The sequence below is a fragment of the Streptomyces sp. NPDC018610 genome (assembly GCF_044391765.1).
Classification (GTDB): domain Bacteria; phylum Actinomycetota; class Actinomycetes; order Streptomycetales; family Streptomycetaceae; genus Streptomyces.
Genome location: NZ_JBISAL010000003.1, coordinates 488,736 through 546,406 on the forward strand (window position 1 = coordinate 488,736; position 57,671 = coordinate 546,406).

General features: G+C 73.1%; 43 protein-coding genes, 4 tRNA genes and 2 pseudogenes (2 of these 49 cut by a window edge). 23 read left to right on the forward strand and 26 right to left on the reverse strand.

All coding sequences use genetic code 11. The features are described 5' to 3' along the window. The 3 genes in view from ACH5A8_RS11600 to ACH5A8_RS11610 are tightly spaced (at most 42 nt apart) and all read right to left on the reverse strand, a layout consistent with a single transcriptional unit that may run on beyond the window. Positions 1–732 carry the 5' portion of an LLM class flavin-dependent oxidoreductase gene (locus ACH5A8_RS11600; protein WP_399000548.1) on the reverse strand. 171 nt of this gene lie to the left of the window's left edge, so 732 of the gene's 903 nt are visible here — the first part of the coding sequence; it begins with the start codon at positions 730–732; the stop codon falls past the left edge of the window. Between the two features lie 42 nt (positions 733–774). Further along, the gene (locus ACH5A8_RS11605; protein WP_399000550.1) at positions 775–1,236 is read right to left on the reverse strand and encodes a hypothetical protein; all 462 of its coding nucleotides are present in this window, start codon (positions 1,234–1,236) and stop codon (positions 775–777) included. A 12-nt stretch (positions 1,237–1,248) separates the two neighbouring features. Further along, entirely contained in the window at positions 1,249–1,797 is a 549-nt protein-coding gene (locus tag ACH5A8_RS11610) for an RNA 2'-phosphotransferase (RefSeq protein WP_399000552.1), read from the reverse strand. A 216-nt stretch (positions 1,798–2,013) separates the two neighbouring features. On the opposite strand from ACH5A8_RS11610, the gene ACH5A8_RS11615 reads away from it, so the two are divergent. The 5 genes from ACH5A8_RS11615 (at position 2,014) to ACH5A8_RS11635 (ending at position 5,921) form a co-directional block, all read left to right on the forward strand. Further along, entirely contained in the window at positions 2,014–2,973 is a 960-nt protein-coding gene (locus ACH5A8_RS11615) for an ABC transporter ATP-binding protein (protein ID WP_399000674.1), read from the forward strand. Next, positions 2,963–3,880 carry an ABC transporter permease gene (locus ACH5A8_RS11620; protein ID WP_399000554.1) on the forward strand — a complete coding sequence of 306 codons (918 nt, stop codon included), beginning with the start codon at positions 2,963–2,965 and terminating at the stop codon, positions 3,878–3,880. Before ACH5A8_RS11615 ends, ACH5A8_RS11620 begins: the two co-directional genes overlap by 11 nt. Next, on the forward strand, positions 3,877–4,788 hold the full coding sequence (locus tag ACH5A8_RS11625; protein WP_399000556.1) for an ABC transporter ATP-binding protein: 912 nt from the start codon (positions 3,877–3,879) through the stop codon (positions 4,786–4,788). Before ACH5A8_RS11620 ends, ACH5A8_RS11625 begins: the two co-directional genes overlap by 4 nt. Before the next feature lie 10 nt (positions 4,789–4,798). Beyond that, positions 4,799–5,518, forward strand: a complete 720-nt coding sequence (locus ACH5A8_RS11630) for an ABC transporter permease subunit (RefSeq protein ID WP_399000558.1) — start codon at positions 4,799–4,801, stop codon at positions 5,516–5,518. Between the two features lie 318 nt (positions 5,519–5,836). After that, positions 5,837–5,921, forward strand: a tRNA-Ser gene (locus ACH5A8_RS11635). Positions 5,922–6,100: 179 nt separating this feature from the next. On the opposite strand, the gene ACH5A8_RS11640 is transcribed toward ACH5A8_RS11635, so the two are convergent. The 9 genes from ACH5A8_RS11640 to ACH5A8_RS11680 form a co-directional block, all read right to left on the reverse strand. Further along, the gene (locus ACH5A8_RS11640; protein WP_399000560.1) at positions 6,101–6,937 is read right to left on the reverse strand and encodes an HAD family hydrolase; all 837 of its coding nucleotides are present in this window, start codon (positions 6,935–6,937) and stop codon (positions 6,101–6,103) included. Then, entirely contained in the window at positions 6,934–8,211 is a 1,278-nt protein-coding gene (serS, locus tag ACH5A8_RS11645; protein WP_399000562.1) for a serine--tRNA ligase, read from the reverse strand. Before serS ends, ACH5A8_RS11640 begins: the two co-directional genes overlap by 4 nt. Before the next feature lie 551 nt (positions 8,212–8,762). Further along, positions 8,763–9,695 carry a prephenate dehydratase gene (pheA, locus tag ACH5A8_RS11650; protein ID WP_399000564.1) on the reverse strand — a complete coding sequence of 311 codons (933 nt, stop codon included), beginning with the start codon at positions 9,693–9,695 and terminating at the stop codon, positions 8,763–8,765. A 306-nt stretch (positions 9,696–10,001) separates the two neighbouring features. Continuing rightward, on the reverse strand, positions 10,002–11,282 hold the full coding sequence (gene efeB / locus ACH5A8_RS11655; protein ID WP_399000566.1) for an iron uptake transporter deferrochelatase/peroxidase subunit: 1,281 nt from the start codon (positions 11,280–11,282) through the stop codon (positions 10,002–10,004). A 7-nt stretch (positions 11,283–11,289) separates the two neighbouring features. Continuing rightward, entirely contained in the window at positions 11,290–13,371 is a 2,082-nt protein-coding gene (locus ACH5A8_RS11660; RefSeq protein ID WP_399000568.1) for a copper resistance CopC/CopD family protein, read from the reverse strand. A 13-nt stretch (positions 13,372–13,384) separates the two neighbouring features. Further along, entirely contained in the window at positions 13,385–13,864 is a 480-nt protein-coding gene (locus ACH5A8_RS11665; protein WP_399000570.1) for a copper chaperone PCu(A)C, read from the reverse strand. A gap of 11 nt (positions 13,865–13,875) precedes the next feature. After that, the gene (locus tag ACH5A8_RS11670) at positions 13,876–14,523 is read right to left on the reverse strand and encodes an SCO family protein (RefSeq protein ID WP_399000572.1); all 648 of its coding nucleotides are present in this window, start codon (positions 14,521–14,523) and stop codon (positions 13,876–13,878) included. A gap of 90 nt (positions 14,524–14,613) precedes the next feature. After that, positions 14,614–15,363 (reverse strand): YcnI family protein, encoded by a 750-nt coding sequence (locus tag ACH5A8_RS11675; protein ID WP_399000574.1) that lies wholly within the window; start codon positions 15,361–15,363, stop codon positions 14,614–14,616. Between the two features lie 187 nt (positions 15,364–15,550). Beyond that, positions 15,551–16,462, reverse strand: a complete 912-nt coding sequence (locus tag ACH5A8_RS11680) for a hypothetical protein (protein WP_399000577.1) — start codon at positions 16,460–16,462, stop codon at positions 15,551–15,553. 227 nt (positions 16,463–16,689) lie between these two features. Here ACH5A8_RS11680 and ACH5A8_RS11685 point away from each other — a divergent pair, with 227 nt between their 5' ends. Further along, positions 16,690–17,136: an ATP-binding protein gene (locus ACH5A8_RS11685; protein ID WP_399000580.1), complete on the forward strand. Its 447-nt coding sequence runs from the start codon at positions 16,690–16,692 to the stop codon at positions 17,134–17,136. Between the two features lie 380 nt (positions 17,137–17,516). Here the strand turns inward: ACH5A8_RS11685 and ACH5A8_RS11690 are convergent, their stop codons facing one another. From ACH5A8_RS11690 to ACH5A8_RS11700, 3 genes are all read right to left on the reverse strand, one after another. Next, entirely contained in the window at positions 17,517–18,881 is a 1,365-nt protein-coding gene (locus ACH5A8_RS11690) for a PLP-dependent aminotransferase family protein (RefSeq protein WP_399000676.1), read from the reverse strand. Between the two features lie 72 nt (positions 18,882–18,953). Beyond that, the gene (locus ACH5A8_RS11695; RefSeq protein WP_399000582.1) at positions 18,954–20,411 is read right to left on the reverse strand and encodes an aminopeptidase P family protein; all 1,458 of its coding nucleotides are present in this window, start codon (positions 20,409–20,411) and stop codon (positions 18,954–18,956) included. Positions 20,412–20,914: 503 nt separating this feature from the next. Next, the gene (locus ACH5A8_RS11700; RefSeq protein WP_399000584.1) at positions 20,915–22,465 is read right to left on the reverse strand and encodes a PP2C family protein-serine/threonine phosphatase; all 1,551 of its coding nucleotides are present in this window, start codon (positions 22,463–22,465) and stop codon (positions 20,915–20,917) included. A gap of 502 nt (positions 22,466–22,967) precedes the next feature. Between ACH5A8_RS11700 and ACH5A8_RS11705 the strand changes: the two genes are divergently transcribed. Beyond that, entirely contained in the window at positions 22,968–23,636 is a 669-nt protein-coding gene (locus tag ACH5A8_RS11705; protein ID WP_399000586.1) for a bifunctional DNA primase/polymerase, read from the forward strand. Positions 23,637–23,691: 55 nt separating this feature from the next. Beyond that, the gene (locus ACH5A8_RS11710; RefSeq protein WP_399000588.1) at positions 23,692–24,504 is read left to right on the forward strand and encodes a hypothetical protein; all 813 of its coding nucleotides are present in this window, start codon (positions 23,692–23,694) and stop codon (positions 24,502–24,504) included. A 273-nt stretch (positions 24,505–24,777) separates the two neighbouring features. Here the strand turns inward: ACH5A8_RS11710 and ACH5A8_RS11715 are convergent, their stop codons facing one another. The 3 genes from ACH5A8_RS11715 to ACH5A8_RS11725 form a co-directional block, all read right to left on the reverse strand. Then, a complete protein-coding gene (locus tag ACH5A8_RS11715; RefSeq protein ID WP_399000590.1) occupies positions 24,778–25,743 on the reverse strand; it encodes a DUF5926 family protein in 966 nt (321 codons plus the stop codon). A 377-nt stretch (positions 25,744–26,120) separates the two neighbouring features. Next, entirely contained in the window at positions 26,121–26,672 is a 552-nt protein-coding gene (locus ACH5A8_RS11720; protein WP_399000592.1) for an ATP-binding protein, read from the reverse strand. Between the two features lie 224 nt (positions 26,673–26,896). Next, a complete protein-coding gene (locus ACH5A8_RS11725; RefSeq protein ID WP_399000594.1) occupies positions 26,897–27,724 on the reverse strand; it encodes a glycerophosphodiester phosphodiesterase in 828 nt (275 codons plus the stop codon). A 257-nt stretch (positions 27,725–27,981) separates the two neighbouring features. Between ACH5A8_RS11725 and ACH5A8_RS11730 the strand changes: the two genes are divergently transcribed. Continuing rightward, complete coding sequence (locus tag ACH5A8_RS11730; protein WP_399000596.1) at positions 27,982–29,535, forward strand: S1C family serine protease; 1,554 nt, start codon at positions 27,982–27,984, stop codon at positions 29,533–29,535. Between the two features lie 63 nt (positions 29,536–29,598). Next, positions 29,599–29,683 (forward strand) — tRNA-Ser (locus ACH5A8_RS11735). Between the two features lie 341 nt (positions 29,684–30,024). Here the strand turns inward: ACH5A8_RS11735 and ACH5A8_RS11740 are convergent. Beyond that, positions 30,025–30,900, reverse strand: coding sequence for a bifunctional DNA primase/polymerase (locus tag ACH5A8_RS11740; protein WP_399000598.1), 876 nt, complete (start codon positions 30,898–30,900; stop codon positions 30,025–30,027). Between the two features lie 453 nt (positions 30,901–31,353). On the opposite strand from ACH5A8_RS11740, the gene ACH5A8_RS11745 reads away from it, so the two are divergent. The 3 genes from ACH5A8_RS11745 (at position 31,354) to ACH5A8_RS11755 (ending at position 34,780) form a co-directional block, all read left to right on the forward strand. After that, a complete protein-coding gene (locus ACH5A8_RS11745; protein ID WP_399000600.1) occupies positions 31,354–31,665 on the forward strand; it encodes a hypothetical protein in 312 nt (103 codons plus the stop codon). 276 nt (positions 31,666–31,941) lie between these two features. Beyond that, a complete protein-coding gene (locus ACH5A8_RS11750; protein ID WP_399000602.1) occupies positions 31,942–32,499 on the forward strand; it encodes a SigE family RNA polymerase sigma factor in 558 nt (185 codons plus the stop codon). Positions 32,500–33,136: 637 nt separating this feature from the next. Then, positions 33,137–34,780: a long-chain fatty acid--CoA ligase gene (locus ACH5A8_RS11755; RefSeq protein WP_399000678.1), complete on the forward strand. Its 1,644-nt coding sequence runs from the start codon at positions 33,137–33,139 to the stop codon at positions 34,778–34,780. 120 nt (positions 34,781–34,900) lie between these two features. Here the strand turns inward: ACH5A8_RS11755 and ACH5A8_RS11760 are convergent, their stop codons facing one another. Then, positions 34,901–36,160 (reverse strand): MFS transporter, encoded by a 1,260-nt coding sequence (locus ACH5A8_RS11760; protein WP_399000604.1) that lies wholly within the window; start codon positions 36,158–36,160, stop codon positions 34,901–34,903. A gap of 135 nt (positions 36,161–36,295) precedes the next feature. Between ACH5A8_RS11760 and ACH5A8_RS11765 the strand changes: the two genes are divergently transcribed. Further along, a complete protein-coding gene (locus ACH5A8_RS11765; protein WP_399000606.1) occupies positions 36,296–36,874 on the forward strand; it encodes a TetR family transcriptional regulator in 579 nt (192 codons plus the stop codon). Positions 36,875–37,127: 253 nt separating this feature from the next. Here ACH5A8_RS11765 and ACH5A8_RS11770 read toward each other — a convergent pair whose 3' ends face one another. After that, positions 37,128–41,714, reverse strand: a complete 4,587-nt coding sequence (locus ACH5A8_RS11770) for a PAS domain-containing protein (protein ID WP_399000608.1) — start codon at positions 41,712–41,714, stop codon at positions 37,128–37,130. Positions 41,715–42,075: 361 nt separating this feature from the next. Next, positions 42,076–42,651 (reverse strand): SSI family serine proteinase inhibitor, encoded by a 576-nt coding sequence (locus tag ACH5A8_RS11775; protein WP_399000610.1) that lies wholly within the window; start codon positions 42,649–42,651, stop codon positions 42,076–42,078. A gap of 171 nt (positions 42,652–42,822) precedes the next feature. Between ACH5A8_RS11775 and ACH5A8_RS11780 the strand changes: the two genes are divergently transcribed. From ACH5A8_RS11780 to ACH5A8_RS11790, 3 genes are all read left to right on the forward strand, one after another. Next, positions 42,823–42,913, forward strand: a tRNA-Ser gene (locus tag ACH5A8_RS11780). 276 nt (positions 42,914–43,189) lie between these two features. Beyond that, positions 43,190–43,262, forward strand: a tRNA-Arg gene (locus ACH5A8_RS11785). A gap of 381 nt (positions 43,263–43,643) precedes the next feature. Beyond that, positions 43,644–45,065 (forward strand): hypothetical protein, encoded by a 1,422-nt coding sequence (locus tag ACH5A8_RS11790; protein WP_399000612.1) that lies wholly within the window; start codon positions 43,644–43,646, stop codon positions 45,063–45,065. A gap of 477 nt (positions 45,066–45,542) precedes the next feature. Here the strand turns inward: ACH5A8_RS11790 and ACH5A8_RS11795 are convergent. The 4 genes and pseudogenes from ACH5A8_RS11795 to ACH5A8_RS11810 all read right to left on the reverse strand — a co-directional run. Further along, positions 45,543–45,653: pseudogene (locus ACH5A8_RS11795) on the reverse strand (protein kinase); the annotation flags it as partial. Between the two features lie 11 nt (positions 45,654–45,664). Then, positions 45,665–45,817: pseudogene (locus ACH5A8_RS11800) on the reverse strand (DUF6251 family protein); the annotation flags it as partial. A 78-nt stretch (positions 45,818–45,895) separates the two neighbouring features. Next, the gene (locus ACH5A8_RS11805; protein WP_399000614.1) at positions 45,896–47,113 is read right to left on the reverse strand and encodes a glycosyltransferase family 2 protein; all 1,218 of its coding nucleotides are present in this window, start codon (positions 47,111–47,113) and stop codon (positions 45,896–45,898) included. Then, entirely contained in the window at positions 47,110–48,231 is a 1,122-nt protein-coding gene (locus tag ACH5A8_RS11810) for a polysaccharide biosynthesis protein (protein ID WP_399000616.1), read from the reverse strand. Before ACH5A8_RS11810 ends, ACH5A8_RS11805 begins: the two co-directional genes overlap by 4 nt. Before the next feature lie 732 nt (positions 48,232–48,963). Here ACH5A8_RS11810 and ACH5A8_RS11815 point away from each other — a divergent pair. The 6 genes from ACH5A8_RS11815 to ACH5A8_RS11840 all read left to right on the forward strand — a co-directional run. After that, positions 48,964–49,860 (forward strand): DUF2797 domain-containing protein, encoded by an 897-nt coding sequence (locus ACH5A8_RS11815; RefSeq protein WP_399000618.1) that lies wholly within the window; start codon positions 48,964–48,966, stop codon positions 49,858–49,860. Between the two features lie 452 nt (positions 49,861–50,312). Further along, complete coding sequence (locus ACH5A8_RS11820) at positions 50,313–51,053, forward strand: response regulator transcription factor (protein WP_399000620.1); 741 nt, start codon at positions 50,313–50,315, stop codon at positions 51,051–51,053. Next, positions 51,050–52,879 (forward strand): ATP-binding protein, encoded by a 1,830-nt coding sequence (locus ACH5A8_RS11825; RefSeq protein ID WP_399000622.1) that lies wholly within the window; start codon positions 51,050–51,052, stop codon positions 52,877–52,879. Before ACH5A8_RS11820 ends, ACH5A8_RS11825 begins: the two co-directional genes overlap by 4 nt. A gap of 14 nt (positions 52,880–52,893) precedes the next feature. Beyond that, entirely contained in the window at positions 52,894–54,459 is a 1,566-nt protein-coding gene (locus tag ACH5A8_RS11830; protein WP_399000624.1) for a glycosyltransferase, read from the forward strand. Next, positions 54,456–56,942: a glycosyltransferase family 39 protein gene (locus tag ACH5A8_RS11835; RefSeq protein WP_399000626.1), complete on the forward strand. Its 2,487-nt coding sequence runs from the start codon at positions 54,456–54,458 to the stop codon at positions 56,940–56,942. Before ACH5A8_RS11830 ends, ACH5A8_RS11835 begins: the two co-directional genes overlap by 4 nt. A gap of 270 nt (positions 56,943–57,212) precedes the next feature. Continuing rightward, positions 57,213–57,671, forward strand: partial view of a TetR/AcrR family transcriptional regulator gene (locus ACH5A8_RS11840; protein WP_399000628.1) — the 5' portion only. The gene runs 306 nt beyond the window's last position; only the first 459 of its 765 coding nucleotides appear in the window; it begins with the start codon at positions 57,213–57,215; its stop codon lies beyond the right edge, outside the window.

Here is a 57,671-nt window from a genome sequence, read left to right on the forward strand (position 1 = left end):
GTCCGGGGTGAAGCCGGTGAGCAGGACCTTGTCGAGTTCCGAGACGTCGCGGCCGATCTCCGCGCAGGCCTCGCCGAGCTTCTCGGCCTGGCCGCGCAGCGCAGCCACCGACTGCTCAGGAGTACCCGTCTCGAACAGCTTCGGGTCGCCCGTCGTCACCCACGCCTGCCCGTACCGGGCGGCGAGCCGCAGCCCGCGTGGTCCGGTGGCCGCCACCGCGAACGGCAGCCGGGGTCGCTGCACACACCCGGGGATGTTGCGCGCCTCGTGTGCCGAGTAGAAGTCGCCCTCGTACGACACCGCGTCCTCGGTCAGCAGCCGGTCGAGCAGCGGGACGAACTCGCCGAGCCGTTCGGCGCGCTCCCTCGGGGACCAGGGTTCCTGGCCGAGTGCGGTGGCGTCGAAGCCGGTCCCGCCCGCGCCGATGCCCAGGGTGATCCTGCCGCCGGAGATGTCGTCGAGGGAGATCAGTTCCTTGGCGAGAGTGACCGGGTGCCGGAAGTTCGGCGAGGTCACCATGGTGCCCAGCCGCAGGCGCTCGGTGGCCGTCGCGGCGGCGGTGAGCGTCGGCACGGCGCCGAACCACGGACCGTCCCGGAACGTACGCCAGGACAGGTGGTCGTAGGTGTACGCGGTGTGGAAGCCCAGCTCCTCGGCGCGGGTCCACGTCGAGCGTCCGCCCTCGTGCCAGCGGAGGTGGGGAAGGATCAGGGTGCTCAGACGCAGACTCATGGATCCGAGCCTAAGCGCCCCGGGGTGTTTCACGTGAAACAGTCACCGCACCCGGCTGCTCAGCCATGGCGTCAGCCCGATCATCGCGACGCGCTCCTTGTAGGTGCGGTCGCCGGGCAGCGGTACGACCAGGCGGTAGCCGGGCGGGAAGCGCCGTGCCTTGACGAAGGCCCTGTCATCGAGGACGGACCGCAGGAAGGCGGGGACGTCGTCGCGGGGAAGGTCGGGGAACTCGACGCCTTCCACTGTGATCAGCGCGTCGTCCTCCGGGTAGAGCCGCACGGTCACCCGCGGCAGACCGCCGAACTCCACGAACGCCTCGTGCGGCAGCGAGCCGTCCGGATCGGTGGTGACACCGACGCCCGCGGCGCTGCGGCGCGATGTCTGGTCGGCGCCGATGTCGTGGGTCACCTCGATCTCCCGCAGGTACGCGTCGGCGATGGCGCGGCACGCCGTGACGGCGGCCTCGGTGGTGGAGAGGTGGCTGTCCATGCCGCCGATCATGCATGACCGCTGTCAGCGTCCCGAGGGAAACCGCAGATACCGCGGCGGTACGGCCTTCGTCAGCCACACGCCGTTGGCGCTGACGCGGAAGACATGGCCGTCGCGGTGCATGGCGGCGGCGTCGACGGAGAGCACCACGGGCCGGCCACGGCGGGCGCCGACCCGGGCGGCCGTCTCCCGGTCGGCGGAGAGGTGCACGTCGCGCCGGTCCATGGGGCGCAGGCCCTCGCTCCGGATCGGTCCGACGTTGCGGGCGACGGTCCCGTGGTAGAGGTACGGCGGCGGGGCCGCCGGGGGCAGCCCGAGGTCCACCTCGACGGTGTGGCCCTGACTGGCGCGGATCCGGGCGCCGTCGATCGCGAAGCGCTGCTTGTCGTTGGTGGCCACCACGTGGACCAGTTCGTCCCGGGTGAGCCGGAAGCCGTGGGTGGCCGCTGCCTCGAGCAGCGTGTCGATCGCCACCCAGCCGCCCTCGTCGAGCCTGAGTCCGATCCGTTCCGGCTGGTGGCGGAGGTGCTTGGAGAGGTACTTCGACACCTTCACGGTGCGCCGTTCGTCCATGCCCTCAGCGTGCCGGGAGAGACGAGCCTCACGCAGCTTCTTTTCGCCGCGGAGGTTTGATCCACAGCGAAGTGATGTTATCCACAGCCGAATCCGCGATTCTGTGGACAACCTCGGCCACCCCTAAGGTTCCCGTAATACTCGAGGGGGACGTCAAGACGGCTCTGAGGTCTGACGAATCGCGTGGCGTGTGTCACTAGTGTCGAGGGCGTGACTGTGATCGCGACCGAAAGCCTGAGCAAGCGGTTCCCCCGGGTGACCGCGCTTGACCGGCTCTCCGTGGACGTCGGACCCGGTGTGACCGGACTCGTCGGCGCCAACGGGGCCGGCAAGTCCACACTGATCAAGATCCTGCTGGGTCTGTCCCCCGCCACCGAGGGCCGCGCCGAGGTGCTCGGCCTCGACGTCGCCACCAAGGGCGCCGCCATCCGTGAGCGCGTCGGCTACATGCCGGAGCACGACTGCCTGCCGCCGGACGTCTCGGCCACCGAGTTCGTCGTCCACATGGCCCGCATGTCCGGCCTGCCGCCCACCGCCGCGCGCGAGCGCACCGCGGACACCCTGCGCCACGTCGGTCTGTACGAGGAGCGCTACCGCCCCATCGGCGGCTACTCCACCGGCATGAAGCAGCGCGTCAAGCTCGCCCAGGCCCTGGTGCACGACCCGCGGCTGGTCTTCCTCGACGAGCCGACCAACGGCCTCGACCCGGTGGGCCGCGACGAGATGCTCGGCCTGATCCGCCGCATCCACAGCGACTTCGGCATCTCGGTCCTGGTCACCTCCCACCTGCTCGGCGAACTGGAGCGCACCTGCGACCACGTCGTCGTCATCGACGGCGGCAAGCTCCTGCGCTCCAGCTCCACCACGGACTTCACCCAGACCACGACGACCCTCGCCGTCGAGGTCACCGACAGCGACGAGCACCCGGACGGCACCCGCGCGGTGCGGGACGCGCTCCAGGCGCGCGGGGTGCGCACCGAGGACGGCAGCGCACTGCCCGGCGCGGGACACGTCCTGCTGCTCACCGCGCAGAGCGAGGAGACGTACGACCTGGTGCGGGACGTGATCGCGGACCTGGGTCTCGGCCTGGTGCGCATGGAGCAGCGCCGGCACCACATCTCGGAGGTCTTCCGGGACGACGAACAGCGGAAGGAGGCGGCCGGCCATGGCGGTTGAGCAGCCCACGGGGACACCGGTCACCCCGGCGGGCGACCAGACCCGCATCCACGACATCGGCTACCGCAACTACGACGGCCCCCGGCTCGGCCGCGCCTACGCCCGCCGTTCGCTGTACTCGCAGTCCCTGCGCGGCGCCTACGGCCTCGGCCGCTCGGTCAAGTCCAAGGTGCTGCCGATGCTGATCTTCGTGGTGATGTGCGTGCCCGCGGCCATCATGGTCGCCGTCGCGGTCGCCACCAAGGCCAAGGACCTGCCCGTCGACTACACGCGCTACGCCATCATCATGCAGGGCGTCATCAGCCTGTACGTCGCCTCCCAGGCACCGCAGTCGGTCTCGCGCGACCTGCGCTTCAAGACGGTGCCGCTGTACTTCTCCCGGCCCATCGAGCCCGCCGACTACGTGCGGGCCAAGTACGCGGCGCTCGCCTCGGCGCTGTTCATCCTGACCGCGGCGCCGTTGCTCGTCCTCTACGTCGGCGCGTTGCTGGCCAAGCTCGACTTCACCGACCAGACCAAGGGATTCGCCGAAGGACTCGTCTCCGTGGCCCTGTTCTCACTGCTCTTCGCGGGCATCGGCCTGGTCATCGCCGCCATCACCCCACGCCGCGGCTTCGGCATCGCCGCCGTGATCGCCGTCCTGGTCATCTCCTACGGCGCCGTCTCCACACTGGAGGCCATCGCCGACGCCCAGAACAACACCGGCGCCATCCCCTGGATCGGCCTGTTCTCGCCGGTCACCCTCATCGACGGGGTGCAGACCGCCTTCCTGGGCGCCACCTCCTCGGCGCCCGGCGCCGTCGGCCCCGGGAGCGGGCAGGGCGTCGTCTACGTCCTCGTCGTCCTCGGCCTCGTCGCCGCCGCCTACGGCCTCCTGCTGCGCCGCTACAAGAAGGTGGGCCTGTGACCACCCTGAACATCGACCGTGTCTCCCGCTGGTTCGGCAACGTGGTCGCCGTCAACGACATCACCATGACGATCGGCCCCGGCGTCACCGGCCTGCTCGGCCCCAACGGGGCCGGCAAGTCCACGCTGATCAACATGATGGGCGGCTTCCTCGCCCCGTCCACCGGCACCATCACCCTCGACGGGCAGCCGGTGTGGCGCAACGAGCAGATCTACCGGCACATCGGCGTCGTTCCCGAGCGGGAGGCGATGTACGACTTCCTCACCGGTCGCGAGTTCGTCGTCGCCAACGCCGAACTGCACGGGCTGGGCGCCAAGGCCGCCCAGAAGGCCCTGGCCACGGTCGAGATGGAGTACGCGCAGGACCGGAAGATCTCCACCTACTCCAAGGGCATGCGGCAGCGCGTGAAGATGGCGAGCGCCCTCGTGCACGACCCGTCCCTGCTCCTGCTGGACGAGCCGTTCAACGGCATGGACCCGCGCCAGCGCATGCAGCTGATGGACCTGCTGCGGCGCATGGGCGACGAGGGACGCACGGTGCTGTTCTCCTCGCACATCCTGGAGGAGGTCGAGCAGCTCGCCTGGCACATCGAGGTCGTCGTCGCCGGCCGGCACGCGGCCAGCGGCGACTTCCGCAAGATCCGCCGGCTGATGACCGACCGCCCGCACCGCTACCTGGTGCGCTCCAGCGACGACCGCGCCTTGGCCGCCGCGCTGATCGCCGACCCGTCGACGTCCGGCATCGAGGTGGACCACGCCGAGGGCGCGCTGCGGATCCAGGCCGTCGACTTCGGCCGGTTCACGGCCCTGCTGCCGCGGGTGGCCCGCGACCACGGCATCCGGCTGCTCACGGTCTCGCCGTCCGACGAGTCCCTCGAGTCCGTCTTCTCGTATCTGGTCGCGGCGTAGGAGGCCCACGATGTACGACCCCACAGTCGCCCGGCTCACCTACCGGGCCCTGCTCGGCCGGCGCCGGGCCCTCATCCTCGGCGCGCTGCCGCTGCTGCTGATCGTGATCGCCGTGGTGGTCCGCGCCCTCACCGGCGCAGACGACCAGACGGCGGTGAACGTCCTGGGCGGGTTCGCGCTCGCCACCATGGTGCCGATCATCGGCGTCATCGCCGGCACCGGGGCGATCGGACCGGAGATCGACGACGGCTCGGTGGTGTACCTGCTGTCCAAGCCGCTGAAGCGGCCGACGATCATCCTCACGAAACTGATCGTGGCGATCGCCGTGACCATGGTGTTCTCGGCGGTGCCGACGCTGGTCGCCGGACTGATCCTCAACGGCAACGGACAGCAGATCGCCGTCGCCTACACGGTGGCCGCGCTGGTCGCCTCCATCGCCTACGCCGCCCTGTTCCTCCTGCTGGGGACGGTGTCCCGGCACGCGGTGGTCTTCGGCCTCGTCTACGCGCTGGTCTGGGAGGCGCTGTTCGGCTCCCTGGTCTCGGGCGCACGCACCCTCAGCGTGCAGCAGTGGGCGCTGGCCGTGGCGCACCAGGTCGCCGGCGGTGACCTGGTGACCTCCGACGTCGGACTGACCACGGCGACCGTGCTGCTGGTGCTGGTGACCGTGCTGGCCACCTGGTACGCGGGCCAGAAGCTGCGCGCCCTGACCCTCGCCGGCGAGGAGTGAAGCGTCGGCGGCCCCGTCCGAGCAGGCGGCGCCGCCCTTGACGGGGCCCGCCGAGAGGCGGGCACCCGCTAATTCGGTGGCGCCGAAGGCAGGCGGGACGGCACAGTGGTCGTGTCCGCAGCGCCGGATCGAGCCGGCGCCATGTTCTGGGAGAGGAGCTGGGCGATGTCCATGCACGACAGTACGCCGAGCTCCCGACAGGGCAGCCCGCGGCGGGCTCCGGAGTAATCACCGCTCCCGTCGAGCCCGCCCGCACGGGGAGCTGCCCGGGGCGGCCGCTTCGAGCACGCGACCCGCTGTCGCGTGGGCCGCCCACCCGGAGGATTGGCCGAGTGGTAAGGCACCGGCTTGCTGAGCCGTGGTCGGGGTCGCCCCCGCGCACGTTCGATCCGTGCATCCTCCGCAGAGGTCCACAGAGACCGCAGAAGAGCTCACAGAGGCCGTGGAGACCCACAAGCGCGGCGACACCGAGGCGCGCTGGGGCCCCGGACGCGGCCGGTCCGGCCGGGGCTGGTCCGGCCCGGGCCGCGAGGCACGGAGCCCACCCCGAGGAAGGCACGCACCCCGCCGGTGCGCCCCGTCTCAGTCCAGCAGACGCTCCAGCACGACCGCGATGCCGTCGTCCTCGTTGGAGGTCGTGACCTCGTCGGCGACCGCCTTCAGCTCCTCGTGGGCGTTGGCCATGGCCACGCCGTGGGAGGCCCAGGCGAACATCGGGATGTCGTTGGGCATGTCGCCGAAGGCGACCGTGTCGGCCGCCTTGACGCCCAGCCGCCGCGCGGCGAGCGAGAGTCCCGTGGCCTTCGACAGGCCGAGGGGGAGCAGCTCCACGATGCCCTCGCCGGCCATGGTGACCGAGACGAAGCCGCCCGCGGTCCGGCGGGCCACATCGGCCAGCTCGTCGTCCGTGAGGGTCGGGTGCTGGATGTAGATCTTGTTGAGGGGCGCGCTCCACAGGTCGGAGACGTCCGCGAACGGAGTGGCCGGGAGGGCCCCCGTCAGGGCGTAGCCGGGGCCCACCAGCACGTCGCCGTCCAGGCCGTCCCGGCTCGCCGCCAGGTACAGCGGTCCGGTCTCCGCCTCGATCTTGGCCAGGGCCACCCGGGCCAGCCGCCGGTCCAGGGTCACCGAGGTGAGCAGCCGGTGCTCCCCGGCGTCGTACACCTGGGCGCCCTGGCCGCAGACGGCGAGGCCCCGGTAGCCGAGGTCGTCGAGTATGTGCCGCGTCCAGGGCACCGCGCGGCCGGTCACCACCAGGTGCGCGGCGCCCGCCGCGGTGGCCGCGGCGAGCGCGTCCCGGGTGCGCGGCGAGACCGACCCGTCGGGGCGCAGCAGCGTCCCGTCGAGGTCGGTCGCGATCAGCCGGTACGGAAGGCCGCCGGACGACTCTCCGGCGGCCAGGGGAGCGGTGGCGGTCACTTGGCCGACGGCTCCAGGATCTCCCGGCCGCCGAGGTAGGGACGCAGCACCTCGGGCACGCGCACGGAGCCGTCGGCCAGCTGGTGGTTCTCCAGGATGGCGACGATGGTGCGCGGCACGGCGCACAGGGTGCCGTTGAGCGTGGCCAGCGGCTTGACCTGCTTGCCGTCACGCATCCGGATCGACAGCCGCCGCGACTGGAACTCGGTGCAGTCCGAGGTCGAGGTCAGCTCGCGGTACTTGCCCTGGGTCGGGATCCACGCCTCGCAGTCGAACTTGCGCGAGGCGGAGGAGCCCAGGTCGCCCGAGGCGACGTCGATGACGCGGAACGGCAGCTCAAGCGAGGTCAGCCACTGCTTCTCCCACTCCAGCAGCCGCCGGTGCTCCTCCTGCGACTCCTCGGGAGCCACGTAGGAGAACATCTCGACCTTGTCGAACTGGTGCACGCGGAAGATGCCGCGGGTGTCCTTGCCGTGCGAGCCGGCCTCGCGGCGGAAGCACGGGGAGAAGCCCGCGTAGCGCAGCGGCAGCCGTTCCGCGTCGATGATCTCGTCCATGTGGTAGGCCGCCAGGGCCACTTCGGACGTGCCGACCAGGTACAGGTCGTCCTTGTCGAGGTGGTAGACGTCCTGGGCGGCCTGGCCGAGGAAGCCGGTGCCCGCCATCGACTGGGGGCGGACCAGGGCCGGGGTCAGCATCGGCGTGAAGCCGGCCGCGGTGGCCTGGGCCATCGCCGCGTTCACCAGCGCCAGTTCCAGCAGGGCGCCGACACCGGTGAGGAAGTAGAAGCGCGAGCCGGAGACCTTGGCGCCGCGCTCGACGTCGATCGCGCCGAGCAGCTGGCCGAGCTCCAGGTGGTCCTTGGGCGTGAAGCCCTCGGCGCCGAAGTCGCGGATGGTGCCGTGCGTCTCCAGGGTGACGAAGTCCTCCTCGCCGCCGACGGGCACGTCGGGGTGGACGAGGTTGCCGAGGCGGAGCAGCAGCTCCTGGGTCTCGGCATCGGCCGCGTCGCGCTCGGCGTCGGCCGCCTTGACGTCGGCGGCCAGCTGGCTCGCCTTCTTCAGCAGCTCGGCCTTCTCGTCGCCGGCGGCCTTGGGGATGAGCTTGCCCAGTGCCTTCTGCTCGGCGCGCAGCTCGTCGAAGCGGACGCCGGACGACCTGCGCCGCTCGTCGGCAGACAGGAGGGAGTCGACGAGCGCGACGTCCTCTCCACGGGCACGCTGGGAGGCGCGCGCACGGTCGGGGTCCTCACGGAGCAGGCGAAGGTCAATCACGTGGTCAAGGCTACCGGTGCGGCGTCGCGGCTCACGACCCAGTATTCCCGTCCGTGTCCGGCGGGGCCCCGCATACCGTCGGGGAGGAATTGCGGCGGTGTGTCAATAAGGTGCGTCCCGCTCCCTGGATGGAGGCAGGCGTCAGGCTCCCGGTTGACTGGATTTCCTTGCGGAGCAAGTGACTTGGCGCCTCGGTTGTCCACAGGAGAACGTCTCCGCCGATAGTTGTCCACAGGCTGTGGGGAAGATCTGTGGACTTCGGGATTGATCATCCGGGAAGGGGTGACCGGAAGGAAGAATTCCTGCCTCAAACCGGTCCGACGCCCACTTTCGGGTGGAAAAAGGTCGCCCCAAAAGATGAACCAAAGGAAACGAGTGGACGAAGGGTGACCTGCGGGGCGGTGGCCCGGCTTGATGGTCGTAGGCCGATTTGTCGACTGAGTCCCCCCTCCGTGTCGACTTGTCCCCAGATCGATTGCCAAGCCTGTGGATAACTTCTGTGGATAACGAGGACGGCGCAGGTGGGCCAGGCCGCGAACAGGGGGAACCGGCTAGAAACGGCCGTCCTGGCAGCGGGCCACCCAGTCCGAGGCGGCCACGAACTCCTCGTCCGACGTCCCGGTGAACGGGGGCCGCACGTCCGAGACGCCGATGTCCGCGCGCGGGTACGACCCGAGGAAGCGCACCTGGAGACAGAGCCGCTTCAATCCCATCAGCGCCTCGGCCATCCGGCGGTCGGCGATGTGTCCCTCGGCGTCGACACAGAAGCAGTAGTTGCCGATGCCGGCGCCCGTCGGACGGGACTGGAGCAGCATCAGGTTGATCCCGCGGGTGGCGAACTCCCCCAGCAGGTCGCGCAGTCCACCGGGATGGTCGGCGCGCTGCCACAGGACCACCGACGTCTTGTCCGCGCCGCTCGGTGCGGCGGGCCGTGCGGGCCGGCCGACCAGGACGAACCGGGTCTGCGCGTTCTCCGCGTCGTGGATCTCCGTCTCCAGGGCCTCGAGCCCGTACCGGGCGGCGGCGAACTCACCCGCGAAGGCGGCGTCGTAGCGGCCCTCCTGGACCAGCCGGGCGCCGTCGGCGTTGGAGGCGGACGACTCCCAGACGGCGTCCGGGAGGTTCGCCCTGAGCCAGTTGCGCACCTGCGGCTGGGCGGCCGGGTGGGCGGTGACCGTCTTGATGTCGGACAGTCTCGTGCCCGGCCTGACCAGCAGCGCGAAGGTGATCGACAGCAGCACCTCGCGGTAGATCATCAGCGGATCGCCCGCGACGAGTCCGTCGAGCGTCGTGGTGATGCCGCCCTCGACGGAGTTCTCGATCGGCACGAGCGCGGCCTCGGCCTCACCCGTGCGGACCGCGTCCAGCGCGGACTGCACCGACACGTACGGGATCAGCTCCCGTGTGGCCGCCTCGGGAAGCGTGCGGAGGGCGACTTCGGTGAAGGTGCCCTCAGGACCGAGATACGCGTAGCTCGCTGGCATGACCTCACCCTAATGGCCCCGCCCCGGCAGGGCCCGCGTGTCTCACGCCCACCCCCTCCGGCGGGTGAACCGGCCCACCCCCGAAAGGTGAGCCGCGCCGTCCCCGGGACGATGAACCACTCCGGCCCCGGCCGATGGACCGGGCCGTCCAGGACCGGCGAACCGCGCGCGCCCGCCGACCCGGCTAGCTCCGGCCCGCCTAGCTCCGACCAGTCCGGCGCCGGATCGGCCGGCCCCCGAGGGACCGACCCGGACGCCGCCGGATCGGCCCGGACCTCGTCGTGCGATGCGCTCGCACCCGCTGCCTCACCCCTCCAGCAGCCGCTGCCCCACGTACTCGCCCTTCGCCGCCCCGCCCGGCACCGCGAACAGCCCGCTGGCCTCGTGCCGGATGTACTGCGACAGCGCGTCGCCGCGGTCCAGCTTGCGCTGCACCGGCACGAAGCCCCGCAGCGGGTCGGCCTGCCAGCAGACGAACAGCAGGCCCGCGTCCGGGACGCCGCGGGCGTCGAAGCCGTCGTGGTAGGAGAAGGGGCGCCGGAGCATCGCCGCGCCCCCGTTCTGGTCGGGCCGGGTGATGCGGGCGTGGGCGTTGACCGGGACGACGTAGGACCCGTCCTCGCCCGTCTTCTCCAGGTCCATCTCGGTGGTCTCGGTGCCGCCGCTGAGCGGCGCTCCGTCGGACTTGCGCCGCCCGATGACGTTCTCCTGGCGGCTGAGCGACAGCTTCTCCCAGTCGTCCAGGAGCATGCGGATGCGCCGCACGACGGCGTAGGAGCCGTTCGCCATCCAGGCGGGGTCCCCGTCGGCGGGGACGAAGACACGCCGGTCGAAGTCGGTGTCGCCCGGTTCGGGGTTGCGGGTGCCGTCGACCTGGCCCATCAGGTTGCGGGCCGTCATGGGGTGTGCGGTGGCGCCCGGGGAGCGGTTGAAGCCGTTCATCTGCCAGCGGATCCTGGCCGCGCTGCCCGTGTCCTTCTGGACGGCGCGCAGGGCGTGGAAGGCCACCAGCGCGTCGTCCGCGCCGATCTGCACCCACAGGTCGCCGTCGCTGCGCGCCTTGTCGAGCTGGTCGGAGGAGAAGTCGGGCAGCGGGTCGAGGGCGGCCGGGCGCTGCTTCTGCAACCCGGTCCGGTCGAAGAAACCGCGCCCGAAACCGAAGGTGATCGTCAGCGACGCGGGTCCCGCGTCCCGGGCGACGTCCGTGTCGCCGTACGCGGCCGGCTCGCCCGCCATCAGCCGCTCGGCCGTGGCCGACCAGCGGCGCAGCAGCGCGGCGGCCTCCCTCCGGCCCGCGCCGGCCGCCAGGTCGAAGGCGACGAGGTGGCCGCGGGCCTGGAGGCCCTCGGTGATGCCGGGCTGATGTTTCCCGTGAAACATCGCCCGGTCCGAGCCGAGCGAGGTGAGCGGCGTGGCCCCGGCGGGCGCCGCCGCGTATCCCCCGGCGGCGCCCGCCGCGCCCAGGACGAGACCGGTGGCGCCGGCCGTGCCGAGCAGCCGCCGTCGCGACACGCCCGCCGGGCCGGGCTCCTGCGCCCGCCGGGCGTCCGGCAGTGCGGTCGGGTCCTGGGTGGTCTGGTCGGTCATGGTGCGTTCAGCCGATCTGCGCGTTCTTGGTGACGGTCACCTGGTCGATGTCGGAGGTCCGCACGGTCACGGCGACCTTCCAGTCGCCCGCCATCGGGATCTCCACCCCGCTCGCCGCCCAGTGCCCGGTGGTGATGTGGTCGGGGGCCACCGGCAGCGGCCCGATGTTCTTCGCGGTCAGGGTGAAGGCGACCTTGACCTCGGGGATGTCGAAGGCCTGCCCGTCGGGCCGCTGCACATAGAGGTGCATCTCGTTGCCGCCCACGCGCGCGGGGTCGATGTCGAGCCGTACGACGCCCTTGCCGTTCTGCCCGCCGGTGTCGAAGGGCATGTCGAGGGTGACCGCGCCGGCCGAGGACGAGGCGGCCGACGAGGACGCCGACGAGGAGGTGGCGGCCTTGGCCTCCTCCTCGGTGCGTCCGGGTTCGGTCTGCGTGAGCACGGTGGTGACGGCGAGGAGCACGACGGCGACGGCGGCCTCGGCCAGCACCGAGCGGCGCAGTCCGGACCGGTCGGCGTCGGCGTCGCGGAGCCGCTTCTGCCGGGCGGCGTCCACGGCGGCCCGCTGGCGGGCGAGCTGGGCCGCCCGCCGGGAGTCACCGCCGGCCGGCGCGTCCCCCGCGGGCCGCTTCCCCTTCGCCGCCGTCTTGGCCGTCGCCTTCGCCGAAGCCTCGGCAGGGGCCTCAGCGGACGCCGACGCCTCGGTGGGGGCTTCGGCGGACGCCACCGCCCCGGCGGGGGCCTCGGCCGCGCCCTTCGCCGCCGGAGCGCCCTCCGTCACCGCCTCCGTCACCGCCACCTTGGCCGCCGCTTCCTTCCCACGGCTCTTCGGGCCCGCCCCGGCCACGTCCCCGCTCACCGCATCGGCCAGCCGTGCCGTCCAGCGCCGGGAGAACGACGCGATCCCGACGAGCAGCACCACGAGCGCGATCTTGACCAGGAGCAGTTGCCCGTAGCGCGTCCCGGTCAGCGCGGACCAGGAGCCGAGCTGCCGCCAGGACTGGTAGGCGCCGGTGGCGACCAGTGCCAGGACGGAACCGAAGGCGAGGCGTGAGAAGCGGCGTACGGCGGCGGGCTCGACGGGGCTGTCCGCGGGCGCCCGGTACAGCGCGACCAGGAGCGCGGCGAGCCCGCCGAGCCAGGCGGCCACGGCCAGCAGGTGGACGACGTCGACGGGCATCGCGATGCCCGGCTGGAGGCCGACGGAAGCGTGCTCGGCCATCGCCCAGCTCGCGGCGAGCCCGGCGGCGACCACGGTCCCGCCGATCGCGAGCCCGAACGTCAGGTCCCGCTTCTCCTCGTCCTCCCGTTTCTCGTACGCCCCGAAGAGCACCGCGACGAACAGCGCCGCCGCGGCGAGCAGCAGCAGCCGGGAGACGAGGGCCGCGCCCGTCTTCGTCTGCAGCACCTGCCCGAGGAGCTCCAGGTCGAAGACGTCCCCGAGCTTTCCGGAGGTCGTGTACGAGCCGCGCAGGAGCAGCAGGGCGAGGGTGGCGGCGGTGAGCGCGAGCCACCCGGAGACGACGAACCGCTGCACGGCCCGCACCCCGGCGCCGCGCTGCCAGCAGGCCAGGACGAAGGCGGCGCCGCCGGCCAGGACGATGAAGCCGGCGTAGGACACGTACCGGCCGATCCCGTAGAGCAGGCCGACGGTGCCGCCGCCCACCTCCTGGCCGCCGATCGCGACCGCCGTCTTGGAGGGCGCGCCGACGGAGAAGGTGTACGCGCCGCCGACGGGGTGGCTGTCGGCGGAGATCACCTGGTAGGTGACGGTGTAGGTGCCCCTGGCCAGGCCGCCGCGCAGGTGCACGGCATAGGTGGTCCCGCTGACGTCGGACGGCTTCCCGGTGTCGACCCGCTTGCCCGCGGGGTCGAGGACGCGCAGCGAGTCGTCGTTCATGGCGACCTGCTCGGAGAAGGTCAGCGACACCTGGGTGGGTGCCTCGGCGACCACCACCCCCTGCTGGGGGTCGCTGCCGGTCAGCGCGGCGTGCGCGGAGGCGGGCCCGGCGCCGGCCAGAAGCAGGCCGGCGGCGGCCAGGAGCAGCAGCACCAGGGTCCGCACCCGGGGGGTGGTGGTCTGCGTCACGGTGGTCCCTCCCTCAGTGGCCGGTCGCGGGGTTGTACGTGGCCGGCTTCACCGGCATCTCGACCTTCAGCTCACCGGACCTGGCGAAGTGCAGTTCGACGTCGACCGACTGGCCCTCGACGGGCTTGCGCTTCATCCCGTCGAACATCAGGTGGTCGCCGCCGCTCCTGAACACGAGCCGGCCGTGCGCGGGCACGGTGAGGCGGTCGGCCTCCCGCATCGCCCCGCCGACGGTCCGGTGCATGGTGACGGAGCCGGCGGCATCGCTGGTGACCGAGGTCAGTTCGTCGTCGGCGCCGCCGTCGTTGACGATCGTCAGGAAGCCGGCCGCCATCGTGTCCGAGACCGGCTGGGGCATGTAGGCGGAGCTGACGGACAGGTCCGCCTTCGCACCGGAGGCGGAGGAGTCGTCGCCGGACGCGGAGGCCGGGCCGCCGCAGCCGGTCAGCAGGAGCGTGCCGGTCAGCGCGCCCGCCGTCAGTGCGGCCGTCATCGCGGGTCGCCTCACGGGTTCTGCCCCTTGACGAGCTTGGGGAGGTCCTTGGTGAAGTCGTCGACGGTGGTGTCCTCGCCGTAGACCACGTACCCGGCGTCCGTCTTCGGCGAGAAGGCGATCACCTGGGTGCCGTGCACGGAGACGAGCTTCCCGTTCTTGTCCTTCTTCGTCGGCTCGATGGCGATGCCGACGCTGCGCGCCCCGGCCTGGATGGTGGCGAAGTCGCCGGTCAGGCCCACGAACTGCGCGTCGATGCCGTTCAGCCACTTGCCGAGCTCGGCGGGGGTGTCACGGGCCGGATCGGTGGTGACGAACACCACCCGCAGCTTGTCCTGCTCGGCCTTGGGCAGCGCCTTCTTGGCGACCGCGAGGTTGTTCATCGTCAGCGGGCAGATGTCGGGGCAGTGGGTGTAGCCGAAGTAGAGGAGCGTGGGCCGGCCCGCGGTCTCCTTGCGGAGGTCGTACTTCTCGCCGTGCGTGTCGGTGAGCACCAGATCGGGCTTGTCGAACGGCTGGTCGAGGACCGTGGCGGCCTGCTGCGAGGTCTCCTCGGCGACGACGGTGGCGGGCTTGTCGCTGCCGCCGCTGTCGCAGGCGGAGAGGGCCATCATGGCGGCGGCGAGCAGCGCCGTCGCGGCGAACGTCTTCTTGCGCATAGAGAAATGTCCCAGAAGTGAGAAATCCGGCGCGCACCGGGGTCGTACGCAAGAGTCGCACGACCCCGGTGCGCGCTGCGGAGCGGCGGATCAGGCGGCGGTGGTCCGCCGGCGGCCGGCGAACACGCCGTAGGCCACGCCCGCCGCGCCGACCACGATGCCCACGACGCCGAGGACGCGGGCGGTGGTGTCGCTGCCGCTCTCGGCGGCGGCGGTGTTCTGCGCGGCGGGCTTGGCGTCGGTGGAGCCGGTGGCGTCCTGGGCCGACGCGCTGTGGGCGTCGCCGTCGGCCGCCGCGGTCAGCCGCAGCGTGGGCGCCGGGTTGTCGGGCTCGTCCTGGCCCTTCTGCTGGACCTCGATCCAGCGGACGACCTCCTTGTCGGAGTACGTCTGCAGGGCCTTGAAGACGAGCTGGTCGGTGTCCTCGGGCAGCGCGCCGAGGGAGAGCGGGAACTTCTGGAAGTAGCCCGGCTCGATGCCCTTGCCGTCGGCGGTCCAGGTGACCTTGGTGACCGCCTCGGTGATCTTCTTGCCGTGCATCTCCAGGGGCTTGGCCAGGGTGGACTTGGTGACCTGGATCTTCCAGCCGTCGACCGGCTGCGGCATCACCGAGGCCAGCGGGTGGTCGGCGGGGAGGTTGACCTCCAGCTTGGTCGTGGAGGCGTTGTCCCGCTCGTTGGGGACCTTGAAGTCGACGACCGCGTAACCGCCCTTGGCGGCCGCGCCCTCCGGCTGCACGGTGACGTGCGCGAACGCCGGGACGGACACGGCGAGGACGGCGGTGCCGGCGAGGGCGCCGACGGTGACGAGACGAGAGGTCTTGCGGCTGATGTTCTTCATGGCGAAGAGCACTCCTGTACGAGTGGGTTCCGGTGAGAAGGGGTGTACGCGTGCCTGGGACGGGCCGACCATGTGGACCTTCCCGGAAACGGGCACGCGTGCGTGCCGCGCGACGGCGGCCCGCTCCCTCCGGCGGAGACCCGTTCGGCGGGCCCGGTGAACTCGGTGGGGTGCTGGTCGCGTCGCGTCAGGCGGCGAGGACGAGGGCGGCGGCGGGCGGGCCGCGCCGGATCACCGTGTGCAGGAGCGCGGTGGTGGGGGGTGCGAGCGGCGCGGAATCGGTGGCGCGCGAGAAGCGCGGACCCGTTCCGGGTGCCGTGGGCAGACCGGCGCACAGGGCGCGCACCAGCGCGAGCGCCCCGCGCAGGGACCGCATGAGCGCGCCTTCGGCGACACCGTGCGCCGACAGTTCGATCAGCCGCAGCAGGGCAAGGTCCCCGCGGCGCAGCAGCCAGCCCGCCGCGAGCGCGGCGAGCAGGTGGCCGAGGAGCATGGGCAGGGACGGCAGCAGCGAAGCCGCCGAACCCGCCGTGGACAGGGCGTCCGCCGGGTGGTGCGCGGCGCTCGGGGCGGGGCCGTCGTAGAGGTGCGCGTCGACGAGGATCCGGTAGGCCCGGGCGGGGCTGATCGCCGCCGCGGTGCCGCCGCACACGTAGCGCGCGGCCCGCTCCACGAGCGCGGCGTCGGACAGTGCGTGCAGGTGCCCCAGGGACGCCGTGGACGCCGCGGTTCCCGCGGACCCCGTCGACGCCATGGAGCCCATGGACGTCATGGAACCCGTCGAACCCATGGACATGCCGTCGGACACCGTGCCGCCCATGCCGTGCTGCCCCAGCCCGAACAGCGTGTGCAGCACCGTCTGGCCGACCGCGAGCAGTGCCGCGATCCCCGGCAGCGACCGGGCCCGGCCGGCGAGCGGCGCCACGAGGACGAGCGAGCCCAGGAACCCCACGCCCAGCGTCCACAGCGGGACCGTGGCGCAGGAGGCCAGTGTGTGCCCGGCCGCGGCCAGCACGACGCAGACCGCGGCGAACACCGCGGCCCGCAGCATGCGCAGATCGCGTCCGGCGGGTGCCGTGCGCGCGTGGGGGGCAGTCATGGCGGGCTCATCATCCCACCGACCCCCCGCGCTCCGTACGGCAGGTCCGCGAAATGAGGTACGTACGTGTACGTCCCGTTTTCGGCCGGTCGGCCGTCGCGCATACACCGATCCCGCCCCGGTCACATCCGCCGATCGGGCGGCCGGGTGCGAACTGTGTGCTTACGTTCGAGTGCTCCGGGCAATACGTAACGGTATGTCGAGCCGCGGCCGGGAGGCTGGAGAGCATGAGCATCTGGTGGTCGCTCCATCTGCGGCGTGACGCTGCGAGTGTGCCGCTGGCCAGGCGGCTCCTGCTCGGCACCATGGAGACCGCGGGCGTCGACCCGGACGTCTCCTACGACCTGTCCGTCGCCCTGAGCGAGGCCTGTGCGAACGCCGTCGAGCACGGCGGGGACGCCGACTGCTCGGAGGCGTTCCGCGTCACCGCGTACCTCGACGGGGAGAAGTGCCGGATCGAGGTGGCCGACGCGGGGCCCGGCTTCCCCGCCGGCGTACGCCGTGCCCCGGCCCGTGCCGCGCACGCCGAGGCCGAGCACGGCAGGGGCATGTGCCTCATCCAGGAACTCGCCGATCACGTCCACTTCCGCAACCGGCCGGGGCGGGGCGGCGCGGTGGTGAGCTTCGACAAGATCCTCAAGTGGCGCGAGGACGCTCCGCTGGTGGCGGTGTAGGCACCCGGCGGCGCTGACGCCCGGCGGAGCGGGGCGTGCGGCGGGCCGGAAGCCGGCGGGAGGGGCCCCGGCGCTGTCGGAGCCGCGCGGGTCGTGCCCCGGAGCTGCCGAGCCCGGTGGGACGGGTCTCCGATCCGTCAGGGAACTTGGCGGGACGGGCCCCGGTTCGGCCGAAAAGGTGGGACGGTCCCCGTTCGCGGCCCGAACCCGGTGGCGCCGGCCCGCCGCAGGCGAACGTCCGGCGCGGCGGCCCGCGTCGACGGCGGCCCGGCAGGCGGCAGGGCGGCCGGGGATTCCGGGAAGGCCGGGGAAGCCGCCCTCAGGACCGTCGCGCACCCGGAGGCCCGCGTCGGCGGGCGAACCGTGCCGTGCGGCGCGCCTCACGCTTCGTCCAGTACCTCCGCCAGTGCGTCCAGCGCCTCCGGGTACAGCCGCTCCCTGGGGGTGCCGTAGCCCACGATCAGGCCCTGCGGCCGGTTCTCGCGCGGGCTGTGCCAGTGGTCGCCGAGCCGGCCGACCGCCAGGCCCCTCGTCCCGGCGCGCTCCAGTACGGCGGCCTCGTCGGCGACGTCGATCAGGGCGTGCAGCCCGGCGGCGATCCCGCGCACCCGGCGCGGGCCCAGCCGGTCCAGGAGCTGGTCCCGGCGGCGCCGGTAGCGCAGCCGGCACGCGCGTATGTGCCGGTCGTAGGCGTGGCTGTCGATGAGCTCGGCGAGCGCGAGCTGGCCGATGGACTCGGTGTGGTGGTCGCTGTGGAGCTTGGCGTCGGCCACCGCGTCGACCAGGTGCGGCGGCAGCACCATCCAGCCCAGCCGCAGGGCCGGACCGAGCGTCTTGGACGCGGTGCCGAGGTAGGCGACCTGACCCGGCGCCATGCCCTGCAGCGCGCCCACGGGCTGGCGGTCGTAGCGGAACTCGCCGTCGTAGTCGTCCTCGACGATCAGGGCGTCCCGCGCGCGTGCCCAGTCGGTCAGCGCCCGCCGCCGCTCGGGGTGCAGCGTCACACCGGTCGGGTACTGGTGGGCCGGGGTGACGACGACGGCCCGCTCGTCGCCGAGGTCCCGCACGCACACGCCGCGCTCGTCGACCCGGACCGGCGCCACGTCGCCGCCGCCCCGCCGCACCACCTCGCGGTGGAAGGGCAGCCCGGGGTCCTCCATGGCGACGGCGCCGCCGTCCAGCACCCGGGTCAGCAGCGCCAGCCCCTGCACGTACCCGGAGGTGATCACGATCCGTTCCGGCGGCGCGATCACCCCGCGCGCCCGCCCCAGGTAGCCCGAGAGCGCCGTGCGCAGCTCGATCCGCCCGCGCGGGTCGCCGTAGTCGTACGCCAGTGAGGGCGCCGTCGCGATGGCCCGGCGCAGCGCCCGCAGCCAGGCCGCCGCCGGGAACGCGCCCACGTCCGGGCTGCCCGGCCGCAGGTCGAAGCGGGGAGCCCGCGCGCGTGCCGCCGCGCCCGGCTCCTCGGCGCCGACGGCCGGCAGCGCGGCGACCCGGGTGCCCGAGCCCTGCCGGGCGGTCAGATACCCCTCCGCGACCAGCTGGTCGTAGGCGGCCTTCGCGGTGCCCCGCGAGATGCCGAGTTCACCGGCCAGCCGCCGGGTCGCGGGCAGCCGGGCCCCCGGCGCCAGCCGCCCGTCCCGCACGGCGTCGCGGAGGGCCTTCTCCAGCCCCGCCCGGCGGCCCGCCGCCGCGTCCGGTTCCAGGTGCAGATCCACCCCGACACCGGACCAGAAGTCGTCCACGTCCACGAAAACCCTCCCCCTGGGCACGTGAACGGCCGGGCACCCCGCGGGCGCCCGGCCGTCACCTCCGTATCAGCCCTTGAGCCGCGCCATCCAGGCCTCGACCTCGTCGGAACGGCGCGGCAGGCCCGCCGAGAGGTTACGGTTCCCGTCCTCGGTGACGAGGATGTCGTCCTCGATGCGGACGCCGATGCCGCGGTACTCCTCGGGGACCGTCAGGTCGTCGGCCTGGAAGTACAGGCCGGGCTCGACCGTGAGGACCATGCCGGGCTCCAGCGTGCCCTCGACGTACGTCTCGGTGCGCGCGGCGGCGCAGTCGTGCACGTCCAGGCCGAGCATGTGACCGGTGCCGTGCAGGGTCCAGCGGCGCTGCAGACCCAGCTCCAGCACCCGCTCCACCGGGCCCTCGACGAGGCCCCACTCGACGAGCCTCTCGGCCAGCACGCGCTGCGCGGCGTCGTGGAAGTCGCGGTACTTGGCGCCGGGCCTGACCGCCGCGATACCGGCCTCCTGGGCCTCGTACACGGCGTCGTAGACCTTCTTCTGGATCTCGCTGTACGTGCCGCTGACGGGCAGCGTGCGCGTGACGTCGGCGGTGTAGAGGCTGTGCGTCTCGACGCCGGCGTCCAGCAGGAGCAGGTCGCCGGAGCGGACCGGACCGTCGTTGCGCACCCAGTGCAGCGTGCAGGCGTGCGGTCCGGCGGCGGCGATGGTGCCGTAGCCGACGTCGTTGCCCTCCACGCGCGCGCGGAGGAAGAACGTGCCCTCGATGTAGCGCTCGCTGGTGGCCTCGGCCTTGTCGAGGACCTTCACCACGTCCTCGAAGCCGCGCACGGTGGAGTCGACGGCCTTCTGCAGCTCGCCGACCTCGAACTCGTCCTTGACGAGGCGGGCCTCGGAGAGGAAGACGCGCAGCTCCTCGTCGCGCTCGGCGGTGACCTTGTCGGTCAGGGCCGCCTCGATGCCGGCGTCGTAGCCGCGCACGACGCGGACCGGGCCGGTGGCCTCCCGCAGCTTCTCCGGCAGCTCACGCACGTCGGAAGCCGGAATGCCGTACAGGTGTTCGGCCTCGGTGAGGGAGTGGCGGCGGCCGACCCACAGCTCGCCCTGCCCGGAGAGCCAGAACTCGCCGTTCTCCCGGTCGGAGCGGGGCAGGAGGTAGATCGTCGCCCGGTGGCCGTCGGCGCCGGGCTCCAGGACCAGGACGCCGTCCTCGGTCTGGTTGCCGGTCAGGTACGCGTACTCCACCGACGACCGGAAGGAGTACTCGGTGTCGTTGGAGCGGGTCTTCAGGTTGCCGGCGGGGACGACCAGGCGCTCACCGGGGAAGCGCGCGGACAGCTCCGCGCGGCGGCGGGCGGTGTGCTCCGCCTGCGCGACCGGCTCCAGACCGTGCAGCTCGGTGTCGGCCCAGCCGGACTTCATGTTCTCGGCGAGCTCGTCGGACACGCCCGGGTACAGGCCGTTCTTGCGCTGCTTGATCGGCTCTTCTTCGGCAGTCTCCGGGGTCTCCGGCAGCTCCTCCGCCACGGTCTTCCTCCTCGATACGGCACTGGACCACTCCCCATCGTACGGTCGTGCGGAAGGGGGCCCGAGGCGGTCGCACCTCTTACCGCCGCCCTCCGGACCGGACGGCGACATCCCGACCCCGCCCGCGCGGGAGGGCCCCGCCCCTCGGACCGCGCGGCGAAATCACCGGGCAGCCCGGCCGACGGTCCCCGCTCCCCGCGCCGGACGGCGAGATCGCGGCTGCGGCCGCAGGCGAACCGCTCGGCGGAATCCCGCCCCTCGGCCGGACGGCGAACCGCAGGCGGGGCGCCCGGCCCCGAGCCGACGAAACCCGCGCCGTGATCGACCGCGGCCGAGCGGAGCGCTTCCTGCCGGGTCCTCCCTGTCGGGTCCGACAGGAGCCCGGGCCGGGGCCGACGCTCGGGATTTGGTCCGGGGCCGGGGCCGGCCGGTCCTGGCCGGGCCGGCAGGCGGCCCGGGCCCGGGTGTGGCCGGTGGGTCCCGGCCCGTGCTCCGTGTCGGCCCTACTCGAAGCGGGCTGCCAGGAGGGCCACGTCCTCCGTGCCGTCGGTGACGTCGAGGCCGTCCGGCAGCACCGTGCGCAGCACGTGGTCGGCGACGGCGCCGGGATCGTGGCGCGCCGCGCGCGGGACGCACGCCGCGGCCGCGTGCAGGCGGGCGAAGGCCCGGTCGACGGGATCGCCGGTGCGGTGCAGCAGCCCGTCGGTGTAGAGCAGCACCGTCTCGCCCGGCGCCACCTGGAACTCCACGCTCGGCGCCTCCCAGCAGGCGAGCATGCCCAGCGGCGCGGACACGGTCGTCTCGACGAACTCGGTGCGCCGCTCGCCGACCAGCAGGGGCGGGCTGTGCCCGGCGCCGGCCAGGGTGACCCGGCGCAGCGCGGGCTCGCAGTACGCGAACAGGGCGGTGGCGCAGCGGGCGGGTTCGGTCAGCCGCAGCAGCAGCTCCAGGTCCGAGAGGACGGCGACGGGGTCCTCGCCCTCCATGACCGCGTACGCCCGCAGGGACGCCCGCAGCCGCCCCATCGCGGCGACGGCGCCGGGCCCGGATCCGGTGACGGAGCCGACGGCGAGACCGAGCGCGGCGTCGGGCAGGGGCAGCGCGTCGTACCAGTCGCCGCCGCCGCGCGGGCCGGTGCGGTGCCGCGCGGTGAGCTGGACGCCGGGGATCCGGGGCAGCCGGGAGGGCAGCAGTTCCTCGTAGACCGTCGCCATGCACGCGCGCGTGCGCTCGCCCTCCAGCAGGCGGGCCAGGTGTTCGGTGGCGAAGCGGACGTAGAGGCCGGCGAGGTGGCGCTGCCGCTCGCCCGGCTCGGCGGGCTCGTCGTAGAGCCACACGGCCGCGCCGAGGCGGCCGGCGGGCTCGGTGGTCAGGGGCAGCGCGTAGCCGGCGGCGTAGCCGAGGCGGACGGCCACCTCGCGGTGACGGGCGTCGAGGCCCTCCTCGGCGAACAGGTCGGGGCACACGATCTCGGCCGCGCCGCCGGGCAGTCCGGCGGCGGTGTCCAGGAGCGCGCCGTAGGGCATGGCGCCGCGGGGCACGGTCTCGATGTGTCCGAGGTCGGCGCGGGCCAGGCCCAGGCCGACGGTGGTGTCGGGGCCGAGGCCGTCGTCGGGTTCCAGGACGACGAGTCCGCGCCGGGCGCCCACGAGGGCGGCGCCGGCGCGCAGCAGTTCCTTCAGGGCGGCGTCGAGCCTGTTCGTGCGGGCCAGCCGCTCGGTGAGCTCGTGCAGGGTCGTGAGGTCGGAGATCCAGCCCGCGAGCCGGTCCTGCAGCAGGGCGCCCGGCGGATGGGGGGCGTGCGGGCCGTCGTCGCCGGTCGCCGGGGCGGTGGCCGGGACCGTACCGGGAGCCGAGGGCGCGGGTGCGACAGTGTGTGCCGGTGCGGGGACCGTTGAATCGATTCCGGCCACTTTCGAGGGGTGAGGGGCGTTCATGGCGTCCGGCTTTCCGACCGGTGCGTACTGCTCAAAAGCATCGCGAACCCCCATGTCATTCTGCGCCGCCGGCAGTGTCTCCACATGTACACGCACTCGTGAGGGGATGTCCAGCATTGTCCTGCTGGGATTCCTGGTGTCAGAGAGCCCTGCCGGGTGTTCCTCCGGACCTCTTGCGCAACAACGAAGTTGGCTTGAAACTGCCTCGGGTAACGGCCTATTGCGGTCGACTGGGTTTGCTCCACAGAGCGTCACAGCGGTCGTGATGGGTACGTACTCGGAGAAGGCCGGGGGTGGTTGGCAGCCACCCGGAACCCGGCGACGGACCCGGGCGTCCTATCCACCGACGACCGTGCCCCATCCTCGCGTGACGGCGGCGGAGAGCAGAACGCACGACGACGAATCGCCAGGCTCCGCCACCCCACGCCACGCCCGTACTCCCGCACGTCGCGGTACGGACGGGGCTGCCATGGAAGCAGCCAGTGCTCGACCCATAGGGGTTTCCCGTGCCCGCAGGCAGGGGTGTGATGCGCCATCAGGTACGCACAGTGAAGTGATCGACACATGGTGTGATGTGACCACGGTGTTGCCAGCGGTGCAACGGAAAGGACGAGCGCTCATGCGCGAGATCCCCGGAAGGCGACGCAGGCTCCTGTCCCGGCGCGGTGACGGCGGGCCCGAGCCGATCGGAGCGGCGGCCCTGACCTTCGCGACCCGGTGGCAATGGCCGGTGGTGCCGGGCGTGGCGCCCGACCCACGCCGGCCGGGCCGGTGCGGCTGCCCCGACGCGGAGTGCACGGTGCCCGGCGCGCACCCCTTCGACCCGGGGCTCCTCGCCGCCACCACGGACGCCCGGATGGTGCGCTGGTGGTGGACCAACCGGCCGGCCGCGCCGATCGTCCTGGCGACCGGCGGCCAGGCGCCCTGCGCGGTGAGCCTGCCCGCCCTCGGCGCCGCCCGCGCGCTGGCCGCGCTCGACCGCGCCGGCATGCGGCTCGGCCCGGTCGTCGCCTCGCCCGCGCGCTGGTCGATCCTCGTGAAGCCGTACTCCATGGAGCAGCTCGGCGAACTGCTCTACGCCAAGGACTTCGTGCCCGGCTCGCTCCGCTTCCACGGCGAGGGCGGCTACCTCGCCCTGCCGCCCTCCGAGACCGGCGCCGGACTCATCCGCTGGGAGCGCGCGCCGCTGCCGGACTCCGCCGCGCCCTGGGTGCCCGACGTGGAGGCCGTGGTGGACGCCGTCGTGGACGCCCTCACTCGTACGGGTGTGAGCGCGCCCGAGTTGTAGGGGGCGTCGGGCGCGCGTGGACCCGAGCGCCCGTTCTGGTCGTTATCTTCCCTTTATGCTGCGTCAGCCCGAGGAAGACGGAAGCCGGTCGCCGCTGCGCGGCGGGCCCGACCCCCGACGAGTCCGACTGCTCGCCCTCGCGGGCGTCGTGGTGTGCGCCGCCGTGCTGCCGCCGGCCGTCGCGTCCGCGGACCTGGTGGACGACCGCGACGTCGTGGCCGCGGGCCGGGCGGACGATCGGGGCACGGCGACCGCGGGCCGGGCGGGCGGACAGGCCGCCACCGTGCCCGCGGGCCGGGCGGGCGGCCAGGGCGGTACGTCCGTGTGGTCCGCCGTGCGCTCCCTGCGAGGCGACGACGACCTGAAGGACGGCCGAGGCGGTCGGTCGCGCGAAGACGGTGATCTGCCCGGTGGCGATCCCTCGCACGGCGATCCGTCCCACGGTGACTCGTCGCGCGGCGACGGCAAGGTGCCCTCCGTCCGGCCGCACCGCGCCCCGCTGCTGCTCGGCGTGGGACTGGCCACCGCCGCCCGCTGCGGCCCGGAGGTCTCCTCGCCCGACGGCGTGGAGGCGCAGACCTGTGTGCTGAACCAGGGGGAGGAGACCTGGGCGCGCGCCTACTACCGCAACACGACCGGCGAGCCCCTGGACGCCGCGCTGACCCTGATGGGCCCCGGAGACCGCACCGTGCGGATCCGGTGCGCGCCGGAGGGCGACGACGAGCCGGAGACGTGCGAGACCCCTCGCGAGCACACCCTCGGAGCGCCGGCCGGCTACACGGCGGTCGCGGAGTTCGCCCGGCCGGGCGGACGTGGACCGCTGCTCCTGCGTGCGGGCAGCAATGCCCCCGCCGATGACGGCAGTTGACGATCGGTTGACGCGCGGCCGCGCTCGGTGAACTGTCGCGCGCATGGAAAGACCCGGTTGCTGGCGACGGGGGATGCACCAGCAACCGGGCTACTCGAACGGTAACAAGAGATCGGCGGTTCGCAAATTCGATCTCGCCTTTCCAGTCACCGGCCGGGAGGCCTTTCCGGACACCGACTCGCCTTTGTGCAGGGGGAGTTGTGGCGGAGCGGGCCATTCCGTGCGAAGGTGTCCGGCTGACCGACCAGTCAGCCGAACCCCTCGCCCGGTGGATCAGCTGAGCGTGACCTGCCGGTTGGTCAGGCCGCCGCGGGCCCGGCGCTCCTCCGCGGTCAGCGGGGCCTCGGCGGCCAGCGCCTCGGTGAGCCGCTCGGCGAACTCGGCGGCCGGCTTCTCCACCTCCTGGGCGCCGACCTCGCCGGGAAGGTCCCAGACCGGCACCGTCAGGCCGTGGGCCCGGAACGAGCCGACGAGGCGGGTGCCCTCGCCGAGGTTCGACCGGCCCGCCGCGTGCAGCCGGGCGAGCGCGTCCAGGAGGTGCTCCTCCGGGTACGGCATGACCCAGCGCAGGTGGTTCTTCTCCGGCGTCCGGCACCAGTAGGCCGCGTCGACGCCCTGCAGGCGCACGGTCGGGATGGCCGCGGAGTTGGCGCGCTCCAGGGAGGCGGTGACCTCCGGCGTCGCGTTCTCCGCGTCCGGGACCCAGAACTCGAAGCCCTCGTGCACCACCGGCTCGAACGGCGCGTCGAGGTCGAGCAGGTCCTGCAGCCGCGGGCCCTCGGCGGGGGCGCGACGGCCCTGCACCGGGGTGCCGGGCTCGGCCGTCAGGGCGCGCTGGAGGGTGTCGGCGAGGTCCCGGCTGATGTCACCGGACGCCGTGTCGTTCTGCAGGCCGATCAGCACCGAACCGTCGTCGCGGCGCAGCGCGGGCCAGGCCATCGGCAGCACCGTGGCGAGCGTGACCGACCCGACGCCCTCGGGCAGGCCCTCGCGCAGGGTCAGGGGCACCGTGGCGGCGGGGACCAGCTCGCGCAGCGCCACCCAGTCGCACTCACCGGGCAGCCCTTCGAACGGCCGCTGCACCAGCTCGGTCACCGCGTGCGCGGCGGCCCGGCCGTGACAGGCCTTGTAGCGCCGTCCGCTGCCACAGGGGCACGGCTCGCGGGCGCCGACCACCGGGATCTCTCCGTCGGTGAGCTGCGGGCGCTTGGCCCCCGTCTGGGGTCGCTTCTTGGCCATCTGGGTGTCTCCCGGTTACGGCTCGTCTCGTACGGGCGGGAGCCTAGTCGTTCAGGTCGTCAACGACGGGGAGCCTGTGGACAACTCGGGGAATGTGGACACGCAAGTCGCGTGGGGCGGGAGGGAGCTCGGGGCGGACATGGGGCTGAAGGAACGGCGCGAGCGGGGCGCGTCCGCCCGGCGGCCGCCGCCCGACGGCTCCGTACGCCGCGCGCAGGACACGCGCGGACGTGTGCCGAGGGCGACGCCGGGAGCGGCGTACGGCGGACCGGGGACGGGAGCCCCTGCCGCGGGCGCGCCGACGGACAAGCGCCCGCCTCGCTCCCCGCCCCTGCCTGCTCCCTCTGAGCTCCTCGCTGCTCCCTCTGAGCTCCGCGTCAGCCGAGATCGTCGAAGGCGTCCGCGAAGTCCAGTCCGGGGATGGCCGTCACCGGCGGGGCGGTGATCCGGGTGGCGAAGTCGTCGCGGCGATGGCCGGCGTCCGGGTCGTGCACGTCCTCGTGGACGACCACCCACACGGTGACCTCGCCATTGACGCCGTCCCGCACCCCCCAGTCGTCGCTGAGCGCGGAGATGATGTTCAGCCCGCGTCCGCCGTGCGCGGTGACCGAGGGGGTGGCCGGGGCGGGGCGGGTCGGGCCGCCGCCGTCCGTCACCTCGACGACCAGCCGGCCGCACGCGTCCACGCGCCACGCGGCCCGCACGTCGCCGTCCCCGGCGAGCGCGCCGTCCAGTGGCCGGCCGTGCTTGCAGGCGTTGCTCAAAAGTTCGGAAAGGATCAGTACGGCGTCGTCGATGACCGATTCCGCCACGCCACCGCCGCGCAACTGACGGCGCATGCGCTGTCTTGCTTCCCCCACGCCCGCAGGGCCATGGGGTACGGCCATGCTCGACGACGTGGGCACCTCCTGTGCCACCACCAACGCCACCCCCGAGACCTCCTTCGCCCCACGCCACGGTGTGGATGCCCCATCGGCCTGAACCGGAAACCGGCCGTCGCGCGCCCGCGGACGCACTGGTGGCGATCGAACACGCACCGAACGCGCCGGAGCACTCCCTGTCATCACATGGCGTGATTTCATCGGTGTGGCCGGAAAGGGAGCTTGGTGCAGCGGGTCGCCCCGGTCAAGGTCCGCGACGGATCGGTGACGTATCAGCGGCCGAGCTGTTGCAGCACCGCGCGTGGACGGTTGGTGATGATGGCGTCGACGCCCAGCTCGACGCAGAGGTCGACGTCCTCCGGCTCGTTCACCGTCCACACGTGCACCTGGTGCCCGGCCTGCTTCAGCCGCTCGACGTACGCCGGGTGGCCGCGCACGATCCGCAGGGAGGGGCCCGCGATCCGCACCCCCGCCGGCAGGCGCCCGTCGCGCAGCCGGGGCGACACGAACTGCATCAGGTAGACGGTCGGCAGCGTCGGGGAGGCGGCGCGCACCCGGTGCAGCGAGCGCGCCGAGAAGCTCATCACGCGGACCGGCGACTCGGCGGCCGAGGCCGGGGCGTCCATGCCGAACCGCTTCAGGAGCTCCAGCAGCCGTTCCTCGACCTGTCCGGCCCATCGCGTGGGATGTTTGGTCTCGATCGCCAGTTCCACCCGCCGGCCGGCGTCGGCGACGAGTTCGAGCAGTCGCTCCAGGGTGAGGACGGAGGTGTCCTCGGGGTCCTCGGGGCGAACCTCCCAGTCGGGCTCCTCGTCCCGGCCCCGCCACGAGGCCCGGGTCCGCAGGGCGCCGAAGTCCAGCGCGGCGAGGTCGGCGAGCTCGAGCGCCGACACCGCGCCGCGGCCGTTGGACGTACGGTTGACGCGGCGGTCGTGCACGCAGACGAGATGGCCGTCGGCGGTGAGGCGTACGTCGCACTCGAGTGCGTCCGCGCCGTCCTCGATCGCTTTGCGGTAGGCGGCCAGCGTGTGCTCCGGGGCGGCCTCGGAGGCTCCGCGGTGGGCGACGACCTGGGGGTGATGCTGCCGTGCGTGGGTCACCGCGTCATGGTGCCACCGTCGCGGGGCAGGCGTGACGGCGAACGGGTGCCGATGAGGTGTCCGTTACATGTGAGATGACCTATATAAGGAACAGGGACGGACCCACAGCCACGGCTTATGGTGCTCTGACGGCCTGTGGGAAAAACTGACTGCATACACATGTACCTGCACAGCTGGAGCCCGCCGGGTCGTCCGCAGGCATGAGCGAGTGACCCAGTGCGACCGACAACAACAGCCGTGGATCGAGGAGAAGAGCTGTGAGCACCGAGAACGAGGGCAACGAGGTACCCCCGGCCCCGTCCGCGCCTCCCGTGCCGGTGGAACCTTCCGCAGCTTCCCCGCAGCCGTCCGCCCCGCAGGGCGGCGCCCCCACCCCGCCGCCGCCCAGCGTGCCCCCGCACGTGCCGGCCGCCGCCCCGGCCGCCCCCGGCGGTCCCGCCGCCGCCCCGGACTCCTCCGGCTACGGCAGCTCGCCCGCCGACGGCTCCTGGCCGCCCCCGCCCCCCGCCACCCCCGCCTACGCGGACCGCGGCGCGGGTGAGGGGTACGGCGCGGGCTCCAGCGAGGGGTACGGCGCGGGCTCCGGTGAGGGGTACGGCGCGGGCTCCGGTGAGGGTCACGGCCAAGGGCCCGGCTGGGGCGCCGGATGGGGATCGGCCCCGCAGCCCGGCCCCGAGCCGAAGCCCCGCGGCCGGCGCGGCGGCCTGGTCGCCGCGGTGCTGGTGGCCGCGCTGGTCGCCGGCGGTCTGGGCGGCGGCCTCGGCTACACCCTGGCGAAGCACGACGACACCAGCGGTTCCACCACGGTCTCCGCCTCCGACACCGGCGCCGCGCAGGTCAAGCGCGACCCGAACTCGATCGCGGGCGTGGCCGCCAAGGCGCTGCCGAGCACCGTCACCATCGAGGCCGAGAGCACCAACGGCCAGGGCGGCACCGGAACCGGCTTCGTGTTCGACACCCAGGGCCACATCGTCACCAACAACCACGTGGTGGCCGACGCCGTCGACGGCGGCAAGCTCACCGCCACGTTCCCCAGCGGCAAGAAGTACGACGCCGAGGTCGTCGGCCACGCACAGGGCTACGACGTCGCCGTGATCAAGCTCAAGAACGCCCCGTCGGACCTCAAGCCGCTCGCCCTCGGCAACTCCGACCAGGTGGCCGTCGGCGACGAGACGATCGCCATCGGCGCGCCCTTCGGTCTGTCGAACACGGTGACGACCGGCATCATCAGCGCGAAGAACCGTCCCGTCGCCTCCAGCGACGGCAGCTCGGACAGCAAGGCCTCCTACATGAGCGCCCTGCAGACGGACGCCTCCATCAACCCGGGCAACTCCGGCGGTCCGCTGCTGGACGCGCGCGGCGCGGTCATCGGCATCAACTCCGCGATCCAGTCCTCCAGCAGCGGCGGTCTGGGCAGCTCCGGCCAGTCCGGTTCGATCGGCCTGGGCTTCGCCATCCCGATCAACCAGGCCAAGTACGTCGCCCAGCAGCTGATCAAGACCGGCAAGCCGGTCTACGCGAAGATCGGCGCCTCGGTCTCCCTGGAGAACGGTTCGAGCGGCGCGACGATCACCGACCAGGGCGTCGGCGGGGCGCAGTCGGTGGAGCCGGGCGGCCCGGCCGCCAAGGCCGGCCTCAAGTCCGGCGACGTCATCACCCGGCTCGATGACACGGTGATCGACTCCGGTCCCACCCTCATCGGTGAGATCTGGACCCACAAGCCGGGCGACAAGGTCGCGATCACCTACAAGCGCGGCGGCAAGGAGCACACCACCACCGTCACGCTCGGCTCCCGCGTGGGCGACAACTGACCGCCCCCACCACCGGCGGACCCGTTACTCTTGTCCCCGCGCCGCCGATCACGTCCGGCGCGGGGTGGGTTGCCCGAGCGGCCTAAGGGAACGGTCTTGAAAACCGTCGTGGCGAGAGTCACCGTGGGTTCAAATCCCACACCCACCGCTTGATGAGGCGGCCCCTGACCAGAGATCGGGTCAGGGGCCGCCTTGTTGTGCGCCTCACGTGCGCGTCCGCTGCTTTCCGTCGGTAGGGCCTCTCGTTTGGATCATGCCGAGCTCGCGGGCCCTGGCACCGCGCTCCCCCGAGCTCTTCGAGCAGGGGGCACCCATGCCGCGTTGTCGTCGGTTGCCATGGCTCCGCCATGACGCCCTACTCCGCCTTGCGACGTTCCCCCACTGCCTGAACGGCGTGGGAGGGGCCCCCACCACCAGACCCCGCTCCCTGACCCGGCCTGATCCAAACGAAAGACCCTAGGCGGGCTGGTCAGGGTGCCGCCCGCGGTTTCACGGGTGGTGGCCCGTCCTGCGGGCGGCCGAGGCGATGGTCGCGCGGGCCTCGCGTTCGGTGAGGCCGGTGGTCGTGGCCGCGGCGGTGAGCGGGGCCACGAGATCGGGGCCGATGCCGCTCTCGTAGGCGCGGCAGGCGGCCCAGAACAGGCGGGCGTTGCGCTGCCCCTCGTGCGCGCCGAGGACGAACCGCACCAGGCCCCCGCCGGACCGGTCCCCGGCCGGATGCGCGGGGTGGCCGGAGGGGTGGGGAGGCGGCAGGAGCAGGCGCAGCAGGGCCGGCGGACAGGGCGCGGGCGCCAGGTGCGCGGTGCCGGGGGCGACGGCGTAGGCGCCGTGTTCGGTGCGGGAGCCGGGACCGACCAGGTAGCCGCCCGCGCCCCGGATGTCGATGCCGGGCGCCAGGCGGCCCGCGGAGTTCGGGACGACGACGTCCGCCGGCCCGCTCAGCCACAGGTGCCGGCCGCCGCTGGGGGTCAGGACGACCACGGTGGCGGGGAGGGCGAACAGGTGCCGCCGGGCCAGTTCGCGCAGGGCCGCCGGGGCGTCGGTACCGGTCTTGGTGTCGAGGTCGACGCCGATCAGGTGGTACGGGGGCAGCCCGCAGGCGATGCCGTAGCCGGTGGCCCGGGGCGCGGCCGCGAACAGCGCGCGGACGCGTGCCGGGTCGGCGGAGGCGTCGTGGACGCCGTGGCCGAAGTGGCCGCACTCGCCGTGACAGGGCGGCCGGCCCGGGTCGGGGTCGTCGCGGTGGGGCGAGCGCAGGGCCGGGAGTTTCGTCCGGGACAGGGGGATCACGGCCAGGCCGCGTTCCGCGGCGGACAGGGCGTGCGCGAGGGCCAGCGTCGTGGCCTGCCGGTCGATGGTGGCCATGTACTGATGGTCGTACGTCTGTTCGAAAAAGGGAAGAGGAGGTGAGGCGGCACGCCCGGGGAGAGGAGGAACGGGCCGTTTCGCGCGGGACTCCGGCGGGCTCGGCGCGGCTCGCCGCAGGGACGTTTCGGCTCATGCGGCGCCAGGGCGGACGGGGGCGTCGCGCGTGCGCGGGTGGGCTCGTCGTGCGGGCTTCGGCGGTGGGAAACGTCGCGAAAGGGGTTTATCAACCTGTCCTCACGCTTGCGTGGGAATCGGGGTCTTGGGGGTGGTACGCCGGGGACCGGTGGGCAACTCTGATCCCGCGACGTCGTCACAGAGCGCCGGGGCGGTCGGCCGAACGCCCCGGAGGAAGCCGTACTTCGGGAAGCCCGGAGCCGTCTCGCGCGGCTCCGCGGCTCACGTACGGCCGGTAAGGCAGCCGGTCGTGTCACCTCTTACTGGAGGAGCAATATGACAAGCATCCGTACCGTCCGCGTCCTCGCCGCCGTCACCGCGATCCCTCTCGCCGCCGCCCTCTTCACCGGCGTCGCGGCAGCGGACGACGGCGCCCTCGCGGGCAACGGATCGAATGCGGGGGCCGCGAGCGTCGCCGGCAGCGGTGTCGGCCACGACAACAGGGGCAATTCGTCCACCTCGCAGCAGCAGGCGGTCGGCACCGGCGCCTCGAACCAGAGCAACTCCGCCCAGGTCAACGGCTCGGCGCTCACCGGCATCCAGCAGGGCAACAGGAACCTCGCCGTCAACTTCACCCCCCTGTGGTGAGTCGGGGCGGGCCGGTGCGCGTCGTGGGGAACCGCCGGCCCTGAGTCTCCTGCGGGTGTGCTTGTGGGGGCGCATCACACGTTCGCGCGGCGGTGCTTCGGCGCCGCCGCGCGGCGTTCGCGGTGACGTCACCCAGGGGGGGAACCCGCAGTACCCCGCCGCTCCTCGTCCACCTTCAGGAGGTGCGGTCAGCCCCACCCCTACAACCTGAGGGGGACGTCGCTTCAGGACCTCCGGGCGATCCGCCGCGGGGGGCGCCGCTCCTAGCGTGGAGCCATGACCACACCCGTCTGCGCCGGCGCGTCGACCGCAGCCGTACCGGCGACGCCCAGCCCGGCGTATCCGTCGTTCGCCTCGTACATGCGGGCCCGTCAGCCGATGCTGCTGCGCACCGCCCGGTCGCTGACCGCGAACCCGAGCGACGCGGAGGACCTGCTGCAGACCGCGCTCACCAAGACGTACGTCGCGTGGGAGCGGATCGAGGACCACCGGGCGCTCGACGGCTACGTCCGCCGCGCACTGCTGAACACGCGTACGTCGCAGTGGCGCAAGCGCAAGGTCGACGAGTTCGCCTGCGACGAGCTGCCCGAACCGGAGCCCGTGCCCGGCGCCGCCGACCCGGCGGAGCAGCAGGCGCTGCGCGACGCCATGTGGCGGGCGATCGCGAAGCTGCCCACCCGGCAGCGGGCGATGGTCGTCCTCAGGTATTACGAGGACCTCTCCGAGGTGCAGACGGCCGAGGTGCTCGGCGTGTCCGTGGGCACGGTGAAGTCGGCGGTGTCGCGGGCGCTCGGCAAGCTGCGTGAGGACCCTGAGCTGGCACGGGCACGCTGAGGGCGAGCCCCCTTCCTTCGGCTCCTGATCCTCCGGCTCCTGGTCCTGCTCCTGTGGGCTCCTGATCCTCCGGCTTCTGGTCCTCTGCGGGCTCCTGAACCTCCAGGCCTGCTCCTGTGGGCTCCTGATTGCTCCTGCGGGTTCCTGATCCTCCGGGCCTGAACGGCCCCGACCCGCTTCTACTGGCTCCGTTCGACCTCTACCGACTTCGGCCAGTTTCGACCGGTTTCGGCAGGCTCCGATCGAATTCGAGAGGCCGGACCCGCCCCGGGCGGCTGCAACAGGTCCCCGAGCGGTCAGAGCGATCCACGCGGCCCGGCCGGCCCGAGCGACTCCGGTCGCCCCCCCCGCGGACGACGCCGCCCCCGCCGCCGCCCCCGCGGTCGGCCCCACCCCCTGGCGCTCCTGCGGTCGGCTCCGCCCCGCCCTCACGCGACCGCGACCGGCCCGCCCCGACGCGCACGGCGCGTCCGCCGCCTCTCACCGCACTCCCCGCCGAAGACCGATGTGGGCAATGGCGCGGTGATCGATCACCCGGGCCTAGTGACATACCGCTCGGTATGTGCGCAGAATCAGCGCACCCCCTACCACCGCGTAGGCAACGCCGCCTCGGGAGGACGCCGCCGTGCTGAGCACCATGCAGGACGTACCGCTGACCGTCACCCGCATCCTCCTCCACGGAGTGCGGGTGCACGGACGGTCCCAGATCACCACCTGGACCGGGGAGGGGGAGCCGCAGCGCCGCAGCTTCGCCGAGGCGGGCGCCCGCGCGGTACAGCTCGCGAACGCCCTCCGCGACGAACTCGGCGTCCGGGACGACGACCGGGTCGCGACCCTGATGTGGAACAACGCCGAGCACGTCGAGGCGTACTTCGCCGTCCCCGCCATGGGCGCGGTGCTGCACACGCTCAACCTGCGCCTGGCCGCCGAGCAGCTGGCCTGGATCGTCAACCACGCCGCCGACCGCGTGATCATCGTCAACGGCTCCCTGATCCCCCTGCTCGCCCCGTTGCTGCCGCACCTGAGGACGGTCGAGCACATCGTCGTGACGGGCCCCGGCGACCGCACCCCGCTCGACGGCTCCTCCGCACGCGTGCACGAGTACGAGGACCTGATCGCGGACCGGCCGACCACCTACGACTGGCCCGAGCTGGACGAACGCCAGGCCGCCGCCATGTGCTACACCTCCGGCACCACCGGCGACCCCAAGGGCGTCGTCTACAGCCACCGTTCGATCTACCTGCACTCCATGCAGGTCAACATGACGCAGTCGATGGGCCTGACCGACCAGGACACCACCCTCGTCGTCGTGCCCCAGTTCCACGTCAACGCCTGGGGCCTGCCGCACGCCACCTTCATGACCGGCGTCAACATGCTGATGCCGGACCGCTTCCTGCAGCCCGCGCCGCTCGCCGCGATGATCGAGGGCGAGCGCCCGACGCACGCCGCCGCCGTGCCCACCATCTGGCAGGGTCTGCTCGCCGAGCTGACCGCCCGTCCCCGCGACGTCTCCTCCCTCACCCAGGTCACCATCGGCGGCTCGGCCTGTCCGCCCTCCCTCATGCAGGCGTTCGACAAGCTCGGCATGCGGGTCTGTCACGCCTGGGGCATGACGGAGACCTCCCCGCTCGGCACGGTGGCCCGCCCGCCGGCCCACGCGGCCGGTACCGACGAGGAGTTCGGCTACCGCCTCACCCAGGGCCGCTTCCCGGCCGGCGTCGAGGCCCGTCTGACCGGCCCCGGCGGCGAACGCCTCCCCTGGGACGGCGGGTCCGCCGGCGAGCTCGAGGTCCGCGGCCCGTGGATCGCCGGCGCCTACTACAACGGCCCCGACGCCGAACCGCTGCGCCCCGCCGACAAGTTCAGCGAGGACGGCTGGCTGAAGACGGGCGACGTCGGCACCATCAGCCCGGACGGCTTCCTCACCCTCACCGACCGCGCCAAGGACGTCATCAAGTCCGGCGGCGAGTGGATCTCCTCGGTCGACCTGGAGAACGCCCTGATGTCCCACCCGGACGTCGCCGAGGCCGCCGTCGTCGCCGTCCCCGACGACAAGTGGGGCGAGCGCCCGTTGGCCACCGTCGTCCTCAAGGAGGGCGCCGGCGTGGGCTTCGAGGCGCTGCGCGACTTCCTCGCCGAGGAGGGCAGGATCGCCAAGTGGCAGCTCCCCGAGCGCTGGACGATCATCGAGTCGGTGCCGAAGACCAGCGTCGGCAAGTTCGACAAGAAGGTCCTGCGCAGGCAGTACGCGGAGGGCGAGCTGGACGTCACCGAGTTCTGAGACGGGGGCGGTGACGGCCGCACCCCGAGTACGCCGAGTACGCCCAGCCGGTCGAGTACACCGAGCAGGTCGAGTACACCGAGCAGGTCGCAGGCGGTGGTGCCCCCGCCCGCGCGGGCATCACCGCCGTACGGCCGTCGCCGTCCAGCCCAGCACCAGCCACACCGCCGCCACCGCGCACACCCCGGACCAGCCCCAGTGGGCGAAGGCGGGGGCCGCGACCGAGGAGGCGAGGGCCGCGCCCGCGAAGCCGGAGACGACGTAGGCGGTGTTGGCGGTCGCGGGGGTGGAGGTGGTCGTCAGGGCCAGGGTCTGGTTGGCGACGTGGGAGGCCACCAGGGCCGCGTGGATCGCGATCGCGGCCACGAACAGCGCCGCCATCGCCTGCCCGCCCAGCCAGAACAGCGGCACGGACACGGCGGCCAGCACGTACGCGGACCGTACGACCTTGGCCGCGCCGAACCGGTCGACCAGACCGCCGGCCAGCGGGGCCACCGCACTGGCGGCCAGCCCGAAGAGGCCGAACAGACCGGCCGTCGCGGTCGACAGCCCGTAGGGCCGGCCGGTCAGCAGCAGCGCGAGCGAGGTCCACAGCGCGCTCCAGGCGCCGAACATGCCGGCCTGCCGCAGGCACGCCCGCCACAGGTCGGGCGACCGCCGGACGAGTCCGGGCAGCGCGGTGACGCCGGACAGCAGCGGACCGGTGCCGCGGCGGCGTTCCGCGGGAAGGGCGGACGCCGTCGCCAGCCCGAGCACGAGGGTCAGCGCCGCCGCGCCCACGAACACCCAGCGCCAGCCGAACGCCTGCCCGACCAGCGCGCCGAGCACCCGGGCGGCGACGATGCCGGTGAACAGGCCGGCTATCACGGCGGCCACGTGCCGCGCGCGGCGGTCGGCGGGGGCGCGCTCGGCGACCATCGGGACGAGCAGCTGCGGCACCACCGTCGCGGCGGAGGCGACGAACACCGCCGCCGCGAGAGCGGCCGTGCCGGGCGCCGCCGCGGCCACGACGAGCGCCGCCGTCGTCGCCAGGGACAGTGCCGCCACCAGCGGGCGCCGGTTCACCCGGTCGCCGAGCGGGGCGAAGAACAGCAGGCCTGCCGCGTATCCGAACTGCGCCACCGAGGCGATCCAGGCCACCGCGGAGGGCACCGTGCCGAAGTCCCGGGCGATGAGCGGGAGCAGCGGGGCAGCGAGGTAGATGTTGCCGGCGGTGACCGCCGTGCACAGGGCGATGAGGGCCAGGAAGGCGGTGGGGCCGAGGCTCGGTCCGGGGCCGGGGACAGCCTTGGCGCCGGCACCGGTGCCGGCGGTCGGAGCCGTGGTGGCGGCCGCGGCGGTGGAGGTGGTCGTGGTGGTGGGGGCGGGTGACGACGGCATGGGCTGTGGGCCTCCGATGCGGACGTGCGGGTCGTATTACAACCAACTGGTTGGTTGGAACGTGGAACAGTCTGCGGCGGCGGCGGATTCCCTGTCAACCAAATAGTTGGTTGCTTACGGCGTTACCCTGTCCCCATGGCAGCAAGAGACCCAGAGGCCACCAAGGCCCGGATCTTCGCGGCGGCGGTCGCCGAGTTCGCCCGGCACGGCATCGCGGGCGCCCGCATCGACCGCATCGCGAGCGAGGCCAAGGCCAACAAGCAGCTGATCTACGCCTACTTCGGCAACAAGGACCAGCTGTTCTCCCAGGTGCTGGGCCGCTCGATGGTCGATCTCGCGGCGGCGGTACCGGTCGACGCCGACGACATCGAGGGCTGGATCGACCGTCTGCTGGACTACCACGCGGCCCACCCCGAGTTCCTGCGCCTGCTGTTCTGGGAGGGCATCGAGTACGGCACCGCCGAACTGCCCGACGAGGCCGAGCGCCAGGACCACTACGCCCGCAAGGTCGCCGCGATCCAGGACGGCCAGGACCGGGGCGTGATCACCGACGCGATCCCCGCCCGGGACCTGATGTTCCTGCTGATCGCGCTGGCCAACTGGGCGGTCGCCGTGCCCCAGATCCAGCGCATCCTGGTCGGCGCCGAGGGCGCCGACCGGCAGCGGCTGCGGGCGTCCATCAAGGAGGCGGCCCGCAGGCTCGTGGCGAAGTAGCGCCCGCGCGGGCGGGGACGGACGGCCCGACGAAGGGTCGACCGCAATGCCGACCGGCGGGCACCGCGGACCGGGCGCCGGTCGGCTGCGCGGGCAGCCGGCCGCCGATGTGGGCAGCCGGCCGACAGTGCCCGCGGTAGAACGGCGGGACGGCAGAACGGCAGAACGGCGGAACGGCGGAACGGCGGAACGGCAGAACGGGCCGACGGCCCGCAGTGCGTGCGGCCAAGCGGCATTACGGGCGCCCGAGCGGTCAGTTGGTCCCGATGCGGGCCAGCAGGTCCACGATCCGCGTCTGCACCTCGGCGCTGGTGGAGCGTTCCGCGAGGAACAGCACCGTCTCTCCGGAGGCGAGCCGCGGCAGCTCGGCCGGATCGACGGCGGCCGTGTAGACGACGAGCGGCGTGCGGTTGAGCTGCCCGTTCGCGCGCAGCCAGTCCAGGATCCCGGCCTGGCGGCGGTGCACCTGCATCAGGTCCATCACGACCAGGTTCGGCCGGAACTGCCCCGCCAGCGTCACCGCGTCGTTGTCGCTCGCGGCCCGCGCCACCTGCATCCCGCGCCGCTCCAGCGTCGCGGTCAGTGCCAGTGCGATCTCCGCGTGCTCCTCGACCAGCAGGACCCGCGGCGGGTGCTGCTCGCTGTCGCGCGGAGCGAGCGCCTTCAGCAGTACGGCGGGATCGGCGCCGTAGGCCGCCTCGCGTGTCGCCTGTCCGAGCCCCGCGGTGACCAGCACCGGGACCTCCGCGGCGACGGCCGCCTGCCGCAGCGACTGCAGCGCGGTCCGCGTGATCGGCCCGGTCAGCGGGTCGACGAACAGGGCGGCGGGGAAGGCCGCGATCTGCGCGTCCACCTCCTCGCGCGAGTGCACGATGACGGGCCGGTAGCCGCGGTCGCTCAGCGCCTGCTGCGTGGTGACGTCGGGGGCCGGCCAGACCAGCAGCCGCCGCGGGTTGTCCAGCGGCTCCGGGGGCAGCTCGTCGTCCATCGGCTGCGGTCGCGGGGTGTCCGCGATCTCCACGGCGCCGCCCGGACCGTCCAGCGGCTCGGGTCCCTCGGCGGCGTTTTCGTCCGGTGCCCCTATGGCGTACGAGCGTCCGGCGCCCTCGGTGCCCGGCGCGAGCCGGGGCTGTCCGGCAGGGGACGCCTGCGACTGCGGCACGGACGGCGCGGGGGGCTGCTCGGCCGACAGGTGCGGACGGGCGCCCTGCTCCGGGCGCTGCTCCGCACGGGATGCGGCCGGGTCGGGCGGCGTCCCCAGCTTGCGACGGCGGCCGGAACCCCCCGCCGCGTGCGGGGGTGGCGTCGCCGACGGCTGCTGCACCTGCGCGGCCTGACGGCTGAAGGGCACGCCCTGGCCGAGCGTGCGCACGCTGATCGCACGGCCCTGTGTCGAGTTCGGGTCGATCGACGCGGCGGCCTCGGCGGGCAGCGGCTGAGCCGCCCGCGGCCCGGCGCCCTCCACCGCGGGCTGCCCGGCCGTCGCCGGACCGCTCTGCCCCGGCAGCCGGCCGGCGGCCTGCTCGGGCGGGAGCGGAGTCCCGGTGGCCGGAGTCCCGACGGCCGGTGTGCCGGCGGCGGGGGTGCCGTGCGGCGGCGTAGCGGGCGGCTGGGGCTGGGGCTGAGCCGGGGGCATTGGAGCGCCGTCCGGGCTGCTCGGGGGCAGTGGGGCGCCGGGCCCGGCGGGTGCGGTCCGAGTGCCGGGCGCGTTCGGCGGTACGGGTGGAACCGGCGGTACGGGGACACCCGCGCCGGAGGTGTCGCCGCCTCGGGGCGAGACGGACTCGGCCGGGAGCGGCCCACCGGGGGCCGCGGCCGCCTGTCCAGGGGCGGCCGGAACGGCGGGGGACTCGGCGGGGACGGGTGCCGCACCCTGGCCGGTCGGCGCCGTCCCGGCGGCCTGCGGCTCGACGGCGCCCGGCAGCCCGGGACGGACCGGGGGAACGGCGCGCGGAGCGACCGGGGAACCGGCCGGCCCCACGCCACCGGGCGCGACCGGACCGCCCTGCGCGGGCGCACCACCCTGCACAGGCACGCCGGGGGTGCCGGGGATGCCGGGCGCGCCAGGGGCACTGGGGGCGCTCGACAGGGGCGTCGCGTCCGTCGCCGGGGTCTCCGGCGGCTGGGCCATCGCCCGCCGCCGACGGCCCGTGGGCGCGTTCGTCGGATGCGGTTGCGGCGGAGTGTGATCGTCGGCCCGGTCGTGCGGTACGGCGTCGTGCCGCCCCTCGTCGGCACCGGCGCCCGGGCCCGTGCCCTGGGCGGGGACGCGTACCGGCGGCTGTGCGTCCGGGGCCTCGGGCGTCGGCCGGTCGGCGTCGGCGGGAGGCAGGGCGAAGACCGTGCGCGGGGCCGCCTCCTGCGCGGCGGCCCGCTCGTTCGCGGCCGCCAGGGCACGCCGCCGCCGTCCGGTCGGCTGCCCGGCGGAGGTCTCGACCTGAGCGGTGGGGGCGGCGGGAACGGAACCGGGCGCGGGCGCGACCGGCCCCGGCGCGCCGGACACGGCGGAATTCGTGGGAGGCGTGGGAGTGGCGGGCACCGCCGCGTCCGCTGCCGCCGGGAGACCCGGGGGCAGAGCCTGGGGCAGGGCTTGGGGCAGGGCCTGGGGCTCACCGGTCTCACGCCGGGCGCGCCGTCCCGTGGGCCCGGGCACACCCTGCGGCGGCACCGCGGCGCCCAGGCCGGAACCCGAGGCCGCCGCGCCCGCGGCGTGCTCGGCCGCCGTGACCACGGCGCCCTCGGAAACACCCGTACTCCCGGCGACGCCCGCGCTCCCGGCGACGCCCGAAATCTCGGCGACGCCCGCGCCCTCGGCGGACCGGCCGCGCCGCCGTCCCGTGCCGCCGGACCCGGTCGTCAGGGCTTCCTGAGGCGTGTCCTCGCCCGCGCTCTGGGCCGGGATCCGCGCGGAATCCTCGGCCGCACGCCGCCTGCGCCGCCCGGTCGGCACCGTCCGGGGGTCGCCGTCGGCCGGGACCTCGGCCTCGCCGTCGTCGCCGTCCAGGAACGCGTCCGTGGAGGAGCGCCGGGCTCGCCGGCGGCCACCGCCGGAGGCCTGCGCGGGCAGCGCGATCCGGGCGGAGACGCCCTCGGCCGGCCGCGCGTCCGGGGCGGCCTCGACGGCGGCGACCGCCGCGTCCTGCGCGTAGTCGGGAACGTGGTCGGCGGCGACGGCGCCCGCCCCGTCGCCGATGGGCACCTCGAGGACGTACGCGCTGCCGCTCATCCCCGGGACCTCGACCGTCTGGAGCACGCCGCCGTGCGCCCGGACGATCCCGCGCACGATCGGCTCGTGCACCGGGTCGCCCCCGGTGTACGGCCCGCGTACCTCGATCCGCACGACGTTGCCGCGCTGCGCCGCCGCGACGACGACGGTGTTGTCCATGTAACCGCCCGCCGACACCGGCGAGTTGCCGGTGGCGTCCACGCCCGCGACGTCCGCGACGAGATGCGCGAGGGCGGTGGCCAGGCGCTGCGGGTCGACCTCCGCCTCGATGGGCGGCGCGTGCACGGCGAACTGCACCCGGCCGGGCCCGACGAGCTCGACGGCGCCGTCCACACCGGCGGCGACGACCGCGTCGAGCATCACCTTCGTACGGGTGATCTCCTCGCTGCCGATGTCGAGGCGCTGGTAGCCGAGGACGTTGTCGATGAGGGTGGTGATCCGCGAGTAGCCGGCGGACAGGTGGTGCAGCACCTGGTTGGCCTCGGGCCACAGCTGGCCGGCGTCGTCGGCGGCGAGGGCGGCCAGCTCGCGGCGCAGCTCGTCCAGGGGGCCGCGCAGGGAGCCGCCGAGGAGGGTGAGCAGCTGCTCGTGGCGGGCGGCGAGGGCTTCGTAGCGGTCCTTCTCGCGCTCGCCGAGCGCGGCGTACCGCTCCTCGTTCGCGGCGAGTTCCTCCGCGTGCCGCTCGGTGAGCTCCTCGATCTCGGCGACGTGCCGCTGGCGCAGGGCCGTGAGCTCGGAGCCGTGCTCCTCGGCGAGCCGCTCCAGCTCCTCCTCGTGCAGCTTCTCGGCGGCGGCCTTCTCCTCGACGAGGGCGTCGTAGGGGCGGCGGTCGGTGAAGGTCATCACGGCGCCGACGAGCTGGTCGCCGTCCCGGACGGGCGCGGTGGTCAGGTCGACGGGCACCTTGTCCTCGGACTTCGACCACAGCACCTGCCCGCGCACCCGGTGCTTGCGTCCGGAGCGCAGGGTGTCGGCGAGCGGCGACTCCTCGTAGGGGAAGGGGGCGCCGTCGGCACGGGAGTGGAGCACGAGGGTGTGCAGCTCGCGGCCGCCGAGCTCGCCGGCCCGGTAGCCGAGGATCTGGGCGGCGGCGGGGTTGACGAGCACGATCCGCCCGTCGGTGTCGGTCCCGACCACGCCCTCGGAGGCGGCCCGCAGGATCATCTCGGTCTGCCGCTGCGAACGGGCCAGCTCGGCCTCGGTGTCGACGGTGCCGGACAGGTCGCGCACGACCAGCATCAGCAGCTCGTCGCCGGTGTAGCCGGAGGTGTCGTAGGCCTGCTGGCCGTTCTGCAGATTCGCGCTCGTGACCTCGACCGGGAACTCCGTGCCGTCGGTCCGCCGGGCCGTCATCCGGGTCGGCTTGGTGCGGGCGCGCGGGTCGATGTGGTCGGGCCGGCGCATGGAGCCGGGGATGAGTTTGGAGTCGAACTGCGGCAGCAGGTCGAGCAGCCCGCGCCCCACCAGGGCCGTGCCCGGGGTCTCGAAGGCCTCCAGGGCGATGGTGTTGGCGTTGACGACCGTGCCGTTCGCGTTGACCAGCACCAAGGCGTCGGGCAGCGCGTCGAGTATGGCAGCGAGGCGAGCAGCGCCTCGGGATGGCCTGCTGCTCACGAGACGCTTCCTCCCTGTCACCGCACCTTGCCGACCGCGGGGGCCATCTTGCCAACCGGCCCGCGGCGTGTCACGCGAAGGAGTCTAAGCGCTGACGTTGCGCCCGCGACGGCGGATGAGAGGGAGGTCGCACGACGAGGTGACGTCCGGCCCGAACACGCCCGAACCCGCCGCCTCCCGCCCCACGCGCCCCCACCGGCCTCCGGCACCCGCGAACCGACCCGGCCCGCCCACGCCCCGGGGACTGGTCTCGGGGGGCCGCTCGCCCCCCCCGGGGCCGGTCCCGGCCGGCACCCGGCCGGGAACCGCTCAGCACCCGGCCGCCCCGGCCGGGAACCGCTCGGGCCCCGGCCGGAACCGTTCACGACCCTGCGGTGACCGCTCGGGGCCACCCCGCCGGAACCGCTCGGGACCCGAGGTCGGGCAGGAACGGCACCAGCCGGTTCCAGCGCTCGATCTCGCAGCCGTTGGCGCGGCTGTACGTCGCGTCGACGCGGCGCCCGGCCCAGCTCCCGGTGACATGGGCGGTGGCCGGACCGCCGTACTGCAGGGTGCAGACGCTGCCGTCCGGCACGGACGCGAAGGTGTCACGGCCCCAGCGCGCGTTCCGGTCGAGCGCCCCGCACGCGCCTCGCGCATCCGGATGGCTGCCGCCCTCGGGATGGCAGTACAGCTCGTACGTCCCGTTCCGGCCGTCGCCCGCGTCCCGGACGGTGACGACGAGGTGGTCGCCGGACCGGTCCTCGTCCCGGACGGGCGGCGGCGCGCCGGCGCCGGCCACGGCCGCGCCGGGGAACAGTGCCGCGAGCGCGGCGGCGGAGGCGACGGCGCCCAGGAGGAGCCGCGACGCGACCCGGAGCGAGGCGGCGTGCCGGAGAGGACGAGAAGGCCGGGACGGAAGGGAAGGACGGGATGAGGGAAAGCTGACCTGCACCATGTCCGGACCAACGCGGCAACCGGCCGGAGGTTGCGTACCGGCCGACACAGCGGGACAAGGGCTTTGCCCTGGGGGCCGCCCGCCTAGTACCGTGGGTGGCGATTGGTGGCACCCCGCAAGTCTGTGTCATCATCTGCACGCACCGATCGCGCGCTCGCGTGAGCGGTTGCTGGAGGCGTCGCCTAGTCCGGTCTATGGCGCCGCACTGCTAATGCGGTTTGGGCCTTAAAGCCCATCGAGGGTTCAAATCCCTCCGCCTCCGCGCAAGATCCCCGAAGCCCCGGTCCCCTGGACCGGGGCTTCGGGCGTTCCTCGGCAGCCCCCGACCGGTCAAGAGTGGCCCCCGTCACTTTTCGCCGCCCTCGCCCCTCGGACGGCCTCTCCGGCCGTCGGCACCGCCTGGTCCCCGAATCACGTTTCCGCAGGTCAGGCCGGGTGGGAGGAATGGATTTCACATGACGGCGGCAGTCATGTAATGTTCTTCCTGTCGCCGCGAGCGGGCCGAAAGGACCGGGAGCGAAGACGAAAAACAGAACAAGCACTCGTAGCTTAACGGATAGAGCATCTGACTACGGATCAGAAGGTTGCAGGTTCGAATCCTGCCGAGTGCACAACAGTTCAGAGGCCCTGTGGAGTGATCCACAGGGCCTCTGGCTTTTGCCTTGACGGCAGTGTTTGACGGCAAGCCTCAGAGGGCGGGTGTGGGGCGGACCAGACCGCTACGAGGATGACCGCCGCGCGGTCGCCGGCATCGGGATCGTTGATCACGCGAGTGTCGGCGCCCTGCTCACGGGCGCGCGCATGTGGTACAGGTCACGGAAGCAAACCTTATGGGACCCACGAGAGCACACGGCGTCTGGGAGCCGAACGGAGTCTTCGGCCTGCACCGCGTACGGCTGCTAATCTCCACCTTTGCTTGATCGTTCGAAGACCATCCACCGGGGGGAGATGGCACTTCGCCTCATCGCCCCATGAATCCAGAGGGACTGAGGATGAGGATCGGCAAGACGGCGGTGTCCGTGCTGCTGGCGGGTGCGCTCGTGGGCATCCTGTCGGGCTGCGAATCCGACAGCGGCGCCACCGGAGGCGGGGGTGCGCACGGGGGCGGCACCGGGGGTACCAGCGGCGTCCCGCTGAAGAGCAAGATCACCGCACCGGCCGCCTTCGACGGCGCCAAGGGCTGGGAGGTCGAGGCCGGCTGGCTTCCTCAGGGGCAGCCCTTGCCCTACGCGGTTTCGGGGAAGGGTGATTCCGTCGCGTACCTCGACAAGACCGCGCAGGGCTATGTCCTCACCGTCCGGGAGGCGTCGTCCGGCAAGGTGCTGTCCACGAGCAAGCCGTGGAAGGGCCCCAAGCTCACGAAGGAGCAGAGCGACGAGCAGTCCGGCGCGCTGGCGGTCCCGCAGATCGCCCTGATCCCCGGTACGAAGCGCGACTACTTCGCAGTGTGGGCGCGTGGCGAGGCCCGCAAGGACGAGCTCCACGAGTACAAGGAGGTCATCTCCGTGGCCTTCTACCCGGCCGACGCCTCCGGGAAGGACGTTTCCCCGGTCGGCGCAGGGAACGCCGAAGCGCCGGAGGGCGAGTTCGACCGGCCCAGCGTCTTCCCCGGGCCCGGGGGCCTGGTCGTCACCTCGTACGGCGGCGACAGCATCCTGGTGTCTCCCGACGGCAAGGTCACCGACACCGGCAAGGCGAAGGTGACGCTGAACGGGAAGGCGGCCGATCCCGACTATCTGATGTCGTTCCAGGGCCCGGCGGGCCTCGTGACCAACGGTGAAGAAGGCGCCGGGGGCGACGGCGGTTTCGGCGCAGACGGCGGCTGGCGGAGTACGAAGGTGGCTCCGCCCGGCGTCGAAGCCGTCCGCAAGGAAGAGAACGTGGGCTTCGGCACGGAGGAGACGCCCAACGGCCGCATCGTCGGTGCCGCCGGCAACCACGTGATCGCCAACTGGCTCAAGGGGTCGGACGACGTCTCCGCCGTCCACGACCTCGCGACCGGAGCCGTCCAGGCCACCGCCCCGTGCCGGACCATGAAGACCGAGTACGGCGCGGACGTTCCGAGCCCGAAGAACCTCGCGGAGGTGCGGCCGGCCCTGTCCCCCGACGGCCGTTATCTGGTCAAGGGCGGCAGTGTTTTCGACCTGAAGACGGGCAAGGGCACGTGCACCGACAGCGGTGAGGGCGCCAAGAAGATCACCCTCGCGGCTGTCGGCGACGACGGCACCGCCTACGGCCTGGCCGGCGAGGACACGCCGAGGACTCCGGTCTCCGTGTCCGTCACCACGGGCGCCGCCAAGCCCCTACCGGAAGCGACCATTACCCCGAACGCCATCACCGAGGGCGCGGGAGTGTTCGTCACGTACGCCGGCACGGACAGCATGCACCTGATCGTCCTTGACCTGAAGAACTGAAGAAACTGGTCGACCTGAACCTGGCGGGAGAGCGGGAATCCTGACGCGAGGCGCACTTGGACCAGTGATCACGAGCGCCAACGAACAGGCCGTGGTAAGGCCCGACCGCCCGAGCACCAGGACCAGGCCGACCACGACCAAGCGCGACCGCACCGCCCAACCGGCCACCGCTGTGAACCGGATCGACCGCAGAGCCGCAGTCAGTGCCCATGCGTCATGCAGCCGTGCTGACAACGCCCCGGCCGAAATGGGGCCGAGGACCGTGACGCGTTGAAGAAGCGTGGCTGAGGCCGGCGGGTGGTTGCTGGAAGCACACGTGACGGACGCTCGTTCGGCGCACCCGCCGTCGTGGCTGACTTTCGGTGGCTCAGGTCAGAACCCTCTCCAACTCGTCAACGGGGGAACGGGGTTCCAGCAGCGCCCGTGGACGAGCACGCCAAGCGCCCCGGTGCCATCGGCACCGGGGTCCTGACCCGGGAGCAGGGACGCGCCGAGCGCATGGATGTCGGTTTCCTGCGTAGGCTCTGCCTCTCCGGTCGCGAGCACGCTGCGCGCGATCTTCGGCGCCTCGTAGTGGGCGAGGCAGCCGTCGACGGCCTTCAGGCTCCGAGACCGGAGCCGGGCGCGACGCGCTGCACCATGCGGTCCGGTGGCCCCTGGTGGATGTGCGCCGTCCGCGGCCCGGACGGCTGCTGAGCGGGCATGGCGGTGGGGCCGGCGTGGACGTGGCTGCCGTCGGGGCGCGGGCCGAGGGCGTGAAGCTGTCGGCGGGTGGCGTCCTGCTGCCGTGGCCGGTGCGGCCGGCCCTGGGTGGGCCGGCCAGAGCGTGCTCAGCTTCTCGTCGTCTCCACAGCGCTGTCCGACTGTGCTCCGGGACGGCTGTTGCGGTGGCGGCCGGCGAGGCGGATGATCCCCCAGTTGTGGTCGGAGGCGCCCATCTTGATGTACCAGAGCAGGCCGAGAGGCGTGATCACCAGGCTGGAGAGGGCCCCGTACAAGGGCATCAGCCAGAGTGTCGCGTCCCGCTTCTGCCAGTGCACGTAGAAGGCGAGCGCCAGGTACAGGAACGTCACGACGGCCAGTACCAGGATGCTGAGGGTGCACGGGAGGTCCCTGGCCAGGTCGACCGCGGTGATCCAGCGGACCGGTGCCAGCAGGAACGCCGCGGCGCCGTAGGCCCACATCAGCGGGTGCCGCCGGGCCAGCCTCGCGTTGACGATGAACAGCCGGACCTCACCGCCGGCCCACGCCAGTCTCTGCCGCAGCCAGGGCTTGACCCGGTCCGGGACGGTGGTGGGCACCTCGAACGGCACGTGCCCCACCCGGTAACCGAGCGAATCCGCCAGGATCCCGAGCTCGACGTCGTTTCCCTGGAAGAACAGCGAGTGGCGGCGCATGACCTGTCGGTGAACCTCGGTGCGCGCCGCGTGGCACGCACCTGAGACCAGCCAGGGCACCACCCGGCGCAACTGCATCGCGAGACGGTATTCGTGCACCTGTATGCGGCCGAGCACCTTCTCCGTGTTGGAGGGGACGAGCCGGATCGAGGCCAGGTCCAGACGGCGTGCGGCCAGGGCTCCGACGAGTTCCCCGAGGGGCCTGGTCGTGATGGTGTCCGCGTCGATGCACACCACCCACGGCGCCCGTACCGTCTCCAGGGCGTCGCGCACCACGCGGTCCCGGATGGTGCCGCCGGTCTGCCGCTTGCCCGACCGGCCCTCACTGGGGCGCGGCACCTCGCCGCGGAAGATCCTGAAGCCGTTGGCGGCGGCGATGGTCTCCAGCTGCGCGTCGAACTCAGGAGTCTCGCTGGTGGTGGTGCAGAGCAGGACACGCCTGCCGTAGTCCCGCAGGTAGGGCACGTTCTCGAGGTACCTGACGTTGCCGTAGATCGGCACGAGGACTTCGAAGTCCTCCTCGGTGGTGGGAGGGTCGTAGGTACGGCGGGCGCTGTGCGCGCGCAGACTTCCCGCCATGTCGACCAGCGTGAACAGCAGCGGCACGACGAGGACCGAGACGGCCAGGGCCGCCAAGGAGCCGATGTTCATGCCGACAGCGCCAGGGGAGAGCGGGCGTCGTCGAGCGCCTCCTCCAGGATCCCGCGCATCGACGGGACGACCGCCGTCGGCAGGTTCAGGTCCACCAGCGCCTGCAGCGAGTAGACGCGCTCGAACATGCTCGCGGGCACCGGGCGACGGGCGCGTACGCACCAGATGCGCTCGCTGGGCGTCGGCTCCCGCTGCTCGGTGTTCTCGTCGAGCAGTTCCTCGTGCAGCTTCTCGCCCGGCCGCAGGCCGGTGTACCGGATGACGGGAGCCTTCGCGCCGATCATGGAGGCGTACCGCTCGACGAGCTCGGCGATGCGGACGGGCGCGCCCATGTCGAGGACGTAGGTCTCGCCCTTGTCGGCCATCACCGCGGCCTCGATGACCAGGGCGGATGCCTGGGGGATGGTCATGAAGAACCGTGTGACGTCGGGGCTGGTGACGGTGATCGGCACGTCGTGGCGCACCTGCCACGCCAGGCTCTGCAGGAAGGAGCCCCGGCTGCCGAGCACGTTGCCGAAGCGGACCGACGCGACCCGCATCGGGCTGTCGGCGTGAGCCTGGGTGAGGACCTCGCCGAGACGCTTCGTCAGGCCCAGTACGGAGGTCGGGTTCGCGGCCTTGTCCGTGGAGACGAAGATGAAGCGCTCGACGCCGGCCGCCTCGGCGGCGCGGAGGACGTTCGCGGTGCCCAGGACATTGGTCCGCAGCCCCTGTACGGGATAGCGCTCCAGGAGCGGCAGGTGCTTGTGCGCCGCGGCGTGGAAGATGATGTGCGGGCGGACGGTGGCCATGAGGTTGTGCATGGCGGCCGGCTCGCGGATGTCGCCGAGGACGATGGTCTCGTCATCCAGCAGACCGTGTCCGTGAATGTCCAACTGCACCGCGTGCAACGCGCCTTCGTCGTGGTCGACCAGGTACACGCTCTCGGGGGACAGCCGGTGCAGCTGGCGGGCGATCTCGCTGCCGATGGATCCCCCTCCTCCGGTGACGAGAATCCGGCGTCCGGCGACGAGGCTCCGGGCCTCGGCGGTGTGGCTGATCTCGACCGGTCCGTCCAGCAGCGCGGCCGGGGACGCGGACACGGGCTCGTAGCGCAGACCCGGCGTAACTCTCGTCATGGACTACCTCACTGGTGACCTTGCCTGTGCAGGCATGAAACGGCAGCCACCGCCGTGGGGCTGGTGGAGCGACATGTGTGCGATCTTCGGCAAACTTTTGCATGAAGCGTGAAGCATGTGCAAGGAGTGTGTGCAGCTCGTGAAGATGGTGCATAACGTAGTGTTAACACTAAGTCAGGTTGTCTGGCGTTAAGAGGCTTAATAGCCGTTTCGCGGCCTGTGCAGCATACGAAGGGGCGCATGGATCGCAGGTCCGCAGCGGAACGGAAGGGCTTGTTGCCGGGCGTCCCGCTCGCGGGAGCGGCGGACAGGGCTCCGACGGCGACCCGTTGGCCCGAATATCGCCGACAACGGCGCGCTGGTACGGGACTTCGTCGCTCCGCTTGTGAGTGATCCCCCGTGCGGGACGGGCTGAGAAAGGGGCGTACCCGAGGCCGTGACGTTGCCGGGGGACGTGCGCCGCCGCGGGGGCGGAAACGCTGCTCGGCCGGGGAGGCCGAGGGTCGGCACGGCGGGCCGGTGCGGGCGGCTCGGGGTCCGAGGGCGTCGCCGGGTGGGAGAAGTTTTACCTCGTCTTGTCCTCCTGGCGGAGTTCCTCCATCGACTGCCGGGTCAGGGCCGTGGCCCGGCGCGACCGCTCGGCGGAGGGTGAGTCGGGCAGGGTCGGCCGGCACTCGTGATGGTCGCGTCGTCGGGAGGCGTTGTCAGTGGGGGCTCGTAGGGTCGTGGGTGATGGCACAGGTGTGGGAGTGCTCGGGGCTGCGGTGGTCGGCGGACGGTCCCGTGCTGGTGTGGCGGGACGGGCGGGTCAGTGCGCTGCCGTGGGGGAAGCGCGTGGCCTTCGAGGTCGTGGAAGGAGGCGTGCGGACATGTGTGGGAGCGCGGGGGCACGCGTGTCCCGTACGGGCCGGGGTGTCGGGGCGGAGCACGGGGGCGCGGTGCGAGGAGTGCGCGCGGCTGGACCGGGCGCACTCGGTGGCCGCCGACACGATGGCGGACGATCCGCGGCCGTACCACGTGTATCTGGCGTGGTTCGGGCCCGGGATGGTGAAGGTGGGGATCACGGCGGTCGAGCGCGGGTCGGCGCGGCTGCTGGAGCAGGGCGCCGTCTGCTTCAGCCGGCTCGGCGCCGGACCTTTGATGGCAGCCCGCCGGACCGAGGAGCTGCTGCGTGCCGCGCTCGGCGTCCCCGACCGGATCCCCTACGCCCTGAAGCGGGCCGTCCGGTCCGCGCTGCCTGAGTCCGCGGACGAGCGGGCGGCCGAGATCCGGGAGCTGCACGACCGTGCGACCGCGCTCGCCGGCTGGCCGGAGTCGTTGGAGCGGGCGCCGTTCCTGCCGGTCGACCACATGGCGGTGTTCGGGCTGGCGAGGGCGCCCGTGCCGGTCGGCGAGGTGAGGGAGCTGGTCGCGGGCGGGGGCGTGAGCGGCGAGCTGGTCGCCGCCGCCGGGCCGGACCTGCACCTCGCGGCCGGCGGCCGGGTCGTCGTGCTCGACACCCGGCTGATGACCGGGTGGGGGCTCGGGGAGTGGCGGGGGGAGGCCGACGGACTCGCCCTTCCCGTACGGGCGTTCAAGCAGGGGCCGGGGGCGGGGAGGGGGACGGGAGTGCAGGACGGGTTGTTCTGAGACGGCCGTCGGGCGGGAAGTGAGTGGGGCGGAGTGGTGAGCCGGCCCGGGCCGGGGCATGGGTGCGCTGGGTCCGGGAGAGGTGTCAGGGGGTGCGGCGCACTCGGCATGCAGGACTGGTCGTACTGGCTGAGCACCTTCGACATCGCCTACGGCCCCGTCGAGCGCGACGCGTTCCTCGGTGAGCCGGACTTCTGGGTGGACGAGCAGGGGCCCGTCCGCTGAGGTCCGGAGGCCCCGGAGGCTCAGAAAGCTGGAGACCGGGGCGTGGGGCGGCGCGAACCCCCGAAACCGGGATCGGGAGCGGGGCCGGGAGCGGGACCGGGAGCGGAGCCGGGAGCGGAACCGAGCGCCGCTTCCCAGGAGTTGCCTGAGAGGCGCCTGTGCGTTTCTCAGGGAAATCACAGATTCGTGCAAGCGTGTTCTCAGAGGGCGCCGACAAGGTGTCCACCATGACCACGACCTCGCCCCAGGGGCGCACCGAACTGCTGAGGCCGGACGGGAGCCCCGTCCGGGTGCTTGTGGTGGACGACGAGCTGTCGATCACCGAACTGCTGTCCATGGCCCTGCGGTACGAGGGCTGGCAGATACGCAGCGCGGGGGACGGTCAGGGCGCCGTCCAGACCGCGCGCGAGTTCCGGCCCGACGCCGTCGTCCTCGACATGATGCTGCCCGACATGGACGGACTCACCGTCCTGGGACGGCTGCGCCGCGAGCTCCCCGACGTGCCCGTCCTGTTCCTGACCGCCAAGGACGCCGTGGAGGACCGGATCGCCGGGCTCACGGCGGGCGGGGACGACTACGTCACCAAGCCGTTCAGCCTGGAGGAGGTCGTCGCCCGGCTGCGCGGACTGATCCGGCGCGCGGGCGCCGCCGACCGGCGCTCGGAGTCCGTGCTCGTCGTCGGCGACCTCACCCTCGACGAGGACAGCCACGAGGTCTCGCGCGGCGGGGACAACATCCACCTCACGGCCACCGAGTTCGAACTGCTCCGCTTCCTCATGCGCAACCCGCGGCGCGTGCTCAGCAAGGCGCAGATCCTGGACCGGGTGTGGTCGTACGACTTCGGCGGGCAGGCCAACGTCGTCGAGCTGTACATCTCCTACCTGCGGCGCAAGATCGACGCCGGCCGGGAGCCGATGATCCACACCCGGCGCGGCGCCGGCTACCTGATCAAGCCCGCGGTCTCGTGAGCGGGCGACGACGGCCACGTACGCAGAGGCGAGCACCCAAGCCGCGCACGCTGCGGACACGGCTCGTCGTCGCGTCCATGGTGCTGATCGCCGTGGTCTGCTCGGTGATCGGCACGGTGACGACGCTCGCCCTGCGCTCCCACCTGTACGAGCAGCTGGACGGCCGGCTCAAGGAGGTCGCCATGCGGGCGTCGGGCGGTCTGCGGCCGCCGGACGGCCGCGACGGCGCCGTGGTGGCGCCCGGCGGACAGGCCGGCGGCGGCCTGACCGACTTCGTCACCCGGGGCCCGCAGCCGGAGTACACGATCGCCGCGAAGGTCGAGAACGGCGTCATCACCGACGCCAAGGTCGGCAAGAAGGTGAACGACGACAACAACGTCCCCTGGACGGACGCCGTGCCGCTCACCGGCAAGCAGATCAGCGCGCTCGACGCGGTCCCCCGGGACGCCGCCAAGCACACGGTGGACATCCCCGGCCTCGGCGGATACCGCGTCGAGTACGTCAGCAGCCCCAACGGCGCCTACTACGTGGCCGTCCCCACCTCCGACGTAGAGAACACCGTCGACACCCTGATCCTCGTCGAGGTCAGCGTCACCGCCGCCGGACTCGTCGCCGCGCTGCTGGCCGGCGCCGCCATCGTGGGCGTCGCCCTGCGTCCGCTGCGCCGCGTCGCCGCCACCGCCACCCGCGTCTCCGAACTGCCCCTGCACACCGGCGAGGTGAACCTCAGCGAGCGCGTGCCCGAGCCGGAGACCGACCCGCACACCGAGGTCGGCCAGGTCGGGGCGGCCCTCAACCGCATGCTCGACCACATCAACGGCGCGCTGCACGCCCGGCAGCAGAGCGAGACACGGGTGAGGCAGTTCGTCGCGGACGCCAGCCACGAGCTGCGCACCCCCCTGGCCTCCATCCGTGGCTACGCCGAGCTGACCCGGCGCGGACGCGAAGAGGTCGGCCCGGACACCCGGCACGCGCTCGGCCGGATCGAGTCCGAGGCCGGGCGGATGACCCTGCTCGTGGAGGACCTGCTGCTGCTCGCCCGGCTGGACGCGGGCCGGCCGCTGCGGTTCGAGCACACCGACCTCGTACCGCTCGTCGTCGACACCGTCAGCGACGCGCGGGCCGCCGGACGGGACCACACCTGGCGGCTCGACCTGCCCGACGAACCCGCCCTCGTGTCGGCGGACGCGGCGCGGCTCCAGCAGGTGCTCGTCAACCTGCTGGCCAACGCCCGCACCCACACACCGGCCGGTACGACCGTCACCGCGCGCGTGCGGCGGCGCGGTCCGTGGCTGCGCGTGGACGTCGAGGACGACGGGCCGGGGATCCCGGCCGCGCTGCTGCCGCACGTCTTCGAACGGTTCGCGCGGGGCGACTCGGCGCGCTCCCGCGCCACCGGCTCGACCGGGCTCGGGCTGGCCATCGTGCAGGCCGTGGCGGCCGCGCACGGCGGCGCGGTCACCGTCGACAGCGTGCCCGGCCGGACCGTCTTCACCGTCCACCTGCCGGCCCTCGACCCAGCGCCCCCCAGCACAGGTCCCGTCGGTCATGCGGTCCTCGGTCATGCGGTCCTCGACCGAGCGGCCGCCGATCGCGCGGCTCTCGACCGGACGGCCCTCGGCCAAGCGCCCTCCAGCCCGGCGTCCCACGACCGAGCGGCCCTCCCCCCAGCAGCCCTCCGCCGGTCCGCCTCCCGGCCGGCGGAGGGCTTCCCCGCCCGCCCTCCGGAGCGGCGGACCCCGCCGTCCACCTTCCAGCAGACCCACCCGGAGGCCCACTCACAGGCACGGCACAGCGTCACCACATCCATGCGACAGGGCGGTTGAGGAGAGTCACCGGCATGCGAACCGACTCTTCTCCCGGCACCCTGCCGGCGCGGGAGCACCTCCCGGCCGGCGACGCCGGTACGCCTGTCCTGGACGTAGTGATCCCCGTCTACAACGAGGAGAAGGACCTCCGGCCGTGCGTGCTGCGGCTGCACGACCACCTCACGCGCACCTTCCCGTACGCGTTCCGCATCACCGTCGCGGACAACGCCTCCACGGACGGCACACCGCGGGTGGCCGCGCGGCTGGCGGCCGAGCTCGACGAGGTCGACAACTTCCGGCTGGAGCTCAAGGGCCGGGGCCGCGCCCTACGGACCGTGTGGGCCGCCTCCGAGGCGCCGATCCTCGCCTACATGGACGTGGACCTGTCCACCGACCTCAACGCGCTGCTGCCGCTGGTGGCGCCGCTGATCTCCGGCCACTCCGACCTGGCCATCGGCTCACGGCTCGCCCGCAGTTCGCGCGTGGTGCGCGGGGCCAAGCGGGAGTTCATCTCCCGCACCTACAACCTCATCCTGCGCGGCTCGCTCCAGGCCCGCTTCTCCGACGCCCAGTGCGGCTTCAAGGCGATCCGGCGCGATGTCGCGCAGGTGCTGCTGCCGCTGGTGGAGGACACCGGCTGGTTCTTCGACACCGAGATGCTGGTGCTCGCCGAGCGGGCCGGGCTGCGCATCCACGAGGTGCCGGTGGACTGGGTCGACGACCCCGACTCCACGGTGCACATCGTGAGGACGGCGACCGAGGACCTGAAGGGCGTGTGGCGGGTCGGCAAGGCGCTGGCCACCGGCTCGCTGCCCCTGGACCGGCTCGTCCGGCCGTTCGGCGACGACCCCCGCGACCGCGAGATCCCGGACGTGCCCAAGGGACTCGCCCGCCAGCTCGTCGGGTTCTGCGTCGTCGGCGTCCTGTCCACCCTCTTCTACCTGCTGCTCTACAGCCTCTTCCGGCAGTTCGCCGGCTCGCAGGTCGCCAACGCGCCGGCCCTGCTGGTCTCGGCGGTCGCCAACACCGCCGCCAACCGGCGGCTGACCTTCGGCGTGCGGGGGCGCGGCGGCGCGGTCCGGCACCAGGCACAGGGCCTCGTCGTCTTCGGCATCGGCCTCGCCCTCACCAGCGGCTCGCTGGCCGCCCTCAACGCGGCGACCAGCAGCCCGGCGCACTCCACCGAACTGGCGGTGCTGGTGGCGGCCAACCTCGCCGCGACCGTGCTGCGCTTCCTGCTCTTCCGGGCCTGGGTCTTCCCGGACCGCCAGGAGCAGCCGCCCGGCACGGCGGCCCCCGGTGGCTCGGCCGCCCCGGGCGGCGGTGGTGCGGCGGGTCCGTCCGCACGGGTGTACCTCACGAGCGGCGACGGCGCACGCACGTACCCCGGCCCGGTCCCCGGCCCGCTCCCGCAGCGGCCCACGGCACCGCGCGCCCCGTACGAGCCGACCGCCTCCGGCACCTCCGCCTCCGGCACCTCCGCCCACGGCACCATCCCCGTCCGCGCCGGTGACGCCGCGGAACGCACCCCGGGGGACGCGACCACGCGGCTGCGGCGGGTGCGTCCGACCGACACCGATCCGAAGGACTCCCGATGACCACTGAGCACGACCGGACGGGCGGGCGGGAAGGTGCGGGGCCCTCGTCCTGGGGTCCCCCGCCGACCGCTCCCCCGACGGCCACCCTGACCACGGCGACGCCTGGCACTCCTGGGGCTCCTGCGATCACCGAGACTTCTGGGGCTCGTGCGACTGCTGAGCCTGCTGCGGTCGCGGCGACTCATACGGGCCCTGCAACCCCGTCCGCTGCCCCCGCCCCCATCCCCGTCCCCGCGCCCGTGGCGGAGGCGAACGCGGGGACCGGCGATCCGAAGCCGCCCCTCGCGCGCCGGCTGTGGCGCGGCAGGCCCGAGGACCCGCGCTGGGTCCGCCCCGCCTTCCTCGCCCTGCTGCTCGCCACCGGTCTCCTCTACCTCTACGACCTGAGCGCCTCCGGCTACGCCAACTCCTTCTACTCGGCGGCCGTCCAGGCGGGCAGCGAGTCCTGGAAGGCGTTCTTCTTCGGTTCGCTGGACGCGGGCAACGCCATCACCGTCGACAAGCCCCCGGCCTCGCTGTGGCCGATGGCGCTGTCGGTGCGGATCTTCGGGCTGAACTCGTGGGCGATCCTCGTCCCCGAGGTGATCATGGCCGTCCTCACGGTCGCCGTGGTCTACGCGGCCGTACGCCGCCGGTTCAGCCCGGCGGCGGGCCTGATCGCGGGCGCGGTGCTCACGCTCACGCCCGTGGCGGCGCTGATGTTCCGGTTCAACAACCCGGACGCGCTGCTCGCGCTGCTGATGGCGCTGACCGTGTACTTCGTCGTTCGCGGCCTGGAGGACGGCCGCACCAAGTGGCTGCTGTGGGCGGGCGCCGCGGTCGGCTTCGCCTTCCTCACCAAGACTCTGCAGGCCTTCCTGATCCTGCCCGCGCTGGCCCTCCTCCACGGCTTCTGCGCGCCCGTGCGGCTGAAGAAGCGGCTGGTGCAGCTGGCGCTCGCGACGGCGGCGATCGTCGTCTCCGGCGGCTGGTGGGTGGCGATCGTCGAGCTGTGGCCCGCTTCCTCGCGGCCGTACATCGGCGGCTCGCAGAACAACAGCTTCCTGGAACTGACCTTCGGCTACAACGGCCTCGGCCGGATCAACGGCGACGAGACCGGCAGCGTGGGCGGCGGTGGCGGACCGGGCGGCGGCGGCACGGGCCACTGGGGCGAGACCGGCTGGGACCGGATGTTCAACTCCGAGATCGGCAGCCAGATCTCCTGGCTGCTCCCGGCCGCGCTGATCCTGCTGGTGGCCGGGCTGGTGCTGACCCTTCCCCGCTTCCGCTCCCGTCCGGCCGGGGTGATCCCCACGCCCGGGCGCACCGACCTGGCCCGCGGGTCCTTCCTCGCCTGGGGCGGTTCGCTGGTGATGACCGCGGCGGTCTTCAGTTACATGGCGGGCATCTTCCACCAGTACTACACGGTGGCCCTCGCGCCCTACATCGCCGCCGTCGTCGGCATGGGCGCGACCGTCCTGTGGGCGGAGCGGTCCCGGCTGTGGGCGTCGCTCACCCTGGCCGCCGCGGTCACGGCGACCGCGGCCTGGGGGTACGTCCTGCTCGACCGCACCCCCGACTACCTGCCCTGGCTGAAGTGGCTGGTGCTGGTGGGCGGGCTGGCCGCGGCCCTCGGTCTGGTCTTCGCGGGGCGGCTCGGCCGCCGGCTCGCGCTCGCCACGGTGGGCGCGGCCGTCGTGACCTGCCTCGCCGGTCCGACCGCGTACACACTGAGCACGGTGGACTCCGCGCACACCGGTTCCATCCCGACGGCCGGCCCGGCGGGCGCGAGCATGATGGGCTTCGGCGGGGCGGGCGGCCGGCGCGGCGGCTTCGGCGGTGGCGGCATGCCGGGTCAGAACGGCCAGAACGGCCAGGGCCGGCAGAACGGCAACGGCTTCCCGGGCGGCGGCACCAATGGCCTGCCGGGTGGCGGCACCGGCGGCTTCCCCGGCGGCGGCATGCCTGGCCAGAACGGCCAGAACGGCCAGGGCCAGGGCCAGCAGAACGGCAACGGTCAGAGCGGCGACGGCCAGAACGGTCAGGGCCGGCGCAACGGCGGCACCGGCTTCCCCGGCGGCGGCTGGGCGGGCGGCGAGCGCGGCCGTACGGGCGGTATGGGCGGCGGCATGGGCGGCCTGCTCGACGGCGCCCAGGTCGGTTCGGCGGCCAGGAAGATGCTGGAGCGGGACGCGTCGAAGTACACCTGGGTCGCCGCGTCCATCGGCTCCCAGAACGCGGCCAGCTACCAGCTCGCCACCGGCGACCCGGTGATGGCGATCGGTGGCTTCAACGGCACCGACCCGTCCCCGACCCTCGCCCAGTTCGAGAAGTACGTGGCCCAGGGGAGGGTCCACTACTTCATCGCGGGCGGCGGCATGGGAGGCGGCAGGGGTGGCAGCGGAACCTCCTCGCAGATCACCTCGTGGGTCGAGAAGAACTTCAAGAAGGTGACGGCCGGTTCGGCCACCTTCTACGACCTCACGCGGCCGACGGACGGCTGAGGCCCGCGGAGGCCTACGGAACACGGGGGAGGCGGTGGCCGGTCGGGCCGCCGCCTCCCCCCGCGTCCACACCGTTCCCGTCACGTTCCACCCGCTGCGCCCCGCCCCTTGTCCTGTCCCGGGGGACGGCCTCGTTGCCGTACGCGTCGGAGCGGGCAGACTCCGAAGAGGGAGGCGGTGGCCGGCCCGGCGGCGCGGGCGGGCGGCCCCGCCCCGGCCCTGCGGCCCGTTCAGCATGTCCGGCGGTTCGCAAGTCGAGGAAGGTGCGCCATGGTGAAGGCACCCGGGGCCGAGGGCGCGGCGCGCCGCAGCGTCTGGCTGGCGGGCAAGGAGCGTCGGAGCGGGCGGGGCGGCGGGCAGCCGTCCGGGCTCGACCGGGCGCGGATCACCGGGGCCACGGTGCGGCTGCTGGACGCCGAGGGGCTGGCCAGGTTCTCCATGCGCCGGTTGGCCGCCGAGCTGAACGTCACGGCCATGTCCGTGTACTGGTACGTCGACACCAAGGACGACCTGCTCGAACTCGCCCTCGACGCGGCCTTCGGCGAGCTGTCACTGCCCCGCCCGGACGCCGGGGAGGACTGGCGCGACCAGCTGCGCGGGCTCGCCACCGGGTACCGGGCGCTGCTGGTGCGCCACCCCTGGCTGTCGCCGCTCGCCGGCCGCTACCTCAACATCGGGCCGAACGCCCTCGCCCACGCCCGGGAGGTGCAGCGCGTGGTCCGCCGCACC

What these genes read in the sequence shown, in the direction of transcription:
- ACH5A8_RS11605 (WP_399000550.1), bottom strand. Translation starts at nt 1,236, where the DNA reads ATGATCGGCGGCATGGACAGCCACCTCTCCACCACCGAGGCCGCCGTC.
- ACH5A8_RS11610 (WP_399000552.1), bottom strand. Translation starts at nt 1,797, where the DNA reads ATGGACGAACGGCGCACCGTGAAGGTGTCGAAGTACCTCTCCAAGCAC.
- ACH5A8_RS11620 (WP_399000554.1), top strand. Translation starts at nt 2,963, where the DNA reads ATGGCGGTTGAGCAGCCCACGGGGACACCGGTCACCCCGGCGGGCGAC.
- ACH5A8_RS11630 (WP_399000558.1), top strand. Translation starts at nt 4,799, where the DNA reads ATGTACGACCCCACAGTCGCCCGGCTCACCTACCGGGCCCTGCTCGGC.
- pheA (WP_399000564.1), bottom strand. Translation starts at nt 9,695, where the DNA reads ATGCCAGCGAGCTACGCGTATCTCGGTCCTGAGGGCACCTTCACCGAA.
- efeB (WP_399000566.1), bottom strand. Translation starts at nt 11,282, where the DNA reads ATGACCGACCAGACCACCCAGGACCCGACCGCACTGCCGGACGCCCGG.
- ACH5A8_RS11665 (WP_399000570.1), bottom strand. Translation starts at nt 13,864, where the DNA reads ATGACGGCCGCACTGACGGCGGGCGCGCTGACCGGCACGCTCCTGCTG.
- ACH5A8_RS11670 (WP_399000572.1), bottom strand. Translation starts at nt 14,523, where the DNA reads ATGCGCAAGAAGACGTTCGCCGCGACGGCGCTGCTCGCCGCCGCCATG.
- ACH5A8_RS11675 (WP_399000574.1), bottom strand. Translation starts at nt 15,363, where the DNA reads ATGAAGAACATCAGCCGCAAGACCTCTCGTCTCGTCACCGTCGGCGCC.
- ACH5A8_RS11680 (WP_399000577.1), bottom strand. Translation starts at nt 16,462, where the DNA reads ATGACTGCCCCCCACGCGCGCACGGCACCCGCCGGACGCGATCTGCGC.
- ACH5A8_RS11685 (WP_399000580.1), top strand. Translation starts at nt 16,690, where the DNA reads ATGAGCATCTGGTGGTCGCTCCATCTGCGGCGTGACGCTGCGAGTGTG.
- ACH5A8_RS11700 (WP_399000584.1), bottom strand. Translation starts at nt 22,465, where the DNA reads ATGCTGGACATCCCCTCACGAGTGCGTGTACATGTGGAGACACTGCCG.
- ACH5A8_RS11705 (WP_399000586.1), top strand. Translation starts at nt 22,968, where the DNA reads ATGCGCGAGATCCCCGGAAGGCGACGCAGGCTCCTGTCCCGGCGCGGT.
- ACH5A8_RS11710 (WP_399000588.1), top strand. Translation starts at nt 23,692, where the DNA reads ATGCTGCGTCAGCCCGAGGAAGACGGAAGCCGGTCGCCGCTGCGCGGC.
- ACH5A8_RS11715 (WP_399000590.1), bottom strand. Translation starts at nt 25,743, where the DNA reads ATGGCCAAGAAGCGACCCCAGACGGGGGCCAAGCGCCCGCAGCTCACC.
- ACH5A8_RS11740 (WP_399000598.1), bottom strand. Translation starts at nt 30,900, where the DNA reads ATGGCCACCATCGACCGGCAGGCCACGACGCTGGCCCTCGCGCACGCC.
- ACH5A8_RS11745 (WP_399000600.1), top strand. Translation starts at nt 31,354, where the DNA reads ATGACAAGCATCCGTACCGTCCGCGTCCTCGCCGCCGTCACCGCGATC.
- ACH5A8_RS11750 (WP_399000602.1), top strand. Translation starts at nt 31,942, where the DNA reads ATGACCACACCCGTCTGCGCCGGCGCGTCGACCGCAGCCGTACCGGCG.
- ACH5A8_RS11755 (WP_399000678.1), top strand. Translation starts at nt 33,137, where the DNA reads ATGCAGGACGTACCGCTGACCGTCACCCGCATCCTCCTCCACGGAGTG.
- ACH5A8_RS11760 (WP_399000604.1), bottom strand. Translation starts at nt 36,160, where the DNA reads ATGCCGTCGTCACCCGCCCCCACCACCACGACCACCTCCACCGCCGCG.
- ACH5A8_RS11765 (WP_399000606.1), top strand. Translation starts at nt 36,296, where the DNA reads ATGGCAGCAAGAGACCCAGAGGCCACCAAGGCCCGGATCTTCGCGGCG.
- ACH5A8_RS11775 (WP_399000610.1), bottom strand. Translation starts at nt 42,651, where the DNA reads ATGGTGCAGGTCAGCTTTCCCTCATCCCGTCCTTCCCTTCCGTCCCGG.
- ACH5A8_RS11790 (WP_399000612.1), top strand. Translation starts at nt 43,644, where the DNA reads ATGAGGATCGGCAAGACGGCGGTGTCCGTGCTGCTGGCGGGTGCGCTC.
- ACH5A8_RS11805 (WP_399000614.1), bottom strand. Translation starts at nt 47,113, where the DNA reads ATGAACATCGGCTCCTTGGCGGCCCTGGCCGTCTCGGTCCTCGTCGTG.
- ACH5A8_RS11810 (WP_399000616.1), bottom strand. Translation starts at nt 48,231, where the DNA reads ATGACGAGAGTTACGCCGGGTCTGCGCTACGAGCCCGTGTCCGCGTCC.
- ACH5A8_RS11815 (WP_399000618.1), top strand. Translation starts at nt 48,964, where the DNA reads ATGGCACAGGTGTGGGAGTGCTCGGGGCTGCGGTGGTCGGCGGACGGT.
- ACH5A8_RS11820 (WP_399000620.1), top strand. Translation starts at nt 50,313, where the DNA reads ATGACCACGACCTCGCCCCAGGGGCGCACCGAACTGCTGAGGCCGGAC.
- ACH5A8_RS11830 (WP_399000624.1), top strand. Translation starts at nt 52,894, where the DNA reads ATGCGAACCGACTCTTCTCCCGGCACCCTGCCGGCGCGGGAGCACCTC.
- ACH5A8_RS11835 (WP_399000626.1), top strand. Translation starts at nt 54,456, where the DNA reads ATGACCACTGAGCACGACCGGACGGGCGGGCGGGAAGGTGCGGGGCCC.